General features: G+C 61.2%; 60 protein-coding genes and 1 pseudogene (2 of these 61 cut by a window edge). 27 read left to right on the forward strand and 34 right to left on the reverse strand.

The features are described 5' to 3' along the window. Window positions 1–407, forward strand: the end of a protein-coding gene (locus CO655_RS14410) for a DMT family transporter (RefSeq protein ID WP_097665159.1). Its footprint begins 496 nt before the window's first position; 407 of the gene's 903 nt are visible here — the last part of the coding sequence; its start codon lies beyond the left edge, outside the window; it ends in the stop codon at window positions 405–407. 50 nt (window positions 408–457) lie between these two features. On the opposite strand, the gene CO655_RS14415 is transcribed toward CO655_RS14410, so the two are convergent. The 3 genes from CO655_RS14415 to CO655_RS14425 form a co-directional block, all read right to left on the reverse strand. After that, window positions 458–2,146 (reverse strand): DEAD/DEAH box helicase, encoded by a 1,689-nt coding sequence (locus tag CO655_RS14415; RefSeq protein WP_097665160.1) that lies wholly within the window; start codon window positions 2,144–2,146, stop codon window positions 458–460. A 246-nt stretch (window positions 2,147–2,392) separates the two neighbouring features. Then, window positions 2,393–3,508, reverse strand: a complete 1,116-nt coding sequence (locus CO655_RS14420) for a DNA alkylation repair protein (RefSeq protein WP_097665162.1) — start codon at window positions 3,506–3,508, stop codon at window positions 2,393–2,395. Window positions 3,509–3,580: 72 nt separating this feature from the next. Next, a complete protein-coding gene (locus CO655_RS14425; RefSeq protein ID WP_097665163.1) occupies window positions 3,581–3,889 on the reverse strand; it encodes a hypothetical protein in 309 nt (102 codons plus the stop codon). A gap of 337 nt (window positions 3,890–4,226) precedes the next feature. Between CO655_RS14425 and CO655_RS14430 the strand changes: the two genes are divergently transcribed. Continuing rightward, window positions 4,227–7,634 (forward strand): response regulator, encoded by a 3,408-nt coding sequence (locus CO655_RS14430; protein ID WP_097665164.1) that lies wholly within the window; start codon window positions 4,227–4,229, stop codon window positions 7,632–7,634. Window positions 7,635–7,660: 26 nt separating this feature from the next. Here the strand turns inward: CO655_RS14430 and mnmD are convergent, their stop codons facing one another. Further along, window positions 7,661–8,389 carry a tRNA (5-methylaminomethyl-2-thiouridine)(34)-methyltransferase MnmD gene (mnmD, locus tag CO655_RS14435; protein ID WP_097665165.1) on the reverse strand — a complete coding sequence of 243 codons (729 nt, stop codon included), beginning with the start codon at window positions 8,387–8,389 and terminating at the stop codon, window positions 7,661–7,663. On the opposite strand from mnmD, the gene CO655_RS14440 reads away from it, so the two are divergent. From CO655_RS14440 to CO655_RS14475, 8 genes are all read left to right on the forward strand, one after another. After that, window positions 8,388–9,566 (forward strand): FAD-binding oxidoreductase, encoded by a 1,179-nt coding sequence (locus tag CO655_RS14440; protein WP_097665166.1) that lies wholly within the window; start codon window positions 8,388–8,390, stop codon window positions 9,564–9,566. The two genes, mnmD and CO655_RS14440, sit on opposite strands and share 2 nt — an antisense overlap. 114 nt (window positions 9,567–9,680) lie before the next feature. Continuing rightward, window positions 9,681–10,388, forward strand: coding sequence for a DUF1045 domain-containing protein (locus tag CO655_RS14445; protein ID WP_097604333.1), 708 nt, complete (start codon window positions 9,681–9,683; stop codon window positions 10,386–10,388). A 112-nt stretch (window positions 10,389–10,500) separates the two neighbouring features. Then, window positions 10,501–11,424 carry an allantoinase PuuE gene (puuE, locus tag CO655_RS14450; RefSeq protein WP_097604336.1) on the forward strand — a complete coding sequence of 308 codons (924 nt, stop codon included), beginning with the start codon at window positions 10,501–10,503 and terminating at the stop codon, window positions 11,422–11,424. Further along, window positions 11,424–11,924, forward strand: a complete 501-nt coding sequence (gene uraD, locus CO655_RS14455) for a 2-oxo-4-hydroxy-4-carboxy-5-ureidoimidazoline decarboxylase (RefSeq protein ID WP_097604338.1) — start codon at window positions 11,424–11,426, stop codon at window positions 11,922–11,924. The genes puuE and uraD overlap by 1 nt, the downstream gene beginning before the upstream one ends. After that, on the forward strand, window positions 11,921–12,283 hold the full coding sequence (locus tag CO655_RS14460) for a HepT-like ribonuclease domain-containing protein (protein WP_010027740.1): 363 nt from the start codon (window positions 11,921–11,923) through the stop codon (window positions 12,281–12,283). Before uraD ends, CO655_RS14460 begins: the two co-directional genes overlap by 4 nt. 5 nt (window positions 12,284–12,288) lie before the next feature. Beyond that, window positions 12,289–12,789 carry an ureidoglycolate lyase gene (locus CO655_RS14465; RefSeq protein ID WP_097605058.1) on the forward strand — a complete coding sequence of 167 codons (501 nt, stop codon included), beginning with the start codon at window positions 12,289–12,291 and terminating at the stop codon, window positions 12,787–12,789. Beyond that, window positions 12,786–13,142 carry a hydroxyisourate hydrolase gene (gene uraH, locus CO655_RS14470; protein WP_097665167.1) on the forward strand — a complete coding sequence of 119 codons (357 nt, stop codon included), beginning with the start codon at window positions 12,786–12,788 and terminating at the stop codon, window positions 13,140–13,142. The genes CO655_RS14465 and uraH overlap by 4 nt, the downstream gene beginning before the upstream one ends. Further along, window positions 13,143–13,883, forward strand: a complete 741-nt coding sequence (locus CO655_RS14475; RefSeq protein WP_097665168.1) for a metallophosphoesterase family protein — start codon at window positions 13,143–13,145, stop codon at window positions 13,881–13,883. Window positions 13,884–13,911: 28 nt separating this feature from the next. Here CO655_RS14475 and CO655_RS14480 read toward each other — a convergent pair whose 3' ends face one another. From CO655_RS14480 to CO655_RS14495, 4 genes are all read right to left on the reverse strand, one after another. After that, window positions 13,912–15,633: a flotillin domain-containing protein gene (locus CO655_RS14480; protein ID WP_097665169.1), complete on the reverse strand. Its 1,722-nt coding sequence runs from the start codon at window positions 15,631–15,633 to the stop codon at window positions 13,912–13,914. Then, the gene (locus tag CO655_RS14485) at window positions 15,630–16,277 is read right to left on the reverse strand and encodes an OB-fold-containig protein (RefSeq protein ID WP_097604348.1); all 648 of its coding nucleotides are present in this window, start codon (window positions 16,275–16,277) and stop codon (window positions 15,630–15,632) included. Before CO655_RS14485 ends, CO655_RS14480 begins: the two co-directional genes overlap by 4 nt. A 5-nt stretch (window positions 16,278–16,282) precedes the next feature. After that, entirely contained in the window at window positions 16,283–17,422 is a 1,140-nt protein-coding gene (locus CO655_RS14490; RefSeq protein WP_176539250.1) for a PspA/IM30 family protein, read from the reverse strand. Window positions 17,423–17,601: 179 nt separating this feature from the next. After that, window positions 17,602–18,213, reverse strand: coding sequence for a CDP-alcohol phosphatidyltransferase family protein (locus CO655_RS14495; RefSeq protein WP_097665172.1), 612 nt, complete (start codon window positions 18,211–18,213; stop codon window positions 17,602–17,604). Between the two features lie 200 nt (window positions 18,214–18,413). Here CO655_RS14495 and CO655_RS14500 point away from each other — a divergent pair, with 200 nt between their 5' ends. From CO655_RS14500 to CO655_RS14510, 3 genes are read left to right on the forward strand one after another with little or no spacing between them, the layout of a single operon-like run. After that, window positions 18,414–20,198 carry a bifunctional alpha/beta hydrolase/class I SAM-dependent methyltransferase gene (locus tag CO655_RS14500; RefSeq protein ID WP_097665173.1) on the forward strand — a complete coding sequence of 595 codons (1,785 nt, stop codon included), beginning with the start codon at window positions 18,414–18,416 and terminating at the stop codon, window positions 20,196–20,198. A gap of 11 nt (window positions 20,199–20,209) precedes the next feature. Beyond that, window positions 20,210–21,538 carry a phosphatase PAP2/dual specificity phosphatase family protein gene (locus CO655_RS14505; RefSeq protein WP_097665174.1) on the forward strand — a complete coding sequence of 443 codons (1,329 nt, stop codon included), beginning with the start codon at window positions 20,210–20,212 and terminating at the stop codon, window positions 21,536–21,538. Further along, window positions 21,535–21,975, forward strand: coding sequence for a hypothetical protein (locus CO655_RS14510; RefSeq protein ID WP_097665175.1), 441 nt, complete (start codon window positions 21,535–21,537; stop codon window positions 21,973–21,975). Before CO655_RS14505 ends, CO655_RS14510 begins: the two co-directional genes overlap by 4 nt. Before the next feature lie 274 nt (window positions 21,976–22,249). On the opposite strand, the gene CO655_RS14515 is transcribed toward CO655_RS14510, so the two are convergent. The 9 genes from CO655_RS14515 to CO655_RS14555 all read right to left on the reverse strand — a co-directional run bounded on the left by CO655_RS14515 (window position 22,250) and on the right by CO655_RS14555 (window position 31,637). Further along, window positions 22,250–24,082, reverse strand: coding sequence for a TniQ family protein (locus CO655_RS14515; RefSeq protein WP_097665176.1), 1,833 nt, complete (start codon window positions 24,080–24,082; stop codon window positions 22,250–22,252). A gap of 1 nt (window position 24,083) precedes the next feature. Further along, a complete protein-coding gene (locus CO655_RS14520; RefSeq protein ID WP_097665177.1) occupies window positions 24,084–25,241 on the reverse strand; it encodes an ATP-binding protein in 1,158 nt (385 codons plus the stop codon). A 51-nt stretch (window positions 25,242–25,292) separates the two neighbouring features. Further along, window positions 25,293–25,475: a hypothetical protein gene (locus CO655_RS14525; RefSeq protein ID WP_097665178.1), complete on the reverse strand. Its 183-nt coding sequence runs from the start codon at window positions 25,473–25,475 to the stop codon at window positions 25,293–25,295. Between the two features lie 69 nt (window positions 25,476–25,544). After that, on the reverse strand, window positions 25,545–27,767 hold the full coding sequence (locus CO655_RS14530) for a DDE-type integrase/transposase/recombinase (RefSeq protein WP_097665179.1): 2,223 nt from the start codon (window positions 27,765–27,767) through the stop codon (window positions 25,545–25,547). A 17-nt stretch (window positions 27,768–27,784) separates the two neighbouring features. Then, a complete protein-coding gene (locus CO655_RS14535) occupies window positions 27,785–28,549 on the reverse strand; it encodes a hypothetical protein (protein WP_097665180.1) in 765 nt (254 codons plus the stop codon). Window positions 28,550–28,718: 169 nt separating this feature from the next. Then, a complete protein-coding gene (locus CO655_RS14540; protein WP_097665181.1) occupies window positions 28,719–29,405 on the reverse strand; it encodes a hypothetical protein in 687 nt (228 codons plus the stop codon). Window positions 29,406–29,469: 64 nt separating this feature from the next. Next, a complete protein-coding gene (locus CO655_RS14545; RefSeq protein WP_097665182.1) occupies window positions 29,470–29,796 on the reverse strand; it encodes a hypothetical protein in 327 nt (108 codons plus the stop codon). 31 nt (window positions 29,797–29,827) lie between these two features. Beyond that, window positions 29,828–30,220 (reverse strand): hypothetical protein, encoded by a 393-nt coding sequence (locus CO655_RS14550; protein ID WP_097665183.1) that lies wholly within the window; start codon window positions 30,218–30,220, stop codon window positions 29,828–29,830. Between the two features lie 877 nt (window positions 30,221–31,097). Beyond that, on the reverse strand, window positions 31,098–31,637 hold the full coding sequence (locus CO655_RS14555) for a hypothetical protein (RefSeq protein WP_097665184.1): 540 nt from the start codon (window positions 31,635–31,637) through the stop codon (window positions 31,098–31,100). 117 nt (window positions 31,638–31,754) lie between these two features. Here CO655_RS14555 and CO655_RS33405 point away from each other — a divergent pair, with 117 nt between their 5' ends. The 5 genes from CO655_RS33405 to CO655_RS14580 all read left to right on the forward strand — a co-directional run bounded on the left by CO655_RS33405 (window position 31,755) and on the right by CO655_RS14580 (window position 35,775). Beyond that, entirely contained in the window at window positions 31,755–31,949 is a 195-nt protein-coding gene (locus tag CO655_RS33405; protein WP_141514316.1) for a hypothetical protein, read from the forward strand. Between the two features lie 254 nt (window positions 31,950–32,203). After that, complete coding sequence (locus tag CO655_RS14565) at window positions 32,204–32,587, forward strand: hypothetical protein (RefSeq protein WP_097665186.1); 384 nt, start codon at window positions 32,204–32,206, stop codon at window positions 32,585–32,587. A gap of 302 nt (window positions 32,588–32,889) precedes the next feature. Beyond that, entirely contained in the window at window positions 32,890–33,495 is a 606-nt protein-coding gene (locus CO655_RS14570) for a hypothetical protein (RefSeq protein WP_097665188.1), read from the forward strand. A 9-nt stretch (window positions 33,496–33,504) separates the two neighbouring features. Continuing rightward, window positions 33,505–35,367 carry an AAA family ATPase gene (locus CO655_RS14575; protein WP_097665189.1) on the forward strand — a complete coding sequence of 621 codons (1,863 nt, stop codon included), beginning with the start codon at window positions 33,505–33,507 and terminating at the stop codon, window positions 35,365–35,367. A 201-nt stretch (window positions 35,368–35,568) separates the two neighbouring features. Next, window positions 35,569–35,775: a hypothetical protein gene (locus CO655_RS14580; RefSeq protein WP_141514317.1), complete on the forward strand. Its 207-nt coding sequence runs from the start codon at window positions 35,569–35,571 to the stop codon at window positions 35,773–35,775. Here CO655_RS14580 and CO655_RS14585 read toward each other — a convergent pair. Both CO655_RS14585 and CO655_RS14590 read right to left on the reverse strand, forming a co-directional pair. Beyond that, entirely contained in the window at window positions 35,772–36,110 is a 339-nt protein-coding gene (locus CO655_RS14585; RefSeq protein WP_097665192.1) for a hypothetical protein, read from the reverse strand. The genes CO655_RS14580 and CO655_RS14585 overlap by 4 nt on opposite strands. Then, a complete protein-coding gene (locus CO655_RS14590; RefSeq protein ID WP_141514318.1) occupies window positions 36,085–36,393 on the reverse strand; it encodes a hypothetical protein in 309 nt (102 codons plus the stop codon). Before CO655_RS14590 ends, CO655_RS14585 begins: the two co-directional genes overlap by 26 nt. A 226-nt stretch (window positions 36,394–36,619) precedes the next feature. Here CO655_RS14590 and CO655_RS14595 point away from each other — a divergent pair, with 226 nt between their 5' ends. Then, window positions 36,620–36,988, forward strand: coding sequence for a hypothetical protein (locus tag CO655_RS14595; protein ID WP_097665194.1), 369 nt, complete (start codon window positions 36,620–36,622; stop codon window positions 36,986–36,988). A gap of 24 nt (window positions 36,989–37,012) precedes the next feature. Here the strand turns inward: CO655_RS14595 and CO655_RS14600 are convergent, their stop codons facing one another. From CO655_RS14600 to CO655_RS14630, 7 genes are all read right to left on the reverse strand, one after another. Then, window positions 37,013–37,474 (reverse strand): DUF411 domain-containing protein, encoded by a 462-nt coding sequence (locus CO655_RS14600; protein WP_097665195.1) that lies wholly within the window; start codon window positions 37,472–37,474, stop codon window positions 37,013–37,015. Window positions 37,475–37,530: 56 nt separating this feature from the next. After that, window positions 37,531–37,818, reverse strand: coding sequence for a copper-binding protein (locus tag CO655_RS14605; protein WP_097665255.1), 288 nt, complete (start codon window positions 37,816–37,818; stop codon window positions 37,531–37,533). A 24-nt stretch (window positions 37,819–37,842) separates the two neighbouring features. Continuing rightward, window positions 37,843–38,322 carry a plastocyanin/azurin family copper-binding protein gene (locus CO655_RS14610; protein WP_097665196.1) on the reverse strand — a complete coding sequence of 160 codons (480 nt, stop codon included), beginning with the start codon at window positions 38,320–38,322 and terminating at the stop codon, window positions 37,843–37,845. A gap of 34 nt (window positions 38,323–38,356) precedes the next feature. After that, entirely contained in the window at window positions 38,357–39,703 is a 1,347-nt protein-coding gene (locus CO655_RS14615; RefSeq protein WP_097665197.1) for a copper oxidase, read from the reverse strand. A 14-nt stretch (window positions 39,704–39,717) separates the two neighbouring features. Then, the gene (locus CO655_RS14620; protein WP_097665198.1) at window positions 39,718–41,184 is read right to left on the reverse strand and encodes a TolC family protein; all 1,467 of its coding nucleotides are present in this window, start codon (window positions 41,182–41,184) and stop codon (window positions 39,718–39,720) included. After that, entirely contained in the window at window positions 41,181–41,408 is a 228-nt protein-coding gene (locus tag CO655_RS14625; protein WP_040141078.1) for a hypothetical protein, read from the reverse strand. Before CO655_RS14625 ends, CO655_RS14620 begins: the two co-directional genes overlap by 4 nt. A 92-nt stretch (window positions 41,409–41,500) precedes the next feature. Further along, complete coding sequence (locus CO655_RS14630; RefSeq protein WP_097665257.1) at window positions 41,501–41,899, reverse strand: hypothetical protein; 399 nt, start codon at window positions 41,897–41,899, stop codon at window positions 41,501–41,503. Window positions 41,900–42,059: 160 nt separating this feature from the next. On the opposite strand from CO655_RS14630, the gene CO655_RS14635 reads away from it, so the two are divergent. Beyond that, the gene (locus tag CO655_RS14635; RefSeq protein WP_097665199.1) at window positions 42,060–42,500 is read left to right on the forward strand and encodes a YqaA family protein; all 441 of its coding nucleotides are present in this window, start codon (window positions 42,060–42,062) and stop codon (window positions 42,498–42,500) included. On the opposite strand, the pseudogene CO655_RS14640 reads toward CO655_RS14635, so the two are convergent. Continuing rightward, window positions 42,486–42,986: pseudogene (locus CO655_RS14640) on the reverse strand (cytochrome b/b6 domain-containing protein); the annotation flags it as partial. The gene CO655_RS14635 and the pseudogene CO655_RS14640 sit on opposite strands and share 15 nt — an antisense overlap. Window positions 42,987–43,029: 43 nt before the next feature. Here CO655_RS14640 and CO655_RS14645 point away from each other — a divergent pair. From CO655_RS14645 to CO655_RS14660, 4 genes are all read left to right on the forward strand, one after another. After that, entirely contained in the window at window positions 43,030–43,464 is a 435-nt protein-coding gene (locus CO655_RS14645) for a hypothetical protein (RefSeq protein ID WP_245423809.1), read from the forward strand. A gap of 38 nt (window positions 43,465–43,502) precedes the next feature. Then, window positions 43,503–43,937, forward strand: a complete 435-nt coding sequence (locus CO655_RS14650; RefSeq protein WP_097665200.1) for a DUF305 domain-containing protein — start codon at window positions 43,503–43,505, stop codon at window positions 43,935–43,937. Window positions 43,938–43,948: 11 nt separating this feature from the next. Continuing rightward, a complete protein-coding gene (locus CO655_RS14655) occupies window positions 43,949–44,281 on the forward strand; it encodes a four-helix bundle copper-binding protein (RefSeq protein WP_097665202.1) in 333 nt (110 codons plus the stop codon). A gap of 165 nt (window positions 44,282–44,446) precedes the next feature. Continuing rightward, a complete protein-coding gene (locus tag CO655_RS14660) occupies window positions 44,447–44,965 on the forward strand; it encodes a cytochrome c (RefSeq protein ID WP_280953069.1) in 519 nt (172 codons plus the stop codon). An 18-nt stretch (window positions 44,966–44,983) separates the two neighbouring features. On the opposite strand, the gene cueR is transcribed toward CO655_RS14660, so the two are convergent. Beyond that, complete coding sequence (cueR, locus tag CO655_RS14665; protein WP_097665204.1) at window positions 44,984–45,436, reverse strand: Cu(I)-responsive transcriptional regulator; 453 nt, start codon at window positions 45,434–45,436, stop codon at window positions 44,984–44,986. Between the two features lie 40 nt (window positions 45,437–45,476). Continuing rightward, window positions 45,477–47,963: a heavy metal translocating P-type ATPase gene (locus CO655_RS14670; RefSeq protein WP_097665205.1), complete on the reverse strand. Its 2,487-nt coding sequence runs from the start codon at window positions 47,961–47,963 to the stop codon at window positions 45,477–45,479. A 201-nt stretch (window positions 47,964–48,164) separates the two neighbouring features. On the opposite strand from CO655_RS14670, the gene CO655_RS14675 reads away from it, so the two are divergent. Further along, window positions 48,165–48,839: an adenylate/guanylate cyclase domain-containing protein gene (locus tag CO655_RS14675; protein ID WP_097665206.1), complete on the forward strand. Its 675-nt coding sequence runs from the start codon at window positions 48,165–48,167 to the stop codon at window positions 48,837–48,839. Window positions 48,840–48,894: 55 nt separating this feature from the next. Here the strand turns inward: CO655_RS14675 and CO655_RS14680 are convergent, their stop codons facing one another. Continuing rightward, window positions 48,895–49,098, reverse strand: a complete 204-nt coding sequence (locus CO655_RS14680) for a heavy-metal-associated domain-containing protein (protein ID WP_097665207.1) — start codon at window positions 49,096–49,098, stop codon at window positions 48,895–48,897. 55 nt (window positions 49,099–49,153) lie between these two features. After that, window positions 49,154–49,720 (reverse strand): Crp/Fnr family transcriptional regulator, encoded by a 567-nt coding sequence (locus CO655_RS14685; protein WP_097665208.1) that lies wholly within the window; start codon window positions 49,718–49,720, stop codon window positions 49,154–49,156. 59 nt (window positions 49,721–49,779) lie between these two features. Between CO655_RS14685 and CO655_RS14690 the strand changes: the two genes are divergently transcribed. Then, window positions 49,780–50,298, forward strand: a complete 519-nt coding sequence (locus CO655_RS14690; protein WP_245423813.1) for a hypothetical protein — start codon at window positions 49,780–49,782, stop codon at window positions 50,296–50,298. Between the two features lie 101 nt (window positions 50,299–50,399). On the opposite strand, the gene CO655_RS14695 is transcribed toward CO655_RS14690, so the two are convergent. The 3 genes from CO655_RS14695 to CO655_RS14705 form a co-directional block, all read right to left on the reverse strand. Continuing rightward, entirely contained in the window at window positions 50,400–51,614 is a 1,215-nt protein-coding gene (locus CO655_RS14695; protein ID WP_097665209.1) for an acyltransferase, read from the reverse strand. A 414-nt stretch (window positions 51,615–52,028) separates the two neighbouring features. Next, window positions 52,029–52,238, reverse strand: coding sequence for a cold-shock protein (locus tag CO655_RS14700; protein ID WP_210201021.1), 210 nt, complete (start codon window positions 52,236–52,238; stop codon window positions 52,029–52,031). A gap of 95 nt (window positions 52,239–52,333) precedes the next feature. Then, entirely contained in the window at window positions 52,334–54,280 is a 1,947-nt protein-coding gene (locus CO655_RS14705) for a multicopper oxidase domain-containing protein (RefSeq protein ID WP_097665210.1), read from the reverse strand. 577 nt (window positions 54,281–54,857) lie between these two features. Here CO655_RS14705 and CO655_RS14715 point away from each other — a divergent pair. Further along, window positions 54,858–55,355, forward strand: partial view of a murein L,D-transpeptidase family protein gene (locus CO655_RS14715; RefSeq protein WP_176539255.1) — the beginning only. The gene runs 507 nt beyond the window's last position; only the first 498 of its 1,005 coding nucleotides appear in the window; the start codon lies at window positions 54,858–54,860; its stop codon lies off the right edge, out of view.

Here is a 55,355-nt window from a genome sequence, read left to right on the forward strand (position 1 = left end):
TCACCTACGGCACGCTCTACCAGAAGAAGCACCTGCAATCCGGCGATCTCAGGTCGATCGCGACGCTGCAATATGTCGGGGCATTGATTCTCACCCTGCCGCTTTCGCTGATCTTCGAGCATCAGCAATTCGACGGCACCGCGCAGGCCTTTGCCGCGCTGATCTGGTCGGTCTTCGGACTGTCGATGGGTGGCGTCGGGCTGCTGCTATATCTGATCCGCCAGGGGCAGGTCTCCCGCGCCGCCTCGCTGATCTATCTGATGCCGCCAGCCGTCGCGTTCGAAGCCTTCATCGCCTTCGGGGAACCGCTGACCGTGCCGTTGATTCTCGGCACGGTGATCGTGGTCGCCGGCGTCTATCTGACCAACCGCAAGGCGGTCGAACGCCGCAGGCCGGTGGAAGCATAAATAGCAAAAGGCCGGAGAAAACCCCGGCCTTTCCACGTTTCAATCGATGATCAGGCGCGTTCGCGGCGCTGGCCGCCATTGCGGGAGCCGGAGCCGCCGCGGCGGTTGCCGCCATTGCCCTCGCGGCGCGGTTCGCCGCCCTGGGCCTGGTGCTGGCTGCGGTCTTCGCCGTGCTTTCGGGCCGGGCGACCGTGCGCGTGACGGTTATTGCCGCGGTGATGACCGCTCGGCTCGCCATTGGCATGGGCGCCATGGGCGGGACGCTGCGGCTTTGCCGAGGGGCGGAAGTCGGAGGTCGAGACCAGATCATTGTCGGGGCCGAGGTCCGGGGCCGCTTCGCCGCGGCGCTGGCCGCGGAAATCCTCGTTGCGGCCTGTGCGCTCGGGACGCGGGCGGCGTTCCTGGCGGCTGCCGCGATGCTCCGAGCGGTTCTGATCGCCACGGCCTTCGCCGCGGCCATGACCTTCGCGACCTTGGCCTTCGCGACCCTGGCCGCCACCGCGGTTGCGGTTGTTGCCATTGCCGTTGCCGCGGCGGGGGCCGCTATTGCTGATATTGGCCGGCGGTTCGCCGCTTGCGACTGCGATGTCGATGCCCATCAGGCGCTCGATATCACGCAGCAGCTTGGCTTCGTCGGGGGCGCAGAAGGCAATCGCGATGCCGTCGCGGCCGGCGCGCGCCGTGCGGCCGATGCGATGGACATAGGCGTCGGGCACCTCAGGCAGGTCGTAGTTGTAGACGTGGCTGACGGCAGGAATGTCGATGCCACGGGCGGCAACGTCGGTGGCGATCAGCGTCTTGATGCTGCCGTCACGGAAGGCCTTCAGCGCCCGCTCGCGCTGGCCCTGGCTTTTGTTGCCGTGGATCGAGGCGACGGAATAGCCGATATTGTCGAGGTGCTTCATCAGCTTCTCCGCACCGTGCTTGGTGCGCAGGAAGACGATGGCGCGGCCGTCGGGATTTTCGGTCAGCGACTTGCGCAGCAGCTCGGTCTTGTCGTTTTTGCCGGCGACGAAATGGACATACTGCTCGACCTTGTCGGCAGCCTTGCCCGGAGGCGTAACCTCGACCTTGACGGGATCGACGAGATATTCGCCGGCGAGATCGGCGATCGCCTTCGGCATGGTGGCCGAAAACAGCATGGTCTGGCGCTTCTTCGGCACCAGCTTGGCGATCTTGCGCAGATCGTGCACGAAGCCGAGGTCGAGCATCTGGTCGGCTTCATCAAGCACGAGATAGCGCACCGTCGTCAGGGTGATGGCGCGGCGATTGACGAGGTCAAGCAGGCGGCCGGGCGTGGCGACCAGAACATCGGTGCCTTTTTCCAGCTGAAGCTGCTGCTTGTTGATCGAGACGCCGCCGACGACGACATTGATGCGCAGCGGCGATTTGCGGATGAACTTCTTCAGGTTGTCGGCGATCTGGTTCACCAGCTCGCGGGTCGGCGCCAGGATCAGCGTCCGCGTCGTGCGGTTGTCGGGTCGACGCTCGTCGGCAAGCAGCTTTTCGATGAGCGGCAGGCCGAAGGCAGCGGTCTTGCCGGTGCCGGTCTGGGCAAGACCGATCAGGTCTCGGCCCTGGAGGAGGAGGGGGATGGCCTGTTCCTGGATCGGGGTCGGCGTTTCGATTCCGAGCTGGAACAAGGTGGCGACGATCGGCTTGGAGACACCAAGCGATTCAAAATTAGTCAAGGCATAACCTTTCGGGGCGCCACAACGACTATGGCCGGAACGCACCATGCGATCCGGTTTCATTCTGGCGTCAAGAACCCCGCGTGAAGTGGGAACTTGTGAGTTGGAAAAAGCTTTCCAGCGCTTCTGGCCGCTCTTGGGAGTACGGCGCTCTATCGAAATGCGCTTTTGTCCCTTCTTCCTGCGTTTCGTATTTTTGAGCAGGGGCACGCTCACGCGGCGGCCGGAAGGGTGAAAGCTGAGCCGCATTTGGGCTAGTTCGCGCGGAAAGTCAAGTGCAGTGCACAAAAAGCCTCAAGCCGACTCGAGAGGCGGCATTCGTAGGACGAAGCTTTCGGATGCGCTCTCAGCGCCGTTGACGAGGACGGCGATGCGATGTTCGCCAGGGTAATAGCGCCGCGTCGTGATCGGCCGCATGGCGTGGCGGCGCTCGATTAGGTGGCTTTGCCCGGGCGCGAGCATGATCGTCTTGCACTTGAAGACCTTGGGCGAGAGCGAACCGTCGGCCTTCACGTGATGGATGGCGTAGTCGATCATCAACGATTGCGCGGTGTCGCCGGTATTCGTCAGACGGATTTCGAAATCCAGCCCTTTGCCGAACATCACCTCGCCGTTCAGAAGGCGCAGCTGGCATGCGAGCGACGCCGCCGCGCCGAAGCCGAAATTGGCGAGTGCCTGCACATGGCCGTTCTTCAGGAGCGAGCGCGAGGCGTGTTTCAAGAGCCGGCGGCGCTCGGACGAGGCGCCCTCGATATGGCCGGCGATGAGGGCGGCAACCAGATCCGGATGATCCTTGGCGATGTCGTTCAGACTGTTGGCGACCGAGCGGCGGACATAATCCTCCGGATCATCCATCAGCGCGGTCAGGATCGGCAGGATCGGCGCCGGGTTCTTGACGAGCTGCGGCAGGCGCATGGCCCAGGGCAGGCGTGGCCGCGTTCCCTCACTCGCCAGCCGGCGCACATGCTGGTCGGGATCGCCGACCCAGCCGGAAATGATGGCAAGCGCCCGCTGCTGGTCGCGATGGATGAAGGGACGGATACCGTATTCGGCGGTAAAATACGGTGTCAGGGCCTTGAGGAGATCGAGGCCGAGCTCGAAATGATGGGGGCCGCGTGCGGCGATGAACTGGTTGACCGGCAGCAGCATCCAGCCGGTGAGGCCGGGCCTGCCCGATGCAGGCAGGCTCGCCCTCAGGATGGCGGCGGCCTTCGTAAAATCATCGGGAAGCGTGGCAAACAACGCATCGCGGATCAGCGCCGAGCGCTCCATCAGCTCCAGCGCCCCGAGGCCATCTGCCGCCAGCGTCACGAAACGGCCCCTGTCGAAGGAGGGCGCATTGGCGGCGATGCAATCGGCCATGTCGACGATCAGCGCCTCATGCAGCAGATTCTTGAGCGGTTCCGGCATGCTGATCCTCCCTCGATCTGAGGATTGGCCCGGCGCCGCCGGGAGGTCAAGCGGCGCCGGATGCGGCTTGCCCTATTCCGGGCAGACCTTGACGCGATAGGGTTCGCCCCAGCGATCATGCCGCCATTCGATATGGCAATAGGACGGCCGGTAATAACTCCGGTGGACGGGGTAAGGGCGATAGACGGGATAGGCCGGATAAACGGGGTAGGCGGGGCGGGCGGCCTCGGACAGCAGCGCGCCGCCGACGACGCCGGCGGCAAGGCCACCCCAGAAGGCATCGCGTGGACGGGCATCGGCGGTGGTGGCGGTGGCGAGCGAGGCGCCGGCAAGGGTCAGCGCGATCAGGCCCGTCGCCATGGTCTTATGAAGAACGGACATGTTAACTTCCTTATCTAGACTGGCTTCTATAAAGCCGTGTTCAGACTCCGCCCCGATCGCGGCGGCGCGATGGCTGCGCAAGCGCTTGCCGCATTAAATTTTCGTCATGATTTCAACGGCCCGTGACATGGCAGCCCGTTGTTCAAGGCGGCAGATTGCCGACTGCGCCCCGGTCCTTTCAGTCTCGTGCCGCCCGGGCGGTCAATCCGGGGATGTTTGGCTCGGTGAAGCGGCCCTAAAAATCCGCTCCTGAAATATATGGTTAAAACCTTGTTAAAAGCCTTGGCGTTATAGTCTTTGTCGTTGATATTTCATTTATTGCGGGAGCGACAATTTCTTGAAATCAGCCGGGGACATATTGGAGTTGGCTTGCCGCCGGATCGCTGATCTGGATACCCCGGCCTATGTCAAGAACAGCGAGCTGCGCTATGTCGCCGTCAACGAGGCCTATGCCCGTTTTCTCGGCTGCGAGATCTCCGATTTCATCGGCAGGCGCAGCCGCGAACTCTTCGACCGTCCCGAAGAGGAGGAGCGTGAGGACAAGGAACGTCGCGCGCTGGTGTTCGGCACCGAGGAAAACGCCATCTGCTTCGACGCGGCGAGCCTCAACCATGAGCGCATTCAGATCGAAAGTTTCTCGCCGTCGCCGGAGCGGATCTACGTGCTCGGCATCTTCGAAGCCCGCGAGCGCCGCGCCGTCGGCAACAAGGGGATCGGCGGCAGCCCTCAGACTGTAAACGATAACGGGATCGCAAGCGACCCTGGCTCAGCCGCCGATCTTGCCCAGGTGCGTGAGGCACTGGAAAAGCTCGATCATCCGATCGGCATCTTCGCCGCGGACGGCCGCCCGCTGGTTGTCAACGCCGCCCATCGCAAGGGCGCACGTCCTGCGCCCGCCGGCGATTCGGCCTGGGGTGACAGCGTCAGCGAACTCGACGCGCTGCGCACCGTGCTGGAAGATCTGCCGGTTGCCGTCTTCGTACGCGACGACAAGCATCGCCTGATCTATGCCAACAAATATTACGAGACCTTCAGCGGCCGCGCCCGCTCCGAATATCTCGGAATGACCGAACACGAGATGTTCGGGCCGGAAGGTGCTGAGCCGATCTACCAGGAAAACCTGCTGGCGCTCAGGGATGGCATTTCGGTGGAGCTCGAGAGCGAGATGCCGAGCAAGGGCGGCCACGTCTATCCCGTCATCTCGCGCGTCAACCGCGTCATCACGGCGGATGGGCGAACCTATGTCGTCGGCTCCTTTTCCGACATCTCGCCGCTCAAGGAGCGCGAGAAGGCGCTGATCGCCTCGCGCAAGCAGGAAGAAGTGCTGCATCGGGATATCGAGAGCATCCTGCGTTCGCTGCCGATCGGCGTGCTGATCCTCGATAACGACCACCGGATTCTCTACGTCAACGACGAATTCTACAGCATCTGGGAGCTGCCGCGCGAGGACCGTTTCGACGGGCGCCCCTTCATCGATGTCATTCGCCGGAACTACGAACTCGGGCGCTACGACGGGACGCGAACGCCGGAAGAGCTCTATGCCTTTCGCAAGCACTTGTTCGAAGCCGAGGAGCCGGAGCCGATCGAGGTCGGCTGGGCGGGCGGCAAATCCGTCATCTTCGACAGCCGGCGCATCTCCAACGACCGCATCCTGCTGACCTATGCCGATATTTCGGCGGTGCGCGAGCGGGAAAAGGAAATTCACGAGACCCGCGCCGCGCTCGAGCGGGTCGGCGAGATGATGCGCGATGCCACGCACGCCATGTCGCAAGGGCTTGCCATCGTCCAGGACGGCATCATCAAGATGTCCAACGAGGCGATGGCCGATATCCTGCAAATCCCGCCCCATTATATCGCGGCCGGCCAGGGCTGGCTCGGCATGTTCGAATTCTGCGCGGCGCGCGGCGATTTTCACGATGCGGCGGCCGAAATCCTGGAGGGCTGGCGCGCCAATATCGCGGCAAGGCAACCGATCTCCACCGTCTTCCATGTCGCCGGCGAGCGTTGGGTGAATATGGATGCGACGGTCAGCACGGGGCAGCATTGGGTGGCGCTGTTTACCGATGTCACCGAGCTCAAGAGCCGTGAGGAGGAATTGCGTGAGCTGCTGTCGCGCGCCGAAGCCGCCGACCGCGCCAAGTCCGAATTCCTCGCCAATATGAGCCATGAGATCCGCACGCCGATGAACGGCGTGCTCGGCATGGCGGAGCTGCTGGCCAAGACCAATCTCGATACGCGCCAGAAAACCTTCATCGACATCATCGTCAAGTCGGGCAATGCGCTGCTGACGATCATCAACGACATTCTCGATTTCTCGAAGATCGATGCCGGACAGATGACGCTGCGCAAGGCGGCTTTCGATATCACCGAAGCGGTGGAGGATGTGGCGACGCTTCTCTCCTCGCATGCCGCCGAGAAGAACATCGAGCTGCTGGTGCGGGCCGCACCCGATCTGCCCGCCGCCGTGATCGGCGATGCCGGCCGCTTCCGCCAGATCGTCACCAATCTCGTCGGCAATGCCGTTAAGTTCACCGAGCGTGGCCATGTCTTCGTCGATGTCGGCTTCGAGACCGTCGCCGGCGGCGAGATCATGGCGAATATCCGGATCGAGGATACGGGTATCGGTATTCCTCAGGAAAAGCTGGAATCGGTGTTCGACAAGTTCTCGCAGGTCGACGCCTCCTCGACCCGGCGGCATGAGGGAACAGGGCTCGGACTTGCGATCACGGCCGGGCTCGTCGACCTCTTCGGCGGATATATCAAGGTCGAGAGCCATTGGGGCAAGGGCTCGGTCTTCACCGTCAAACTGCCCTTTGCGGTGGCGGCCGCCCACCTCGAGCCGAAGCCGCTGCCGATCAACGTGCAGGGTGCGCGCATCCTCGTCATCGACGACAATGAGGTCAACCGACGCATCCTCACCGAGCAGCTGTCGCTCTGGGGCTTCGACGGCGTCGCTGCCGAAGGCGGCGGCGCCGGCCTTGCGATCCTGGAGGCGGCGGCCGATCTCGGTGTTACCGTCGATGCCGTCATACTCGACTATCACATGCCCGACATGAACGGCGCCAATGTCGCCCGCCGGCTGCGCGCCGATCCCCGCTTTGTCGAGCTGCCGATCATTTTCCTGACGTCGATGGATATCTCAGGCACCGAAAAGGAGTTCGCGGCGCTGAACGGCCAGGCGCATCTGATGAAGCCGGCGCGCGCCAACGTGCTGCGTAACACCGTCGTCGAGGTGGTTCGCGCCCGGCGCGTGAAGCAGGCTTCGCAGGCCGAAATCACCCGGTTGCAGGCCGAAACGGCCGTGTCGGCACCGGTGCCTGCGCTGCAGAAGCGGGCGGCTGAATTCGTCGACGTGCTCGTCGCCGAAGACAACGAGGTCAACCAGATCGTCTTCACCCAGATCCTGCAGGGAACGGGGCTCTCCTTCCTTGTTGTCAATAACGGGCAGGAGGCAGTCGCGGCCTGGGAGAGCCACACGCCGCGCATCATCATGATGGATGTCTCGATGCCCGTCATGAACGGCCATGAGGCGACCCGGACGATCCGCGAAAGGGAAAAGGGGCAGGGCCAGCGAGTGCCGATCATCGGCGTCACCGCCCATGCGCTGGAAAGCGACCGGGAGGCTTGCCTCGACGCCGGCATGGACGACTACATGTCGAAGCCGATCAGCCCGGAGCTGCTGGAAGAAAAGATCCGGCAATGGCTCGGCAAGGACGACCAGCAGCCGGGACGTACGAGCTACTGACCCGAACCGACGAATGCCGACAAGCTCTAGCTGGAAGGCGCCTTCACGCCACAGAGCATTTCCCGCTTGCCGGCGAACCCTTTGCGGCGTTCCACGGCAAAGCCGGCGGCGATGAGATTGCGGCGCACGAAGCCGGCCGCGGCATAGGTGGCGAAGGTGCCGCCGGCGACGGTCTTTTCGTTGACCTCACGCATCAGTTCCTCCGACCACATGTCGCCGTTGCGCGACGGGGCGAAGCCGTCGAGATACCAGGCGTCGAAGCCCGGCTTCGCCGTCATGACGCCGTCGAGTGCGGAACCGCAGACGACGCTGAGCCGCGTCTGATCGTCGAGGTCGAGCGAGACGGTCCCATCAGGCGTTTGCGGCCAGGCCGTTGTCAGCGCGTCGCGCTCGGCATCGATCTCCGGCCAGTGCGAGAGCGCCCGGCCGATCTCTTCGCCGCGCATCGGATGGAGTTCGAAGGAGATGAAATGCAGATGCTGGCCGGCTGCGCGATGCTGCTTCCATTGCCGCCAGGTCTCGGCGAAGTTCAGGCCGGTGCCGAAGCCGAGTTCGCCGATCACGAATGTCTGCCGCCCGCTCCAGCGCTGCGGCAGGCCGTTGCCGGCGAGGAAGACGTGGCCGCATTCCAGCCGGCCATCGGTCTGGCAATAAAAATGATCGCCAAAGGTCGTGGAATAGGGCATATCGCCGTCGCGCCACTCCAGCGGCTGCGGCGCGCCCGCGCCAATCTGATCTGGGTTCACGTCTGTCATGGAAAAAGCCGATAGTCCTGCGCCGGCGTCCGGTCAATCTTCTTGCGACCTGCTGATCGTTGGCGGCGGCATCATGGGCCTCTGGGCGGCCGTCCATGCCGAGCGGCGCGGGATCAGCACCCTTCTTGCCGATGCCGGCAGGCTGGGCAGAGGTGCGAGCGGCGGCCTGCTCGGGGCGCTGATGCCGCATATGCCGGACCGCTGGTCTGAGAAGAAGCAGTTCCAGTTCGATGCGCTGGTCTCACTCGAAGCCGAAATCGCGGCGCTCGAAGCGGCAACCGGGCTTTCCGCCGGCTATAACAGGTCCGGACGGCTGATCCCGCTGCCGAAACCGCATCTCAACCGTATAGCCCGCGGCCATTCCGAGGACGCCGAGCGCCACTGGCGGGCAGGCGAGCGCCGGTTCCACTGGCATGTGCTCGACAGGCCCGATGTAGACGGCTGGGTCGAGGCCTCTGCCGGCGAGAGCGGCTTTGTGCATGATACGCTTGCCGGCCGCGTCGCCCCCCGCTCGCTGATCTCAGTGCTGATCGCCTTCCTGCAGCAAGCAAAACATGTGCGCATCATGGAAAACGCCGATGTTGCCGATCTCGATCCGGACCGAGGCACGGCCGCGATAGGCAGCAAAACCGTCACCTTCGGCCGCTGCATCCTGGCCGCCGGCCATCGGTCTTTTCCCCTGCTGCAGGATCTGACGCCGGGGCTGAAACAGCCGCTCGGCCAGCCGGTCAAGGGGCAGGCGGCGCTATTGAAGGCGGCGATCGATCCGGCGCTGCCGACGATCTTCCTCGACGGTCTCTATGTCGTCGCGCATGAGGGCGGGCATGCGGCGATCGGCAGTACCAGCGAGAACCGCTTCGACGATCCCGTTTCCACCGATGCCCAGCTCGACGCGCTGATCGAGGCGGCGCGCGCCATCGTTCCGATCCTTCGCGACGCGCCGATCGTCGAACGCTGGGCGGGGCTTCGCCCGAAGGCCATCGACCGCGATCCGATGATCGGCCGCCATCCCGACCACCCGCGGCTCATCGCATTGACTGGCGGTTTCAAGGTCAGCTTCGGCCTCGCCCACCGGCTGGCGGAGGCGGCAGTTTGTATCGCAGGCGATACAGATTGCGAATTTTTCCTGCCGGAAAGCTTTGCGATTTCAAGCCATATCGCTGTGGCTTCACGTTAAACGTGAATTAGGTACAGCTGTGTTTCGTTATTCTGTCATGCAAATCACCTATCTGCTTGAGCATCGGCAGCGCCCAATTTCAGCGGCGCTCACTTCCTTGATGGAGGAAATTGCATGCGCTATGCCATTTGCTTCACGCCTCCGGCGAGCGACCCGTTGTCGCTCGTGGCCGCCAATTGGCTCGGTCGAAACGTATTTTCCGGCGATATGCTGGGGCCTCCGGCCGTCCGCGGCCTCGGCATTCACGAGATCGCCTTCCATACCGCCGTGCCGCGGCGCTATGGTTTCCACGGCGTTCTGAAGGCGCCGTTCCATCTGTCCGGCGATATGTCCGAATCGCAACTCCTGCGCGATCTCATGCGTTTTGCCGGGACATTCGCTCCCTTCCAGATTTCACGTCTCGAAATTGCCCGGCTCGGCAGTTTCTACAGCCTGATGCCGAGCGCTCCTTGTGAGCAGATCCAGTATCTGGCTTCGGCGATCGTCCAGGAGTTCGATCGCTACCGCGCGCCGCTGAGCGAAGCCGACATCGAGCGCAGCGATCCGGATGGACTGTCGGCTGCGCAGTTCGCCAATCTGCATCGTTGGGGCAATCCTTATGTCATGGACGAGTTCCGCTTCCATATGCCGGTGACAGGCTCCATCAATGCGATCGACATGCCCCGCATCGAACCGGCGCTGCGAACGATCTTCGAGCCCGTCCTGAAGGAGCCGGTGATGGTTTCGAACGTGGCATTGATGATCGAAGAGGGTTCCGGCGGTCCCTTCCGCGTCCATTCGCTGCATCCCATGGGCAAGGTCAGCGCGCGCAGGATCGCCTGAGTAGCGTTAAGCTAAGTGATTGTGCCGAAAGGATAAATTCTGCCACGCGGTTTCCGTCTCGACATTCCGGCTGCGGATGATACCGTTCCCCGTCTTTTCAGAAGGTGATTTGATGGTGTCTGAGACTTATCCGCGCAATCTCGTCGGCTACGGGCGTCAGACGCCCGATCCGAAATGGCCGGGCGAGGCACGCGTTGCCGTGCAGTTCGTCATCAACTACGAGGAGGGTGGCGAAAGCTCGATCCTCGACGGCGATCCCGCCTCGGAAAACCTGCTGTCGGAGATCGTCGGCGCAGCCGCCTGGCCGGGGCAACGCAATCTCAACATGGAATCGATCTATGAATATGGCTCGCGCGCCGGCTTCTGGCGGCTCTGGCGGATGTTCACCGATCTCAAGGTGCAGGCGACCGTCTACGGCGTGACGCTGGCGATGGCGCGGAACCCCGAGGCCGTCGCCGCCATGAAGGAGGCCGGCTGGGAGATCGCCAGCCATGGCTACCGCTGGCTGGAATACAAGGATTTCCCTGAGGATCTCGAGCGCAAGCATATTCTCGAAGCCGTGCGCCTGCACACCGAACTGACCGGCGAGCGGCCTTACGGCATGTATCAGGGCAAGCCTTCCGACAACACGCTTCGGCTGGTGCAGGAGGAGGGCGGTTTCCTCTATTCCTCCGATTCCTATGCCGACGACCTGCCTTACTGGGTGAAGGGCGTCGACGGGAAACCTTTCCTGATCATTCCCTATACGCTTGAAACCAACGACATGCGTTTTGCCACGGCGCAGGGCTTCAACGCGGGCGATCAGTTCTTCAGCTATCTGAAGGATGCTTTCGACACGCTCTATGAGGAGGGCAAGGCGGGCAGCCCGAAGATGATGTCGGTCGGTCTGCATTGCCGCCTCGTCGGACGGCCCGGCCGGGCGGCGGCGCTGAAGCGCTTCATCGAATATGTGCTGAAGCACGACAAGGTCTGGATTCCGCGCCGCATCGAGATTGCCGAGCATTGGCACCAGCAGCATCAGCCGGACGCGCTCTGATGATATCGCGCGAGGATTTCGTCTCCCGCTTCGGCGGCGTCTTCGAACATTCGCCTTTCATCGCCGAGCGCGCCTATGACAACGGCAGCGTGAAAGAGCCGCTGACGGCATCAGGCGTGCATGCGGCGCTTGCCGCCGTCTTCCGGGCGGCAAGCCGGGAGGAGCGTCTCGGCGTGCTCAGCGCCCATCCGGATCTCGCCGGGCGCCTGGCGATCGCAGGTGAACTCACCGAAGACAGCCGCAAGGAGCAGTCGGGAGCCGGTCTCGACCGGCTGAGCCCGGCCGAGCATGCCCGCTTCAGTGAACTCAATTCGGCCTATGTCGAAAAATTCGGCTTTCCTTTCATCATCGCCGTCAAAGGGCTTGGCAAGGACGACATCCTTTCGGCCTTCGAGAGGAGGATCGGTAATGGCCGGGATGAAGAATTCGCGACCGCAACGGCGCAGGTCGAACGGATCGCACTGCTGCGCCTGACATCGATGTTGCCGGAGGGTGAATGAGCGAGCCGCGTGCTATCGACTATCTCAATGAAATGCAGAAGGCGGCCGCCGAAGCATTGTATTTTGTCGGCGGAATGGATGAGGCGGCCTTCGCCGAGGACAATCTCACTTTCAAGGCCGTTGCCTTCTGCCACTTCACCATCGGCGCGGCTGCATCCCGTCTGCTCGTAACCCATCCGGAATTTGCCACCGAGCATCCCACTTTGCCGTGGACGAAAATCTGCGGCACCGGCAACCGTATCCTCGAAGACGTCTTCGCCCTCGATCCCTCCGACATCTGGGAGGCAACCTATCGCACGCTGCCGGAACTTCTTGTCGAGATCGATGCCATTCGTCACTGGCATGCCGAAGGCGAGTGAAGCCGTTGCCTGAATTTCTCGACATCCGTCCATTGACCAGATCGACCTTCGCCCCTTTCGGCGAGGTGATCGAAGCCGATCCAGCCTCGATGCGGCTCATCAATGGCGGCACAACCGAGCGTTTTCATGCGCTGGCCGCAGCCGAGGCGGCGGGCGAGGGCGGGCGCGTCATCATCAATCTGTTTCGCGGCCAGCCGCGCAGCTTTCCCTATGATGTCGATATGATGGAGCGCCATCCTTTCGGCAGCCAGAGCTTCTCGCCGCTTTCCGGCCGGCCCTTCCTCGTCGTCGTCTCCGAGGACGAGAACGGGCGCCCCGGCCGGCCGCAGGTGTTTCTCGCGCGCGGGGATCAGGGGGTGAATTACCGCCGCAATGTCTGGCATCATCCGCTGATGGCGCTTGGCCAGCCCTCCGATTTCCTGGTCGTCGATCGCGACGGACCAGGCAACAATCTGGAAGAATTCTTCTTCGAAACCCCCTTCGTCATCAAAGAGCCAGCCCCATGACCGGACTGACCACGCATGTTCTCGACACCGCCCTCGGCAAGCCGGCCAAGGGCCTCAGGATCGATCTTTTCCAGCTCGAGGGCGAGATCCGCAGGCATCTGAAGACGGTCGCGACCAATGCCGACGGCCGGATCGATGGCGGTCCGATCCTCGCCGGCGAACATTTCCACGTCGGAACCTATGAACTGGTCTTCCATGCCGGGGATTATCTGCGCGCCTGCGGCACGCCGCTGCCGCATCCCGCTTTCCTCGATCTCGTGCCGATCCGCTTCGGCATCGCCGATGTCACCGCGCACTATCATGTGCCGTTGCTGCTTTCGCCCTATGGTTATTCCACCTATCGGGGCAGCTAGATGAGATTTGCCGCGATCGCCGATATCCATGGCAACCATCTGGCGCTCGAGGCGGTGCTTGCGGATATTCGCGCCGAAGGCATCGAGGAGATCGTCAATCTCGGCGATGTCTTCAGCGGTCCGCTGGAGGCCGGCCGGACGGCGGATCTGCTGATGCCGCTCGGCCTGACGTCGGTACGCGGCAATCACGACCGCTATCTGACTGAGCAGGATCCGGCTTCCATGCATGCCTCGGATGCAGCCGCCTATCGGCAATTGTCGCCATCCCAGCTCGACTGGCTGCGCAGCCTGCCATTCGATGCCGTCTATCGCGGCGAGGCCTATCTCTGCCATGCAACGCCGAAAGACGACAATCTCTACTGGCTGGAGTCCGTCTCGCCGGAGGGCATAGTTTCCCTGAAGCCGATCGAAGCGATCGAGGCGTTGGCTGAGGGCATAGACTTGCCGCTGATCCTTTGCGGGCACACGCATATTCCCCGCGCCGTCCGTCTCTCCGACGGCCGGCTGATCGTCAATCCCGGCAGCGTCGGCTGCCCTGCCTATGACGACGATCTGCCCTGCTACCACAAGGTCGAAGCCGGCCATCCGCTTCCCGGCTATGCCATTCTGGAAAAGACGCCTGCGGGATGGACGTGGCAGTTCCGCAACGTAGCCTATGACAATCTTGCGATGTCGAGACTGGCGGCGGAAAACCGCCGGCCAGACTGGGCGAGTGCGCTGGCGACCGGCTGGCTGCGGTAGCCGGCCGCCTTCGCGCGCGAGTAGGAGATTACTCCTTCGGAGGTGCAGCTGCGATAGCCGCCTGCGCCGGTGCGGCGGGTGCGGCCGGTGCGACTGGTGGGGCCGCGGGCTTGGCGCTGTCGAGACTTCCAAGCAGGGATGAGATGGCATTGTCGCCTTCGAAGCCGGCTTCCTTCAACAGCTTGTCGAGGATCGGTTTATTGGCCTGGTAGGCGAGCAGCTGGCCGGCCAGCCCGTCGCCCATGCCGATGCCGTTGTCGCCGTTCGCGCCACCGCGGCCGAGCATGCCGCCGGTGTCGAAAATCCTGATGTCGGAGATCTTTTCGATCGGCTTGACCGCCTCGGCGAGTGCTTCGGGAATGATGCGGATGCGCTCGCGGGTGATCTCGAACTCGATGATGGTCTGGCTGAGCTTGTTGCGGGCTTCATTGAGCAAGGCCTCGCTTTCCGCGGCGGCCTTGCCGGTTTCGAGAACGCCCTTGGCCTTGATGATGGCCGCATCGGCTTCGGCGGTCGCGAGCGTCTTGATGGCTTCCGCCTGATCGATCGCGGCCTGCTTCTCGGCCTCGGCGCCGACGGTCACGGCAGTCGCTTCGGTTTCGGCTTTCTTGCGCGCGTCGATCACGGCGATCTGCTTTTCGCGCTCGGCAATTTCGATCGCCTTGGCCGTGCCGACTTTTTCCTCTGCCGCTATTGCCCGAGCGCGGGCCGTTTCGGCAGTCGCCTTCGCCTCGGATTCTTCACGGCTCTTGTTGGCAACGGCGATGGCGCTCTCCTGGGCGACGATCTGAAGGTCGCGCTTGGCTTCGGTATCGCGCTGCTGGACGGCGCGGGTGGCATCGATGTTTGCGCTTTCGCGAGCCTGCTTGGCGGCCGCCTCGCGTTCGGCGATCGCCTGCTCGGAGGCGATGCGGGCTTCCTCTTCGGCACGTTTTGCCGCCTGCTCCTGCTGGGCGGTTTCGGCGCGCGTCGCGGCGGATTTATTGGCGATGTCGCGTTCCTGGCTGAGCTCGGCCTCCCGCTTCGTCCGCTCGATGGCGAGCGACTGCTGGCGGGCCTCCAGATCCTTCTGCGCAATCGCGACTTCGGTATCGCGGACGATCTCGTTGCGCTCCTTCTTGCGGCCCTCGGTGATGCGCGTCAGCGCCGCCAGACCCTGTGCATCGAAGAAGTTGTTGGCGTTGAAATGCTTGATATCGGTCTGGTCGAGGCGCGTCAGGGATACGGATTCGAGCTCGAGACCGTTCGACTGGAGATCGGCGCCGACGGCTTCCTGCACGGCCTTGACGAAGTCCATGCGCTGCTCCTGCAGCGCGTCGAGATTCATGGTCGCCGCCACCGAGCGAAGGCCGTCGACGAATTTCGCCTCGATCAGGATGCGCAGCGCTTCGGCATCGTTGGTGCGGCTGCCGAGCGTCTGGGCGGCCAGCGCGATCGAGGAGCCGTCGGGCTTTACGCGTACGTAGAATTCGGCGCCGATATCGACGCGCATGCGGTCCTTGGTGATCAGCGCATCGCCTTCGCCGCGGCGGACTTCGAGGCGCAGCGTCTTCAGGTTCACCCTGGCGATCGAGTGGAAGATCGGCAGGACGACGGAGCCGCCGTCGAGCACGACTTTCTGGCCGCCGAGTCCGGTGCGGACATAGGCCTCGTCACGGCTGGAGCGCGTGTAGAGAGAGGCAAGGACAAAGCCGATGCCGAAGATCAGGACGATCGTAATGCCGGCCGGTAGAAGAATGTCGTACATCATGGCTGCTCCCTGAAAGATTGATTGTTTGCACCGATGGGATCCACCAGTGCTGGAATGGCGATAAACACATCCGCCTTGCGATCGACGAGGAGAACCTGCGTGCCGATCTTCAGCGGGTCCTGGCCCTTGGCAGCCTTGGCTCTCAGAACATGCCAGTTCCCGTGCTGGTCCTTGACGCGGACGCGACCAGGCAGTCCCTGATCGAGCGGGCCGAGCGATACTTCTCCGGTCCGGCCGATAAGGGTGTCGAGATCGACGGCATAGGTCTCGTCGTGCGGGACGATCCGCGCCACCGTCCGGCTCGATGCCCTGACCATGGGGAAGGTGACCGTCAAGGCGGGAACGACGGCGATAGCGGCGGGCAGTGGGGCCCAGAAAGCGCCGGCGACCGCCTGTACGGCAAAGCCCGCAATGGCGAAGAAGCCGAGCGCCATCATCAGGAGAATGAGCAGGGGAACGCCGCCGACATTGAGCCACGACAAGTAGCCGGCAATGCCGTCATGGCCGTGGAGATCCGGTTTTCCGAGAAGCTCCGTGATCGAAAAACCCATAACGGTCGCGAGCATCTCGATCACGGTCAGGCCGGCAAGCACGGCGGCGGCGATCGCAAAGGGAAGGCATTCAGGAGCGAGAAAAAGTCCCATCGGCGTTACCGGTTATCCGCCTTGAAACGCGCGAGGCGGGCTTCTATCGCCTGCTCGCGGTGCAATCGGTCGAGTTCGTCCAGTTCGGAACTGTGGGCATGTTCGCCGGATGGAACGCCGGTCAGCCGCGAGACCGCCGCGGCGGCGCGGGCGGCGTCCGCGCCCGGCATCGGTCTGTTGTGGCCGGCGAGAGCCTCTTCGGGATGCCTGGCGATGCTGCGCTTGAAATCGGCAAGACGGGCGTCGGCCTCGCGGCGCGTGGCGAGCACGGCCTGCAGGGCTTTCTGGCCCTCATCCACCTGCTCGCTGGCATCGGTCAGCGCCTTGTCGAGTGCTGCGATCTGGGATTCGAGATCGATCTGACGGGCGACGCCGGCCTTTGCGAGATCGTCGCGCCCGGAGGAGACCGCCAGGCGGATCTTCTCATCGAGCGCATTCATGTCTTCGGCGATTTCATCCTTGCGGCTCTGGATGCGGTATTCCTCGGCGCGCGCCTTGCCGAGATCGGCGCGGGCTTCCTCCGCGGCAGCATCGATTTCGCGGATCGCCTGTTCGATGACCGCGATCTTGTTGACGCCTTCCGCCTTGTCGATCGCCGCATTGGCGATGCCCGCGATCAGGCGACCCATGCGTGAAAGAATGCCTTCATTCGTCATGTTTTCCTCCATCCGAGCGGAATTCGGCGTGACGCCGATGTTAATCTCGTAGCGATCATGGTCCGCTACAAGGTATGCGGGAAAAATACTCTCCCATCCCCTGGAATAGCCCGCGACATCGAAGGGCACGGCAACGCGTCCGTGCACCGTGGCGATGGTGAGGTCCGAGGGGCCTTTGATGGCGAAGAGCTTCTCGTCGAGCGGCAGCTGCAGGGGGCCGGGGATGACGCCCCGATTGGCGGCGAAATCGCGAAGGCCGAGCGTCACCAGCCGCGCCGGCAGGCCCGTCTGCTCGCGGACGGTTTCATAGGCAAGCTCATGCAAAACGACCAGATTGGCGCCCGCTTTGTCGTCGATGAGCTCGGTCAGGATGTCGGTCATCCTGCGATAGGCGGCAATGGTGTCGTCCAGCGCTAGGCGGGCCTGGTCGTCAGGCGCCAGCATGTAGCGCAATAGCGATGGATGCGATGTCTTGCTCGTGGGTGCCATGGGTAAAAACATAAAGCACCGCTTTTGTGCTTTCAAGAGGAGGTGCAAATATACAACTTTTGTTTGGCTTATCGTCGGAAGAAGGAGGGACCGGAAGATGCAATTCGCAAGAAACAGCGTTCGACAGCTCCCGGATCACATTGCCGGTCGACGAACCGCCGGCGGATCGGCTCCGCTTCCTACCGGGCGGCCGTGCGGGCCTCGCGAATACCGGCGCTGATACGGTTGATGATCGTCCATACCAGAAGGAGTGCCACCACTGCCCAAAGCCACGCAGTCCATGCTGCAAACGTGCCGCCAACGGCAACAAAGAGGCCGAGCGCACCGAAAAGCACCGCACGGTCGCTCTTGCCGAGTGGACCGTCGTAACGCCGGCTGGCCCCAACCGTTTGACCCAAAACGCCGGCAAATTCCGTCAGCACCGAGAGGAAAATGACTGCCATTGCCGGCATCAAGCCGTTCGGATCGATCAGCGCAAACGGCAAATACAGGGCGATATCCGACACGACATCACCGATCTCGTTGAGATAGGCGCCCAAAATGCTCTTTTGCCCATGTTCGCGCGCGAGCATGCCGTCAATGGCATTGAGACCCATGCGCAGGAGAAACCATGCAGGCACCAGCAGGAACCACTGCGGAAGCGGAACGACACTCAGGAAAAGGCCAAGTGCAACCGAGACGGCCGCGGCAACAGTCGTCACCTGATTGGCCGTGATGCCTCGCGCCGCCAGCGCGCGCACCAGAGGGCGAAGCATATTCTGAAACCGGGACTTCAATTGATAAACAGACATGCTACCTCAGTGGAGTTTCGCGGCATCGGAAAAATCTATCCCAGCTCCGGCGGTGCAGAACGTCGTGCTTGTGGGGAAGCCGATACTTCATATCGGTTCTCGTATAGGGCTTACATTTGCGACTAGACTTTTGCAATGAATGCAAACCACTGTTCCGCCAATGGTTGCAACCCATCAACCGATCAGAATAGGAGTAGACCGTGCTGCAAGCTGCCGATATCAGGCAACCGTCCTCGACGGCCAGGCCGATGCGTGAATCCGAATTCGTGTCGCATGATGGCACGCGATTGTTTTATCGGACGTGGCCTGCGACCGGTGCTGCACCGAAGGGCGCAATCATTCTTCTTCATCGCGGCCACGAGCATAGCGGCCGGGTCGCGCATCTTGCCGCCGAGCTCGGTCTCGATGATTTTGCCTTGTACGCCTGGGACGCACGCGGCCATGGACGTTCACCGGGAGAACGCGGCTATTCGCCATCCTTCGCAGCCTCGGTGCGTGATCTCGATTGCTTCGTCCGCCATGTCAGCGAGACAACCGGGATTGCCGTTGAAAACATCGCCGTCATTGCGCAGAGCGTCGGCGCGGTCCTCGCTACCACCTGGGTGCACGACTATGCGCCGCAGATCCGTGCGCTCGTGCTGGCCTCACCGGCCTTCAGCGTCAAGCTCTACGTGCCTTTTGCGAGGGAAGGCATTGCGCTCTGGGAAAAGCTCAAGGGGACATTCTTCGTCAATTCCTATGTCAAGGCGAAGTTTCTGACGCACGATCCCGAGCGCATCGCCTCCTTTGAAGCCGACCCACTGATCACCCGGCCGATTGCCTCCAATATTCTGTTGCAGCTTTACGAAGCCGCGGCCCGTGTCGTCGATGACGCCCGCGCCATCACCGTTCCGACCCAGCTGCTGATCTCCGGCAGTGACTGGGTGGTGCGACACGCGCCGCAGCATCGGTTCTACGAAAATCTCGGCAGCCGCATCAAGGAGCGGCATGTGCTTGCCGGCTTCTATCATGACACGCTGGGTGAGAGGGATCGTGCGATTGCGCTCGCTGAGGTCCGCCGTTTTATCGATGCACGGTTCGCCGAGCCCCGGGCGCCTGCCGACCTTAGCACCGCCCATGTCCAAGGCTATACTAAGGATGAGGCCGACCGGCTCGCCAGCCCTCTCGACGCGACGTCCGCCCGCGGCATCTACTGGGCGCTCAGCCGTCTCAACATCAGGCTCGGCGCGCTCGTGTCGGACGGCATAAAGACCGGGGTCAAGACCGGTTTCGATTCCGGTTCGACGCTCGATTACGTCTATGAGAACAAGCCGCAGGGGCTCGGTCCCGGCGGGCGGTTGATCGACAAGGTGTTCCTCGAGGCGATCGGCTGGCGCGGCATCAGGCAGCGCAAGCTGCATTTGCAGGAGCTGATCGAGGACGGGCTGCAGCGCCTTAAAGCAGCCGGCCGCAGCACCCATATGCTCGACATAGCGGCTGGCCACGGCCGTTATGTCCTCGATGCGATCGAGGCGGCTGCCGTGCGTCCCGATAGTGTGCGATTGCAGGATTACTCCCCCATCAACGTCGACGCCGGCCGCAACAGCATTGCAGCGCGGGGCCTTAGTGATTTCGTGAGCTTTCGCCAGCAGGATGCCTTTGACGGCGAGGGGCTGGCTGCAATCACGCCGGCTCCGGATCTCGCAATCGTCTCCGGCCTTTACGAGCTTTTCTCCGACAACGGGATGATTTCTACGTCGCTCAACGGGATCGCCCGCGCGATGCAGCCCGGTGGTCTGCTCGTCTACACCAACCAGCCATGGCATCCACAACTGGAGATGATCGCCCGCGCCCTGACTTCCCACCGCGGCGGCCAAGCGTGGGTGATGCGGCGGCGGACGCAAGAAGAAATGGACCAACTGCTCGCCGCAGCCGGTTTCCGCAAGATCGAACAGCGCATCGACCAGTGGGGCATTTTCACCGTCTCGCTGGCGGAAAGAATTTGAGGGCAAAGCCGTTGGGGCAGGCACGTTCTCCTCTTTTCCAATCAGCGCCGGTCCTGAGGCGGGCGGCGCTCTGGCTCGTCTTCCTGGCACCGTTCTTCTATCTGACCTATGGCGGCGCCAACTGGCTGGCATCGCAACGCGCGCATGTGCCGAACATCGCCTTCGCATGGGAAAGCGCCATTCCGTTCCTGGCGTGGACGATCATTCCATACTGGTCGATCAACCTGTTCTACGCACTCTGCCTGTTCATCAACACGACGCCGCGCGATGTGGATGTGCTCGCGAGGCGTTATCTGACGATCCAGATAATAGCGGTCGCCTGCTTCATCGTCTTTCCGCTCGAAGCAATCTTCGTACGGCCGGCCACCAGCGGCCTGCCCGGGTTCATGTTCGCTGTTCTCGGTGGTTTCGATAAACCGTTCAACCAGGCGCCGTCGCTGCATATCGCGCTGCTGGTGGTGATCTGGGACCATCTGCGCGGCCGGTTGCCGCGCAGGGCGCGGCTTCTCTGGCACGTCTGGTGCTTCCTGATCGGCGCCTCCGTGCTGACGACGTGGCAGCATCACGTCATGGATATACCGACCGGCATGCTTCTCGGTCTGTTTGCCGTCTGGCTTTTTCCGCGCGATGCCGCTTCCCCTCTTGCGAATTTTACTGTGAGCGGCGATCCAAAGTCGCGCCGTCTTGGCATCTGCTATTTCGGTGGTGCCGCCGCATTTCTCGGCCTTGCAGCGCTCTGCACTCCTCTATCACCCGCGGCACTTCTGTTGCTCTGGCCGGCTGTTGCGCTGGCGATCGTCGCCGTCGGATATTTCGGCGCCGGCCCGCAGATATTCCTGAAACGCGCCGATGGCCGGGCCGCGCTTGCCAGCCGCTGGCTGCTGGCACCCTACCGGCTCGGCGCGACCATCAACGTCTGGCTCTGGACACGCAAAATGCCGGCATCCGTGGTGATCGCTGATGGCGTCCATCTCGGTCGTTTTCCGCGTCGCCGCGAGGCCGACCGTTTTGCCACGGTGATCGACATGACCGGCGAACTTCAGCGCCCGAGCGGGACGCTTGCGCGCTGGTGCAGTTTTCCCGCCCTCGATCTTACAGGCCTCGACAAGATCCAGGCGCGAGCCGCGGCTGATGTCATCGAGGCTGCGCGTCACCAGGGACCGGTCCTCGTCTGCTGCGCGCTCGGTTTCCAGCGGAGCGCCTGCGTCATCGTAAGTTGGCTGGTCATCAGCCGACGTTGCGAAAATCCGACCGAAGCCTTGCAGCTGATCGAACGCGCGGGGCGGCGTGTTTATCTGCCTGTGGAAAGTATCCATGCTGCGAAGGAAGGCGTGCAATGACGCAGTGGAAAACCGCGGCCTCCGCGACGGCGCGAAATCTCGGCCGCAATTCAATGTTCTGCGGGCTGATAGCGCTGTTGCCACTGATTGCCGGCCCGATCACCGGGGGATATCGAGGCCTCGCCCCAACGCTCGGCTGGCTCCTGATGCTGGTTTTCTGCGGGATTGTCCTTGCGCTGGCGATCCATCTTCTCTTCGATGCGCTGTTGTTTCGCCTCGTATCGAGCCATGAGACAGAGGCCGCCGGCCTTGCCGCCGTCGACGACCTGCTATCCCGGATGCAGCTTCGCAAGCCTGACGGGGCACCGCCTGGCCTCGAGAGCCGGATTGCCGGATCGCGCCGCATCGTCTGGCAGCAGCGGTTTGCGCTCGTCCTCTATCTCGTGATTTTCGCGATCCTTCAGCTCAATGCGAGCGGCGGCCAGCCGCTAGGCTGAGTGGCATGCCGTTGCGTGTCCGGCAGGTCTTGCCCGCGCCATCGGCGCGTTCAGCCGGTGCCGATTTCTCTGTTGAGCAGACTGGTCACAAAAGGCACGGCTTGAAAAACGGCTATTGAAAACACTCATCTTTTTCAGAACCATACCCGGGTAGATGTCACTATTGTCTATTCACTTGCGTCACGATTCAATGGCCTGGATAGGCAATGGCGCAGCAAAAAGCCCCGGAACTTGGTTCCGGGGCTTAATTTCTTGGCTGATTTTCTTGGGCCGTTCAAAGGCTCCTGTTTCGGAACTCCTCGATGTCCGAGCGCTTGAAGATGTTGTTGATCGAGGTATCGGTGTGCGACCAGAATGGCGTGATCCCCGCCGCCTTCAAAACTTTGTAAAGCTGATTGCGCTTCATCCATCCCGCGCAGAAGTTCGTCAGGCTGTCATGGTCCTGGAAGAAACGCTCCACGGATTCGAATGTTGCTACATCGAAGGCTTTCCTGCCGTGACCAGGTTCCCAACGCAGGATTTCAAAGAAGCCGGAGTAGAAGAAGGCCTTCCCGGGTCGTGTCTGGAGACTGAACTTGGCGGCCAACTCGTGGATCTTGAGTCCAGGGGGCTGTTTGACGAGGAGCGCTCGAACCTCACGGCGATCAACCAAGATTCTCTCGAAACCTGCTTTTGACGCGTCTTCGTCGAGGTACGTCTTCGACAATTTCCCATCAAGATAGGCAAAGATCACCTCAGTGACCTCGCGAGAAAACCCGCGCGTCGCGGATCTCAGCGGAACGAGATCGTCTGTCAGCGGTGTTGTCTCCAGCCCGTCCATCCACCGTTCTAACATCGCGTCGGTATCCCGACGGGAAAACATCTCCTTCATGTTGGAGGTCGTTCCGTAGATGGACTTGAACAGACCAGCCCTGACAAGTCTTCGGACGGTAACCTGCAGGAGTCCGAGACGGGCCGCCAGAGCCTCGATGCTGATCCGATCGTGATAATCGGCGGCCGCTGCCTCGACATCGGCGACCGAGACTACAACAGAGCTATCCTTCTTCCCGCGCTCGGAGGGCGGAATTGCTCCGCGCTCTACAAGGATCTTTCGAAGGACCGTGAAGTAGACGCCGGTCTCAAGTTCTGCAGATCGGAGCGTATGCCACCGGCGAACGCCACCGCCTCCAAGGAAACCGTCTTCCGGCCCAATCGGAACGGTCTCGAAGGCATGGTCGCGGACCATCTCGATCATTGGCTGCAACTCCGCCATGTCGATGTTCGCGCTAAGATATTCTCCGAACTTTCCATACAAGCCCAGGGCCTTACGATGATGTTCGTTGACGAAGCTATCTCCAGCCTCGCTTAGGAACGACAAGAAGCTGCTACGGCTTGACAGCAAGTCAAAGCCGATCTTGCGCGAGGGATGGACCAGCCCCGTCCTCATTCCTGTTCGACCGCGACGCGTGTCCGGTGATGCCATTTCGCCGATGATTGTGCAGAACCGCAGGGCCATGAAGCAGGGTAGGGGATCGAGGAGGTCGTTGCTCGTCTGGCTGCCGGCGACGCGATCGAAAAAGTAGGAATCGTAGGGATGGATTTCCGTATCCTTCACGTCCGCGATTGACTTCTCGATTTCGCGATAGTTGGTCCGCACGTGAGCCGCAAAATCCAGCTTCATGTCACCACGGTATTTCACCTCGGAGGTGACAAGCTCTACGGAATGCTCTGGACAGACTTCGATCGAAGTTAAAAGCCACGGGAATCGTGTCCGTAGCCGTACATCAAGACGGCCAGCGCCATTGTTGAAGTCGCCTTCAATGCATTTGGGGCAATACCTTGGGGCAGTCGTGAAGAGAGCGGGCGTGGGAAGGCGCTGTGTTCCGAATGTGAACCAATGGTGGTCGAAGTTAATGCTGCGAGTCATCAGGACACTAGCTTCGATCCCTGTAACGGCGGAAAGGCGGTCACAGACATCAGCGGGCTCAGCCCATCGATCGAGGCGGAAACCCATGTGCCTGTGAAAATCTCGCAGACTACTGGCTCCATTCGCCGCGGCAAGTCGCGACATGTAGGTGGGAAGCGGTTCGATCGGACCCAGTTCCGGAATACGTGCAAGAAGGACCATGCTACGCCCCCTTCTTCTTCGACTTGAGGAGCATTTCGTCCTTGGCGATCACCTTGGCAAGCGCCTCTCGGGGATCGATACTCTTCCAGTCGTCCTGCAAAAAGACGTTTTCAGAGGGACGGCAGCCGGTGTTGAGGGCGTAGACCGATGCGTAGTGCTTCAACGTGACGACGTTAGGGTTTGCCTTTTCAGGGCAGACGATAGCGCGCTCGGCAGCGGCCTGAATGGTCTGGATGATCGTGCCGCACGCACCAAGGCAGCCGTGAATGAGTCTGTACATGAACTCCTCATTGTCGGTTTCTCCGAGCGACAGGCCTTCACCCAGGAAGATCTGCTTCTGTACGTCGAGGAGCGCCTTGGCGTCCTTGCCCGTCATCTGCTTCAGCTCAATGACGAAGCTGCGGTTGCGAAGCTGCGCGTCGCCGTCCTCCGGCGAAAGGAAGCGAGCGAGGGACGGCACCCCAGAGAGGATCATGTGCAAGGGCCAGCCCGGGATCTGCAGTAGGCTCTTGATGATGTCGGAGACGTTCTGGATATCCTTCGTCATCGGACCCTTGAGCACATGCTGCATCTCGTCGACATGCATGAACAGAATCCGGTTGTTCCTGATCACCTCCTTGAGGAGCTCAAACAATTCCTGTTCCGTCAGTCGGCTCGGAACCATCGGATAGCCGCAGGACGCCAGGGCCTTGCGGGCAAATCCCTTGAGCGTGATCGGCCTCGGTGCTTCGAAGGAAACGAAGGGTTTGAATTCCTCGCCGGTAGACGTGACGTAGGGAAGAAATTCAGGCCGCTTCGGAATGTGATATTCCATCGAGCGAGTCTTTCCGCTGTCAGACTCTCCCAGAAGCCAGAGTGCCCGACGTTTCCCTGATTCACCGAAGAACGCCGCTGCGGCATTTTCGGTCAGCATGTCGATGCCCTCGGTGATGAGATCGTCTTTCGGCATCTTCACGTACTTCGCCTGTGTCTTGCCGCGACGCTCGGCTCTCTGCTGCCGATCATGGCTCATCGTGGCCAGAAGCGCCTGCGCTGCGTCATTGAAGTTGGGAAGGCTGCTTTCGACCAAAGCGGCCATCCCTCCCGCGTTTGGGTTGACTGGAAGGGCGTCGTCGGGCGCGATGGGGAGGCTGATGATGTTTGAGGACTGCGCGGTCATCGGTATTACTCCTGAGTTGGTTCGGTTGAGCGAAGAAGTGGCCGCTGTTTGTCAGTCGGCGTCGTAGGGGCGAAAGGCGCTGGTGCGGTCGATGCGCGCCGCCGCGTCGATGAAAGCGGACAACGTCAGAGGCTTGGGTGCCGCGAGATAAGCTAACGGTACCGGCGTGCTGCGGATGGCCGCGTTTGCCTGTGCAACGGTGCAGGGGCGGGATTTGGTGGTCAGGCGTGGCATGGTTTCTCTCCTGGTTTGATGTTTGGCCAGCCCGCGCAGCCCATCGCGCGGGCCATCGTTCGAAGAACGTCAGCTCTCAATCGTGAACGAGAATCCGTCGCTCTCTTCGCCGTATGCCAAGCCGGACTCCTCTGGCTCGGGGGCGGAGTTCTTCTCGCCGAAGTACGCATCGACTTCCTTCTTGTTGCGGGCGAGGAAGCGAAACTCCTCGATGGAGGTCGTGAGCGGGTCATGTGCGATCGCGAGCGGAGCCAGTTCCTTGCCGCTTAGGATGTCCATGGTGATCTCGCGAGCAAAGCGCTCGTGCTCGACCTTGCGATAGGCGGCTTCGCTGGGGATGTCGGTTCCGAGTTCGGCGCGGGCCGCGGCGGCGATGCCGGCTTCGCGGAGATCATTGATCGCCTTCAGCATCGTCGAGAGATTGATCTCAACGTTCTTCGCGTGGGTCTTCGAAACCTCCGTCATCGCCTCCGTCCACTCCCAGACGCTGACGCCTTCCGGCAGATGCTCTGCGACGAGGTCACGCCACTTGAAGCCGTCGTGGAAGGAGATCGTCCGCAGACTGAAGCGGTCGATGCGGACCTTCACCTCGACGCTCGGGGAATTCGGCAAGGCCGCGCGTTCCGCCCAGAGGCGTTCGAGCTCGCGCGACTGATAGTGGATCCCAAGGAAGACAATTCCGCGGGCGGAAACCTTGCGCTTGATGACGGTTCCGAACATGACACGGCGCTGGCGCTGGCTCAGCGGAGGGAGCATGGCGTATTCGCGCGACAAGCGCATCCAGGCATTAGCCGGCGTCTCCCCACCAAGACCCGAATGCGGCTGGTGGTGATAGATGTCGACGATCGCACGGGTCAGGCAGCGGCAGACTTCGTCCACGTTGAGAACAGCGTTTCCTTCGCCATCGTAGTCACCCTTGGCGTAGACGCTGGAGAACGTGCGGCCATCGAAGTAGGCGAGGAACTTCTGTCCGAACGAACGGAAGACGGATTCAATGGTGCCACGTGCCGACGCCATGCCTGCCGGCGGGATCGTGTGCACGCAGTGGAGCGCTGCAACGGCCTGACGGAAGCCGGTGTCGATGAATCCCGCTCCAGCGTCGGTGACAAGCTCACGGGGAACGAATGAATGGATCCAACGGCTCTCGGCGCCCGCTACTTCCGCGATGTGCTCCTTCTCGGTGACGATCATTTCGAGCGCTGCGATCGACGAATGTGAGGAGTTCGCGCGGGTGCTGAACCGGAGAGCAACGATGCAGCGGGTTGCAACGTCGATAGCGACGGTGATCCACACACGCACCTTCGTCAGTGCCTCGCGCTGCTTCTCCGTCAACGTCAACCAGACCGGAGTGAGGACGAACCAGGCGTGAAGGTCTACCTTCCACTCGTCCATCTCGACGCGCTCGCCGGGTGCGAAGACCTGCAGGCCGTCGCGAACGGGAGCGAACTTCTTCTTCGCTGCGTCCTCGCCGAAGCGGGCCGCGTGAAGGAAGTATTCGCCCATGCCCTTGATCAAAGCCTCGAACGAATTGCGGGAAGGCATCTTGTAAAGGTGACCGCCCTTGGGGCAGGCCTCGTTGCGCTTCTTGATCTCAGCCTGGAGCAAGCCGAAGCAGAAGCGCATCGAGGGACGCTTCTCGGTGGCGTACTTCTGGGAGAACTCGGTCCAGAGGCGCAGGTCGGCCGGATGGGCCTTCGAGTAAGAGCCGGGACCCTTGCGACGGCTCACCAGCACGGCCGGATCGCAGCCGCCCTCAATGTAGAGATTGTAGAGACGGCGGAAGTGGCGGGCATTCGGAAGCGCTACGATCGTGTTCTTCTTGCCTGCCTTTTTGGAGGTCCATTTCAAGAGCACGTGCTGACGGGCGAGCGGCAGGACGTACTTATCCAGGCAGTCGTGACCGAGCGTAACCTTGCGCTTCCAACCCATCTCAGCGAGACGCGGATCCTTCTTGCCGATGAGTGTCAGGACGAAGTCGAAGGCGTCGGCGTAGACGAGGGCGCGGCGAGCCTGGTCCTCGGGGACATCGACGATGTCGCGCCCGAGCCTGAGCGGCGAGAGTTCGAGTCCCTGGCGATCCACCTCGACCTTATTGTCGAGGTGGAGGATGTACATGGTGGCATGCGAGAACTGCTGGACAACGCCGTCCTTGTTCCGGAGTTCGCTGTAGTCCGGCGTCTGGCGGACAACCGTATAGTCGACGGTGTCGATCTTGACGGACTTGGCGTCACCCAACCAGAACATGGGCGCTGCGTTACGGGTGGCGAGGGCGTAGGGATTGTGCATGTTCATTGCTCTGTTCTCCTTTGCTAGAGCGTGACGATCATGAGGGTGGTGTCTTCGATGCGTCCGGGTGCGGCAGGGCGCAGGAGGCCTTCGTCGATGAGGCACCAGAGGGCAGTGCGGCGATGAGCGGGGACTTCGGCGCCTACGAAAAGGGCACGGAACCTGACCGGACCACGGACTCCCTTCACCACCTCGAGCGCCGCCTGATATTCTTCCTCGTTGCGGAGGCGGCGCGAGAGAAGGATCTCGCGTGCATTCTGCGCGGCGTCGTCGGAGGCGAACTTCTCGGTCACGAAGTTCACGTCATCCAAGAGGCCGTTCATACCCTGCTGTTTGATGCGCAAGAGCGTACCGACGAGGTCGGTTTCGATCAGCTTCAGGATGGGCTTTGCGGCGATGCCGATCTTCCGGCCGTCCTTGAGACGAGCGCAGATGTCAAACGTGTGTGTATGAGACTTGCCGTCGGTATCACGGTAGGGGAGCGTCGGCTGCTGTGTCTGGAGCTCGACGATGTCGTGGTTGGTCTGGAGGATGAGGGTGGCATTGCGTTCCACCGAACTCTCGAAGGTGAGTACCTGGGGAGCGTTGTTGTTCGCCACCAAGGTTCCGCGGTAATTAAACGGAGACTTCGCGGACGGCGTGCGGTCCCCGTTGGCCGGCAGCGGCTCGGGGTACTCGAGAGGGGTCGTCGGCGTGCCGTAGGTTGCCGATGAGGGGATCGTATAGTCGATCGTGTCGCCGAGGCGGACGCGGACCAGGTGGTGCTTGATGAGATGTTCGCGACGCACGAGATACTCCTTTGGTTGTCGTGAAAAATCGGCATGGAGGTCCGGCCGCGGTGGCGATAACACCGCGTTCGGCAGCTTTGATTTTCGGGAAGGATCAGCCCGCTATGCTGCGGGAAGCTTTAGGTTTGTAAGTGCGCTCGGCGCAGAGCGCCGACACCTGCTTTCGTCATCATGCAGCCTCCTCGATGAGGGTCTTGGTGACCTCGTTCGCGAAGTACAGCCGCCATGCAGCCTCTGCGGCCTCATCGAAGCGCCACGAGTTTTCGTCGCCAAGCTCGTCGAGCAGGAGTTTGAAAACGAGGTGTTCGAAACCGTCGAGGCGGCAGGCGAGGCGCACCGACTTTTCGATGAGACCTTTGTCCTTGGCTTTGATCTCAACTGCGGTGGGTGCCGGCTGGCGCGCCAGATGCTCTCGATGCTCTCGATGCTTCTGCTTGGTGATGCGCGCGATGACGCGGTTGGCCTGCTCGATCTGATTGAGATCGGAATCCAGGAGGGTCTGGAAGAAGTCGCTTCCCGGCTTGCCACCATCACGACTGACGTCCTCTGATGAGGCGGTGGTGTCATGGAGCCGGCCATCCAGCATTTCCACGAAGGCCTCGTACGTCGGGATCCCGAGCGGAGCCACATTCAGTTCGGAGAGCTGCAGGTTCAGATCCCTGAAAGCGGACATCGCACCATCCCAGAGCGCGTGTACCTGACCCGGGCACTTCGCGGCGAGATACAGTACGTCGTCGAGAGCATGCTGTCGCAGTTCCTCAAACCCGAACTTCCGCTGGACATCGGGATACTGCAAGGTGTCGCCGAGGACGTCGATCGCGTCCTGGATGAGCTCGATCGCATTGTGGTACTTCATGGTCTTCTCCTTTTTATGGCGGTAGGGATGACGCGCCGCCTCCTCGGCGGCGCGCAGAGATCGGTCAGTGGATACCGGCGGCACTCGCCTCGGCGCGCAGAAACGCGAGGAAGGTCTCGTAGGGGACGCACCGCAGCGGCGGAGCATCCATGGAGGCCAAGCTCAGGTTCACTTCTTTGATCGCGCTGGACATCCAGTCCCAGACCTCCCGCGAAGCTCCGGGGATGTCTCGGGCGGCCTGAAGAGCTTCCTCGATAACTTCACATTCAACCTCGGAATGCCCCATCTCTTCGCGGATGCGGCGCTGCTCGTCCCAGTGATCAGCGATCTGCTGGAGGGTGCTCTCGATGAGCGGGTTGATCTTGGGAGTGCGGACGACAGGCGGTTTCATGGTGTTTTCCTTTCTTGTGGGTTCGATTAGGTCAGTGGAAGTTGATATCGAGGGCCCGCGCGGCAGAGGACACGAGGTCGAAGGTGTGGACCTGCCGCAGCCGGCCGAAGCGCATGTACCGGACGAACTCGTCCGGCATGGAGTTCACGATGCGGCGGAAGGTGGTGAGCGACGGCTTGCGGACCGGCACGCTGTTCCGTGCCGCGTCCTCGTCGACAAGCGCGCACAACAGTCGGTAGATCTGGCCGACACTCGGTCGAGCTGCATCTGCGTAGGCGACAGCGGCGATCCGGAACAAGTCGATTTCGTTCCTCGTGAAGTAGTAGCCGCGCTTCCTGCGGGCCCACTGGCGGAGTTCGGGTAGGAAGTGTTCCGGAATGCGGTCGCCAACCAGAAGGCGTGCGTCATCGTTCTTCTGCAGCATCGTGCAGTTCCTTTCATCCGTTTCTGTGTGGTGGGAGCGGATCCGCAGAGGCTAATCCGAGCGCCGATCATGATGACCGGCATCCCCAAGCCTCAATGCGAGGCCCTCGGTTCGGATGTCTTCCGGAGAAACCAGAAAGTTCCGGCGAAGCAAGCTTCGACAGAACTCGGTGTCGTCACCGACGGTGACGACGCAGCGACATCATTGTCGCGCGTGGTGGATGTGCTGGAGGGGGTCTTTCTTGGACTTGGACATGCTGTTCCTCATTTTCCAAAACTAACTGGTCTTGCTGAGGGAAGGGTGGCCTCCAGGAGGTCACCGAAGTCGCATCGATGCCTTAGGCGGCTTGTTGGCCCTTCCGAGCCCGATATGTCGATGTGACTTGTTGCATGTCTTGCAGTTCCTTGATGGGTGACCCGAATTGGATCGACGAGTGTGAAAATACACAGTTCGATGTGACTTGCAACGGTGCAGTTTCGACACTCGTTGCTGCAATGACTTGATTTCTCTTAAGAAATCGGCTGCTCAGCATTAATAAATAGTTAAAAAAATGGTTAATATTGAGCGCATTGATCTTATGTTTACTAACGTGGCCCCGGGCTCGTCGCGTTGGCTGGCCATGATTTGTAAATTTCGGGTCCCGATTTGACACGAATTCTGCTCGGTGAGAAAACTACACGAACAGCAACATTTTTTTTCGAGACCGCCGTCGTTTTCGCCGATCGAGCTGCGTCTATTCAGATTCAAAGCGAGATTTGCGGTGACGGTGCGGCTGTTCGCGATCTGGTCGATGCAATTCGAAATGAGCTGACAGCAAGGGGCGTCCGCGATCGCACTTCCGCCGGGCGACGGTATCAAGTCTGGTAACGAAGTCCAATCATCGAAACACCAAGCAGTTCGTCGCTCCGTCCCGGGGTTCGAAGTCCCATTGATCCGCAGGTTCCACGAACCACTTGCGCTTGACGGGTTCGTACAGGCCTGGAAGCGGAAATTCCTCATTGATGAACATGAAATCAGGAATGTCTCGGGTCACTATCGGCATCCCATAGCGGATGGCGATTGCCGCTATCGCAGGATCACATCCGAACCGGAGATCGTCGTCCGGATCATTGCTTGCCCAGAACCTCCTAAAACGTGGAACAGTCGCCATCCGCGCGATCAGCCGGGAAACAGCGGAGTCCATCTGAGGAACGTAGACGTTCGTTTCCAACATTCTATCCAACCAGGCGAGAAGGGGTTTCGCCCGATCCGGGTTGACGTTGTTCAGCATCTGGCCCCCGCGTTCCAGTTCGAAAACGGCCGGCGCCGGAACTGCTACGATCCTGTCCGGGAGGGATGCGAGAAATCGCTTCACTTCCTCGACAGGTTTCGGCCCCCTGGCCTCACTCAGGACACTTGTATCAAGCAGGATATGCATGTCCTTTCCCCGGAGCGTTTCATGCGATCGTTCCGGAAGATGGTTTACGAAGGATTAACCGCCTAGCGGCACAAGAGGAGATGATCTATCCTCAAGCCGAGAGAGGATTCGTAAGTGATGCCACGCAAAGCCAACGAATGGACCATAGAAGAAGTTGAACTCAATGTGCTCAAGCTTCTTGAAGCCGCCAGGATAAATGGACCTCAGAGGATTGTTGACCCACTGAATGGGTTCTTCATCGTCTCCCACACGAATCCTCAACCGAAGCCCAGCATCATTAAATTCCTCGTTGAAGACGGCGTCGATGAGTGAATGCAATTGGCTGCGGGCTTGCGCTTCCAGGTCCGCCGCAGTGTTCCTGAGGCATCGCTGCAGCTTCATGGTTCGAATAGGAGCGATAGGATCTCCAGTCGGGAAATCGCTAAGCCAGCGTGGGGCGTTCGCCACCGCAATAATCTATGTTGATCTCCGAAGCTGATTGAATGGTTTGCTCAACGTGCGTGGCCACAGGCTTGAACCGGTTGCGTGGCCACACTATTGTCTCGCTCAGACACGGAGCTAGGACGATGGACGTACGCGTTCTCAAGCACGTCAGAGAGATGCGCACCGCTTCGAAGAATGACTTCGTCGAGGGGCTCGGCCGCACGCTGGTCGAAGTTGCCGGCGGCAGCCTGACCGACCGGAAGGCCAAGGACGGCCTGAGTGGTGTCCTTAGGCGCGCGCGCGAGGGAGTGCCTCAGATAATCGGCTGCACCGAAGACGCCGCCGTGGTCATCTCCGTTAAGGATCTCGCGACGCTACTCGACGCCGCCAAGGAGCAGACGTTTGGCGAGGCACTCGACAACGTTGGCTTCACGCCGTACCGCGGCGCGCGCATCGTAATCGGCGCGGGCCGGAACCGCGAAACGCTTAGGCGCAGCGGCGACGCCGTTCCGCCTCCGACGGCCTGACTGCATGTATCTACTTTCGACGTGGCCCCCGGACCAGACTGACGGTCAGCCAGAGATGCTCCGGTGGTGAGGCCGGTCTGCGCGGCGGAAGTTCACGCCAGCGTCATCTCGGTCGCCCATCCTAGCTCGCTTCTTCTAGTTTGACGATGTTGGGCGGCTCAAAGGCCGTCTGAAGATTCCGGTTGACGTCGTTTTCGGCGTTCTCTATATGTTCCGATCATGAAGCTCCAACAACGACAATATCAACGACGCTGATCGAACCGCCGCCGGCGGCACTCCTTCAACCGTGTCTGGGTATCGTCATGAGTTCCGAGAGTTTCCACACCCGCGGTCGCGACAGTGCGCGCGCTGAACGTATCTTCTTTCCTCCAAGGGCAACCATCAAATGCGCCGGTGATCGCCTGTTCCGATCGCAAGCTGCGCGCGACCTGGGCTGTCTCCTTGATGTCGATCCGGAAGTCGAGTCCTGGGCGTGCCAGCCTTTTGAGCTGAAGATGCTGGATCGAATCCACATCCCTGACTTCCTCGTGACTTACTCGACAACACGAAGGTGCCTGCTCGACGCATGCGAGACCGGCGGCGACTTTGCGATCAGTGAGGCCGCGGCCTCCATGGGGTATTCGCACCGCTTTGTCACCCGAGAGGAGAGAGAGGGCGGCTGGCGGCTCCGCAATGCCCGAGATCTCCTACGCTACGGAAACTATCGTTGCCCGCTGGGCGACCGCATCCGGGTGATAGCCGAGCTCGATGAAGTTGGTTCATTCTCGGTGGCCGAAGGGCTTGGCCTCTTTCGTGAGATCTCACCGATGGCAGGCCTAGCATCGCTTGTCCTCCAACGGATCCTATCGGTCGATCTCGATGAAGAATTGATCAATCCCGACACCGTCGTCCGACGCGGCGAGCGATAGGAAATTACCATGAACATGAATTTTTCCGAACGCGCGGCGACCCTCGAGGTGACCGCATGCTCCTATTCGGTTCGCAAAGCCTTGCGCAAGGCAGATGTCTTCATGCGCAACGAGAAGGCTGTAGGGCTCATCATCCCCCGGGACAGAGAAATCGAAAAATATGACGATGCGCTCAGGAACGTCCTGCGATCCACCAAGCGCAGCGAACTCTACGCGCAGTGCGCCGTTGAAGTCTCCCATCGTGGTAACGCTAACTGGCTTCAGGCGGCGGACATCCTGAAGGCGAAGACTGGCGTCGTGCTACTCATACCTCATGGGGTCGCCATTCCCTCCGACATAAGGGTGTCCCTGGACGAAGTCATGCAAGTCGAGGAGATCCGCCCGTCCCATCTGGTGGCGGCCATCAAGACCTTGCGCAGAGAACCGACCACCCTTGAGGAAGCCCGGTTATTGCTGTCGTATCCCCAGGACTTGATCTTCCAGGCACTTCGACCGGGCAGAAGCGTTCAGCAGGCTCTCGCGCGGCTGTCGGACGCGGTTGAAGCAAAAGCCGAGAGGCCACCGATAGGCCCCGTGAGCTTCGGTGTCGAAGAACTCCCGGGTTTCGGGCAAGCAAAGGAATGGGCTTTGGACCTCGCCGAGGACCTTCGCGGGTGGACGCACGGATCGCTGGCTTGGAGCGACATTGATTGCGGCCTCCTGTTAAGCGGACCGCCGGGCACCGGCAAGACGATGTTCGCGCAGGCGGTTGCAAAGACCTGTGGCGCCGCGTTCGTAAGTGCGTCCTGTGCTACGTGGCAGGCTAAAGGGCACCTCGGAGATTTCTTGGCCGCCATGAGAAAGACATTCAGCGAAGCGGCAGAGAAAGCGCCCTGCATCCTCTTCCTGGACGAATTCGACGCGGTTGGGGACCGAGCGAAATTCAGGGGCGACAATGCAAATTACTGCGTCCAGGTAGTGAACGGTATTCTTGAGGCTCTCGATGGGTCACCCCGCCGCGACGGCGTCGTCGTCATCGCGGCGACAAACTACCCGGATGCGATCGATCCCGCACTGCGGCGACCCGGTCGCCTCGACAGGCACATCAAGGTCGAGCTTCCCGACCATGACGCACGGAAGGACATCCTGACACTGCACCTGGGAACGGAAGTTTCTCCGGATGTGCTCGCCCATTCCGCGCGCGCCACAAGGGGATATTCCGGCGCGGCTCTTGCCCAGCTCGCCCGGGATGCGCGGAAGCAGGCCAGACGCGCAGGGCGATCGGTCACCGCCGACGATGTCCGGGCTGTCACACCTTCATTGATGCCTCTTGATCCATTCACGCGACGCACTGCGTGCGTGCACGAGGCCGGGCATGCCGTCGTGGGGACAGAGCTGGCATACGGTGAGATCGCGGTCATAACGGTGGTACGGGAGTTGTCGCCCTGCGACGATAGCGCCGGCTATGTTGTCTGGCGGCGTACCAAACTGCTACAGAGGACGCGGGGGTCCTATGCGAACGAGATCGCCACGGTTCTTGGGGGCAGGGCAGCCGAAGAAGTTGTTCTAGGGTTTGTTACTGACGGTTCAGGGGGCATGAACGGCTCAGATCTCCATCGCGCTGCTGATATCGCGACGGTTATGGAGGCGACGTTGGGCATGGGGCACGGGCTTTCCTACAGCGACGTGAAAACTTCCGAGGATATTGAGAAGCTGCGTCGCTCCGATCCTGTCCTGCGCAAACGCGTGGAGAAGCTTCTCACCGCCGAACTCGAACGGGCCAAGGAGATTGTCCGGAAACGGCTCGAAGATGTCGACACCCTCGCGAAGGAGATCATGAAAAGAGAGCTGCTGTCCGGAGATGAGGTTCGGGAGATGCTTGCGCGCCGATGATTCGTCGGCGGGCAAGGCTAGGATCAGCGCGGAGGGAAGCTGGAGCCGAGTCCGAGATCACCGAATACTTCCGTCCTCGAGATGCCTTCTGGGGAGGAGATGCGAAGTCCATGCTGCACCGCGACCACTTAGATGGCCTGTGGTGCCTTGCGCGATCGAAAAGCATTCTGATGCGAGATGAAAAAACGCATGGAGATAAGAATGCACGAATTTCGAATCAAACAGATCGAAATGGGATATTCGGTGGCTTTGGCCAGCGCGATGAGGGGCAGCCGCGCTGGCTTCGTTCGAGTCGAACTGAAGAGAAATTTGGACTTCGTGAGGAGCCATTGTTCATCCGAAGTTCAACAGCTCTATAACGACGCGCTTGCCTGGCTACAGGGCACGCCGATTACGGCCTCGCGCTAATCGAGCGGGTATTTTTCAACGTGCAGATCGAATTCATCTGTTTCGGTCGTTGGATAACGCACGATCGCCGCCTGGGGATCCAGCCCCCATTCGTTTGTGAATGCAAACCAAGACCATATCGGAGTGCCATGCTGATCCTTGAATGTCGAGCCGAATGTCCGCACTGGTTGTGCTTCTGACTTCGTGAGGTCTTGGAATTCGAAACCCGCCTCGATGTCCGCTCCGAGAGAGATGCTTCCCCGAACGCATTCGTTGATGAGAGGCCCCAGTATCCTCCAGTCATATGCCTCGTTTGCGCTGCTGGCATTCTTAATCGTGCATTTGATGTTCAGCATTCTGGAATCCTTTCATAATGCTTCGTTTCGGTGAAAAACCCTCATCGGTGCAATTGAGGGTGCTGCCATCATTTCCTGCCTGCCGTCGGAAGTCGCTCTCCGAGGTTCGAGCGCAGGCGGAGGTGCCCCCGCACCCGATCCGGAGCTGGACGCGGACTTTGCGGAACGGCACTGACTGCTCCAGCTCAGCCAGTGCATCTGACATCTGCGTAGCCAGGGCGATGATGTCCTTCTGAAAGGACATCAAGTCACTCTTCGTGGTGTCGAATGCTTCCGGATCCATCTTTCCCCTCATATCCGTTGTCCCATATCGGCACCCTCTTAAGAGCCCGGGAAAGGATTCGGTCAAATGCGATCGATCAACGAATTCAGTTGGATGGCGTAAGGCGAGGACATAATGCCGGGGGGCTTAACGGAGCCGGCGGATCCGGCCTGGGAGACTCTGTGAATAGTCGCGGAGCCTCCCAGGATATGATAGGATGCGGACGCATTCACCGCGGGAGGGGTAAATGCGCCGGGTCCTTCTGACTTTGATCCTTTGTGCGCAATCCGCATCGATGTCGGCAGCATCTGAGCTTGCGATCTTCCATACGGCTTCGTTCGGCAGCAGCCGGTCGGTCAGCCTCAGTCTGGCGGAAGGCAGGCCCGCGCGCGATCCCACGTTCGATTTCGACGTCGTCATCACGCTGTCGGAGTTCGACGGTGGTGGGACAGTGCTCTATCGGGACAGAGGAAGACACGAGGCAAGTGTTCGCTGCGTTTCGCCCGCCAGGGTGCGGATCAATTCCGCCGACTACGCGATCGACGTGTCGGCGCGGCCGGGGGCCGACTGGAAGCACGATCTATGGGCAGCGCTCTGCGCCGCTCCGGGTTCCTGAGCGGTAGTACGATCGATCGAGGCATCAGCCCTTCCGGGGGCGGATCTCCATGAACACGTATGGCGCTCCGGTCCCCGAGGGGATCGCATAAACGTCATAGGATGCCTGCGGGTCGTCGCCCATTCCCAACGAACCAGGCGGCATGCCGGGCACGGCCAGCCCCCGGAGGGAGGGGCGCTCCCGCAGCAGCCGCTGGACGGCCTCGAGCGGCACGTGACCCTCAAGGTAATATTCCTCGACAACGGCGGTGTGGCAGCCTTCCATATCGGCGGGCACGCTCAACCGCGCCTTGATCGTGGCAAGATCGCCCGTATCGCGGACGTCGACGGAATAGCCTGCGGCGGCCATCGCCTTCGCCCATGCCTGGCAGCAGCCGCAGGTCGGATCTTTGTAGATCGTCATCTCCGTCGGCAGGGTGCCATAGGCTCTTCCGGCAAGAAGGACCAGAGCTGAACTCGCCATTGCAACAAAGCTTCTCCTGTGCATGGTCTCCACTCCTCGAACTGCTGCCGCCCGGATTAGTCCGGGCGGCAGCAGTTCCGCTATTTTACTTCGGTGACAGTCAGCTTGCCATTCACGCGTTCGGCAACGAACTCGATGCTAGAGCCCTCCTTCAGCTTCTCAAGCAGGGCCGGGTCTTCGACGCGGAACACCATCGTCATCGCGGGCATGTCGAGGCTCTTCAGATCCTCATGCTTGATGGTGACCTTCTTCGCCTTGGTGTCGACCTTGTTCACCATGCCCTTCGTGAATTCCTGGGCGAAGGCACCGAAGGCTGCGCTGGTTGAGAGCAGGACGGCTAGCCCGATTTTGATCATTGCGATTTTCATCTTCATGGCTCCTTTTGGTGAGGGTTACTTCCCAGCGACGGTGACATCGCCGTGCATGCCGGCTTCGTAGTGGCCGGGGATCAGGCAGGCGAACTTGAACGCGCCGTCGGAGGTGAACTTCCAGACGATCTCGCCGGATTGACCGGCCGGAAGGCGGATCGAGTTCGGATCGTCATGCTCCATCTCGGGGAACTTCTCCATGACCGCCTTGTGCTCGAGGATCTTGTCTTCCTGGTCGAGCACGAACTCATGATCGACGGTCCCGGCATTCTTGATGGCGATCTTGACCGTCTGTCCCTTGCGGACGTTGAAGACGGCCGGCGTGAACAGCATCTTGCCATCGTCGGTTTCCTTCATCGTGACGCGGATCGTCTGCGTCGCCTTGGCCTTGTCGCCGGGCTCGCCGACTGCCATTTTCTCACCATGGCCGCCAGCGTGATTGCCGGAAGCGAGCGCCGGGGTTGCGAGGGCGACGAGCGCCAGTGCCAGTACATAGTTCTTCATGCGTAGATCCTTTTTGGATATGGGAGATTGAGCCTCAGCCGTTTGTCGGCTTGGGCGTGATTTGCGTCTTCGCGTCTTTGGCCTTGGTCGCGTCCGGCAGTTCGCCGGTCCACTCCCAGGCCTGCGTCCCGGGCGGGTTTTCGTACCAGCCCGGATCGGAGTAATCGTCCGCCGAGATGCCTTCGCGGACTTTGACGACCGAGAACATGCCGCCCATCTCGATAGGACCGTGCGGCCCCCAGCCGGTCATCATCGGAACGGTGTTTTCGGGGATGGGCATTTCCATTTCGCCCATGTCGGCCATGCCCTTGGTGCCCATGGGCATGTATTCCGGTTGCAGCTTTCGGATCTTCTCGGCGACCTTCGACTTGTCGGCGCCGATGAAGGTCGGGATGTCGTGCCCCATGGCGTTCATCGTATGATGCGACTTGTGGCAGTGGATCGCCCAGTCGCCGAGGTACTTGGCGTCGAACTCATAGGCCCGCATCGCACCGACCGGGATATCGATGCTGACCTCCGGCCATCGCGCCTCCGGGCGCACCCATCCGCCATCCGTGCATGTCACCTCGAAGTCGTAGCCATGCATGTGGACGGGATGGTTGCTCATCGTCAGATTGCCGACGCGGACCCGCACCCTGTCGTTCTTCGAGACGACCAGCGGGCTGATGCCCGGAAACACGCGGCTGTTCCAGCACCACATGTTGAAGTCGGTCATCTCCATGACGCGCGGCACGTAGGAGCCCGGGTCAATGTCGTAGGCGTTGAGCAAAAAGACGAAGTCGCGGTCGACGGGCATGAACGTCGAATCCTTCGGATGGACAACGAAGAAACCCATCATGCCCATTGCCATCTGCACCATCTCGTCGGAATGCGGGTGGTACATGAAGGTGCCTGATTTCACGAGGTCGAACTCGTAGACGTAAGTCTTCCCGACCGGGATGTGCGGCTGCGTGAGGCCGCCGACGCCGTCCATGCCGGACGGCAGGATCATGCCGTGCCAGTGGATCGTCGTGTGCTCCGGCAGCTTGTTCGTCACGAATATGCGGACGCGGTCGCCTTCGACGGCCTCGATCGTCGGTCCCGGCGATTGGCCATTGTAGCCCCAGAGATAGGCCGTCATGCCCTCGGCCATCTCGCGTTCGACCGGCTCGGCGACGAGATGGAATTCCTTGACGCCGTTGTTCATCCGGTGGGGCAGGGTCCAGCCGTTGAGGGTGACCACCGGCTGATAGTCCGGTCCCGAGGTCGGATGGAGCGGCGGCTGCATGTCCGCCGAGTCCATTGTCGGCGCGTCGGGCAGGCCCATGGCCGACGTCTTGGTCCAGGCGCCTGCCGCCAGCAGGGCAGCGCTGGCACCGAACAGTTGTCGTCTGTTGAACATGGTGAGTTCCTTTCTCAATGGCCGCCGCCACCGCCGCCTTCGGGGGCAGCGGCGACTTCGGTCTCTGCCGATGCGGTCGTCGCGCCGCCGCCATAGATCGCTGGCGCGAGATTGGCTTCGGCGAGCCAGAAGTCGCGCTTTGCGTTGACGGAGAGCAGGATGGAGTTGATCTTGTCGCGCGTGTCGGTCAGCAGCTCGAAAGTGTTCGAGATCATGCCGTTGTAGGTCAGCAGGGATTCCTCCTCGACCTTGGTGCGCAGCGGCACAACGCTGTTGCGGTAGTGCCGGGCGATGTCGTAGTTCGAGCGATAGGCCTCGTAGGCGGACCTCGCCTCCGAGCGGACGTTGACGGCCTTTTCTGCAAGCAGGTTCGCAGCCCGCATGTATGCCAGCTCGGCCTTGCGCATCCGGGCCTTGCCGGTGTCGAAGATCGGAATGGCGAATTCCAGTTCGACCTGGGCTGTCGTTTCCGTCTTCTTCTCGTCGTCCTCAATTTCCCGTTCCGTTTCAAAGCCGGTCAGGATTTCGAGGTCGGTGACATAGCGTGTCACCTCGGTGAGGCCGTACGATCTGGCGGTGGCTTCGAGTTCGAGCTTCGCGACCTGAAGGTCGATGCGGTTCTTAAGAGCCTCGGCCTCGATAGTGTCCCGTTTGACGACGGATTTCGGTAGCGGCGGCAGGCCGTTCGGAACCTGGTAATCAAGGTCCGAGCCCCACAGGCCCATGAGCCGGGTCAGCTCCTCCTTGGCAAGCCGCGCCGCCAGTCGGGCCTTCGCCGTCTCTCCGGCAAGTTCGGCGACGAAGACGTGCTCGCGGGCCTGGGCGCCCTTGGCCATCGCGCCTGTCTCGCCCAGCTTCTCCGCGAGCTCCGAAGCGGCGTCTGCCGCAGCCTGGGCGCGCTGAAGCTGGCCGACGTTCTCCCAGGCCGCCACCGCACCGATCCAGGCACGCCGCGCGTCGGCGGCGACCTGCAGCGTTCTCACGGCCGCTGTCAACTGCGCCTGGCGGAAGCGGGTGTCGGCGATCGCGATATCCCGGTTTCTCGTCGCGAGCGCCAGGACGTTCGTCGTGATCATCCCCTCGATGGTCTTGAAGGCCTCAAGTTCCGGGGTGCCTATTCCCGTCGTGCCGATGGAAACGGTCGGGTTGATGAACATTGTCGACTGCCAGGCATCGGCGGCGCTGTCGCCGAGATCGGCGTAGGCGGCCTGCAGGCCCTTGTTGTTCAAGAGGGCGATCTGGACCGCCGTCTCGACGCCGAGCGGCTTCTTTTGCGCGAGCAGGCTTTTGACCTGCGCAGCCGCCGAGCGGGCCTGGCTCTGGTTTTGTATCCAGACCGTCTGCTTCGTGGTCACAATCGCCGTCTTGTCGGCAACGGAAGCAAAACCAGCTTGCTTGCTTGAATATTCGGCGCCTGTGACGCAGCCGCTCAGGATCAGCGGGAACGTCAGCACCGTGACGAATTTTCCGAGGCCGATCATGAGGCCTCTCCCTTTTCAGGAGACTGCAGATCGTTCTGTCTGCGCCATGGCTTTGGATCGACCGGCTGCCTGGCGACGTAGCCCGAGACCGGCGACCGGTATGCGACCGGGCGGGGAGACGGCTCTTCGATCGCGGCGGGGAAAGCCACCACGTCGGGAGGAAGCGTGGATGCGCAGCCGCCGACAACAAGCGGCAGCCCCACCACAAAAAGCGAGGGTTTCATTATCAATTTTCCGAATAAGAGATGGCCTACGGCACCCGCCTAGATTCAGGCTGGCGACCGACATGGACCCGATCACGCGGGTGCGTCTCTAATCAGATATTCGGGGGACGATGGAGAGCCGGCAGTTCGCCGAGGGTCGTACGATCGTCGGCGAACTGCCGGATCGAGGTCACGACGGGTCCGCCGACGTCGGGGCCTTCGCAGATGATGCCAAAGCCGCCGCAGAAGTCCTTGCAGCATTCCTGCTTGACGAGCTTCGACGCGCCATCGCCATCATGGGATTCGTCGCCATGCGAGTGACCGTGATGGGCCGCGTCCGCCATGTCGTGGCCTTCGTGGGACTGTGTCACGTCCGAGACGACGGCCTCCAGATCCGGGAACGAGGAGCCGTGCATGGCGGCGTGGGCGTTCGACAGCGAGTACCCCGCCAGTGATACGATGATCACCAGCCGCATCATCACGAGCAGACTGCTCACGGTGATTCGGTACATATTGCCCATTCCTTACGAGCTACATGCAAAGCAGCGCAATTTCAATTAGGACCTATGTCTCGCCGATGTTCGAGTCCTTTATGTGGCGCGAACATCACGTTGTGCACAGCTAGGGCTTCCAACGCTGGTAAGGTCAATAGAGGCTGGTTCTTTTCTAACAATGATCGATTTCGCATCCTACTTCGGCCTTTTTGCCGCCGCTCTCGGTGCGGCGACGATACTGCCGATGCAGTCGGAGCCCGTGCTGGTCGGTCTTCTTCTCACCGGCAAGTTCTCCGTTCTGGTTCTACTCGCCGTCGCCAGTATCGGAAACACGCTTGGAAGCATCGCCAATTGGTTTCTCGGCCGCGGCGTCGAAAGGTTCCGGGATCGGCGCTGGTTTCCAGTCGGTGAGGAGGCGCTCGAACGTTCGTCCCGCTGGTATAGGAAATACGGAAAGTGGACGCTGTTGCTTTCCTGGATGCCGGTGTTTGGAGACGCTCTCACGATTGTCGCCGGAGTGCTCAGGGAGCCGCTGCTTCCGTTCACGATCCTCGTGTTCGTCGCCAAGACGGGCCGCTACGTCGTCCTGACGCTGGCCACTTTGCAGTTCGTGGGCTGACGGCTTCCTGCGCGGGAAGATCATCCGATCGACTGTCGCGTCACGGGCGATGAGCGTGTGCCAGGCCGCCGCGGCGAAATGCAGCGCGACCATCGCCAGGATGATCCTCGACCCGACGACATGGTACGGCGCGATCCCGAACCAGAAATAGCTTGCGACGAATCCCATGCAGGCCTGCGCGATGATTGCCGCGTAGAAGGTGTGGTGGAGCGTCGTTGCGGCCCGCCCGGTCCATGAGCCGGGTGCGCCGGTTTCAGGCGGCTGAAGTATACGAAGAACGAGCCTTTCGGCCATCAGCAGGCCGATCGCCATTCCGGCGTAGTTGTGGAGATGGTGCTGGACGACGTCCCAGTGCGACGGCGTCATGCCCATGTGGACGGCGTGGTGGGTTCTCTCGATGCTGCCGCCCGTCAGATACTGGACCGGCACCAACAGGGCGACCAGCCAGTGAAGTCCTATCTGGGCCAGAGAATAGCCAGCGTTCATCGATTCCCTCCCGGAAGAGGTGCAGGCTAGCCGGCGGCGGTTAATGTTTCTCATCGGCCTGTTGCCGAAACGCAAGGCCGCCACAGATCAAGGGAGATCTGGAACATTTCTGCAGCCGTACGGTTCTACAGCGGAACGGAAATCCAACCAAATGAGACTTGGGAGCATATTCCACTACGCGCAGGTCGTCGTCGTCGCCCTACTGGTGGCGGCGCCCTTCGGCATGGCCGCGGGGTCGTCCGCCGTCGAGACGGGGCATTGTCCCGTCACTGTGGAGCATCATCGCGATAGCGGGCATGTGTGCGGACAGCAGGCCGCGTGCTGTTCGACGACGCACTGCTGTCCGATGCTTCCGGAACTCGCAGCGGTCGAGACGCCGCGCCTGGAGCGGGGTCGGCACGAAAGAACGCCGTCCGACTCCCGGCCGCTGCTGCTGATCCGCGCGATCGATCCGCCGCCCCGAAATTCCGCTGCTTAAGACCCAATCCATCTTCAATCCGATATCGGAGCACGATCATGAATACGCTCTCCACACTAGCCGTTTCCGCGGTTGCCGCCGCTGCGTCCCTCGCAATCCTTCCATCAGGCGCGTCCGCCCAGGCGACGATCGCCTATCCGGAGAAATGCAAGTCCCAGGGCATGGATATGCCGAAGACGGACATGTCGTCGGCGGGCATGCAGATGGGCGAAATGACCGACCACCAGAAGGCCTCGATGGAAGGCATGAAGAACATGGGCATGAACATGATGCAGGGAATGATGAAGAAGGACGCTGACGTCTCCTTCGTCTGCGGCATGATCGCCCACCACATGGGTGCGATCAGCATGTCGGAGGTTGAACTCAAGTATGGCGACAACGACGAGGCCAAGCAGATGGCCCAGAAGGTCATCGAAGCCCAGAAAAAGGAGATCGAGGAGATGTCCAAGTGGGTCGACAAGGAAGTCAAATAGGAGATTGCACCATGCATCACATGTCGACTGAAATGAAGGCCTGCATCGACAACTGCCTGGCCTGCTACAGCGAATGCCTGTCTATGGCGATGGGGCATTGCCTGGAACTGGGCGGGGAGCACACTAAGCCCCCGCACTTCAAGCTGATGATGGCCTGCGCGGAGATCTGCCGGACTTCGGCGCATTTCATGCTGATCGGCTCGGACCACCACAGGCATGTCTGCCGGGAATGCGCCGAAATCTGCGCTCAGTGTGCAGAGGACTGCGAGCGGATCGGCGACATGCAGAGCTGCGTCGACGCCTGTCGGCGTTGCGCCGATAGCTGCCGGAAGATGGCGGCGTGACCCGGGAGAGGGCACACCGCGCCCTCTTTTCGCTCAACTTCGCAAGATACAACGGCCGTCGATCAGGTTTCGGCGATGTCTTTGAGACACCACCGAAACTGGTCGTCACGATCGGCGCATCATCTGTGTGAGGTTTCTTTGATCATTTTAAGATCGGCTCTCGTCCTGGGATTCGTCGCAGCCACGTCCGTATCCACCTCAGCGCCTCCGTCAGACGACATCGTCGCGCTCCGGCAGGCCGACATGAAGGCGATGTCCGACGCAGCGAAGACAATCTCGGACATGTTCCGGGCTCCCGAGTCCTATTCATCAACGGAGTTCAGGCGGGCGGCTGACATCATCGTGGACCGGGCCGGCGCGGTGCTGGCCGGCCACTTCGCCGGCGGCACAGACGATCCGAGGTCGAAGGCGAAACCGGACATCGCCCAGGAGCGCGATCGCTTCGACCGTCTCGCCGATGACCTCCGGAACTACGCACTGGCGCTCGATGCCGCGGGTGAAGCCAGCCCAGGAGCGATGACCGAGCGCATGCGGATGAAGCCGGGCGAGCCGAAGGGCGGCGGGCCGCTTGGGATTCACGTCCGGAACGAGACGGAACTCTCCTCCATTTCCGCAGAGCACGTCTTCCATCTGATGCTGCAGACCTGCACGACGTGCCACGCGGCGTTCAGGATCCACCGCTGAGGCGCAGGATTCGTTCCGCTACTCGGCCCTGAGTCCGCCGACGCCGAATCTCGCGTCCATGGGAAGCAGGTCGCTCATTGCGCCAGCGTTGGCAATTTCGTCGATGATCGGACAATCGGGCCGATCGTCGCCGTGGCAATGGCTGGCCAGATGCTTGAGCGTTTTGGTCATCGCAATGATCGCTTCCGCCTTCCGTTCCAACTCGGCAACGTGCTCTAGCGCCATCGCCTTGACATCCGCGCTTGCCCTCGTCCGGTCGCGCCACAGTGCCAGAAGCGTCCTCATCTGTTCGACCGAGAAGCCCAGGTCACGCGCGCCGCGGATAAAGCGGAGCGTGTGGATGTCGTTGTCGGTGTAGGTCCGGTAGCTGGCCTGCGTCCTGTGCGCGGGCGTGATCAGTCCGATCTGCTCGTAGTAGCGGATCATCTTGGCGGAAACCCCGCTTGCCTTGGCGGCTTCTCCGATGTTCATGCGATTTCTCCTCGAAGGAAGCGTCTGTGACGCCTATGTTTCAGAATGACGGCGCCTTGAAAGCACGGAGTCTCAGAGCGTTGCCGAGCACGAACACGCTCGACATTCCCATCGCAGCCGCAGCGAGCGCCGGAGACATGAGCGTGCCGTCCAGCGGATAAAGCAAGCCAGCGGCAACTGGAATGAGAACCGCGTTATAGGCGAAAGCCCAGAACAGGTTCTGCTTGATATTCCGAAGCGTCGCCTTGCTGATGGCGATCGCCTTCGGCACGCCGGAGAGGTCGCCCGACATCAGGACGACGTCGGCGCTTTCGATGGCAATGTCCGTCCCTGTTCCGACGGCGAGCCCGACGTCGGCTTCCGAGAGCGCCGGCGCGTCGTTTATGCCGTCTCCGACGAATGCGACCTTCCTGCCGCCGTCGCGCAGCTTTGCGACGGCGTCGACCTTGCCCTCCGGTAGAACCTCGGCGACAACCTCGTCGATCCCGAGACGGGCGGCGACGGCTTCGGCGGTTCTGCGGTTGTCGCCGGTCACCATGGCCACTCTGAGGCCGAGCCGGTGCAGTGCCGCGACTGCGGCGGGCGTGGTTTCCTTCACCGGATCGGATACGGCGATGATGGCCGCGAGCCTGCCGTCGACAGCCGCGTAGAGCGGCGACTTTCCTTCTTCGGCGAGCTGTTGGGCGAGTGGCGCGAAGACAGTGAGTCCGATGCCGGCGGATTCCAGAGCCCTTGCCGCGGCAACCATGATTGCCTTGCCGTCGACGGTTCCGCGCACGCCAAGCCCGACGGACGCCTTGAAGCCGGTCGTTTCGGCAAGCGCGATGTCACGTTCCGCGGCGGCCGCGGCGATGGCCTTGGCGATAGGATGTTCCGAAAGCGCCTCGACGCTCGCGACCAGCCGCAGGACCTCGGCCTCGTCAAATCCTTCGGCGGCGACGAGATCGGTCAGTTCCGGCTTTCCTTTGGTGAGCGTGCCCGTCTTGTCGATGGCGACCACGTCCACGTCACGCAACGCTTGCAGTGCTTCGCCTTTCCGGAACAAGATGCCAAGCTCGGCGGCGCGCCCGGTCGCCACCATGATCGAGGTCGGCGTTGCAAGCCCCATGGCGCAGGGGCAGGCGATGATCAGCACCGCGACGGCGTTCACGAGAGCGAACGAGAGCGCCGGGGAGGGACCGAAGGCCAACCATGCAAGGAAGGTCGCGAGCGCGGCCGCCATCACCACCGGGACGAACCAGCCCGTGACCCGGTCGACGAGCGCCTGGATCGGCAGCTTCGATCCCTGGGCGGTCTCGACCATTCGGATGATCTGCGCGAGGATGGTCTCCGCGCCGACCTTCGTCGCGGCGAACGTGAACACGCCGGTGCCGTTGACAGTGCCGCCGACGACCGTCGCGCCGACTGTCTTCTCCACCGGAACAGGCTCGCCCGTGATCATGGATTCGTCGACGAAGGATTCTCCTTCGAGGACCGTTCCATCCACGGGAATCCTTTCCCCCGGACGGATGCGGAGCGTGTCGCCGACCACGACCTCGGAGATGTCGGTCTCGACGTAGACGCCATCGCGCTGCACATGCGCCGTCTTCGGCTGCAGGCCGACGAGGCGCCTGATTGCTTCGCTCGTCTTTCCCTTCGCGCGCGCTTCGAGGTAGCGGCCGAGCAGTATGAGGGTCACGATGACGGCTGCGGCCTCATAGTAGACGTTCTCGGTTCCTGCAGGCAGGGCGGCGGGGATGAACGTCGCCATGACGGAATACGCCCAGGCCGCAGAGGTCCCGAGCACGACCAGCGAGTTCATGTCGGGCGCCAGCCGCAGGAGATTGGGTACGCCCTTCCGAAAGAAGGCCAGACCAGGGCCGAACAGGACGACGGTTGCCAGCGCGAACTGCAGGTAGAGGCTCTCCCGCATTCCGAAGGTTTCCATGACGAACTCATGGACCCCCGGTATGAAGTGCGAGCCCATTTCGATCACGAACAGCGGCAGGGTGAGAATTGCGGATAGCCCAAGTCGGACCGCGAGCGAACGCATTTCGACATCGCGGCGGTCGAGGCCTGCTGCGTCGTGAGGCTGGCTTGCTGGCTTCGGCTCGTATCCGGCAGTGCGGATCGCGTCCTCCAATGCGCGGATAGACGCCACACCCGCCGCGTAGCGGACGGTTGCCTTCTCCGTCGCCAGATTGACAGATGCATCGACCACCCCCGGCACGGCCTTCAGAGCGCGCTCGACGCGGGAGACGCAGGACGCGCAGGTCATGCCTTCGACAAGCATCTCCAGCGTATCGATCCTCGCCTCGTAGCCTGCGCCCTCTATGGCTCGCTGGACAGCGGCAGCGTCCACCGTGTCCCTGAATGTCACCGTCGCACGTTCGGTCGCGAGGTTCACCGATGCCGTGTCGACGCCGGGAACGGCCTTGATCGCCCGTTCCACTCTGGCGACGCACGACGCGCACGACATGCCCGCGATCCCGAACTCGGTCGGAATTGGCGATGCTGTCGAGTTTTCAATCCTTGATATGGCAGTCATGGGAGGAGCCCTTGTTGAACTGCACACATAGGTAATCCTTCCCATGATGGGAAGGTCAAGGGGCGTCTTGCTTTCCAAATTGTCTCTCGATCTTCTTGAGTTCAATCCTCATATCCTTGATAATCAACGGAGCGATTTTTGCAGCTTTCCAGGTGCGCTTGTTTCCACTTCCTCCAGCGCAGGCTGCCAATAGGAGCGGTGATGGACAGCCACGCGAGGCAGCGAGAGGATTCGGCAAAGGCATCGGTCACCGTTGCGTTCATAGATATCGCGGGATTCAGTGCGATCGCGGACGTTTATGGAGACGCAGCCGCGCTTGACGTGCTTGAGGTGTTCGAAAGCATGGTCCGCGACGCTCTCAGCGGTTACGAACCTCCGATCAAATGGATCGGCGATGAGGCAATGCTCTCGTTTCCCGAGCCCGAAACGGCGATCCAGGTACTTGGAACGCTCTTGCAGGCATGCCGCAAAGAATCGCGGCTACCGCTCACTCGGGCTGGGGTGAATCACGGGCCGGTCATTTGCAGAGCTGGCGATCTCTTTGGATCGACCGTCAACATTGCAGCACGGATCGCCGCGCTCGCATCGCCCGGTCAATTGCTTGCCACTCAACCCATTGCCGAGGCGGCTATCGCCAGAGGCATCCTCGTGCGCGACCTCGGAACGGCGGCGCTTAGATCGGTAGCCGGGGAGATCCCAATCTATGAAATCGAGCTTGCTCCGTCGGCCGACCCGGCCTGGATCGATCCGGTGTGCAAGATGCACGCACCATACTCATCCTATCGGCGGGCCGAGCCGCAGGGGCCATGGTTTTGTTCGCCGCGCTGCGAAGAGGCGTATCGGCAGTCGCCGCTGACCTATAAGTTGCCCCGGTGACGGTCCGGGCTTCGTCGCGGAACACTCTGTTTGACTCGGTGCTCCGCGACGGCAATCACACGTGCTTGAAACGGGATGGGTAGCCCGCTTTCTCAATGGCAGCATTGATCGCGGCTGGATCGTTCTTCGTTTCAACCTTTGCAGTCCTGGCCTCAAGATCGATGCTGGCGGAAGCTTCCGGATCAGCCGTCTTGATCGCCTTCTCCACCGTGCTCGCGCAATGGCCGCAGGTCATGTTCTGAATTTCGAATTCGTACATAATGGGTCTCCAATCGTGTGACCGCTCCGATATGGGGCTTCCAACCATGGGAAGGTCAAGTCCGATCCTGCACAAAAGAACTTCGCCGCTTCGACAGCTCCCGATAGAGGGCTTCCGGCGACACGCCGATATCTTCCGCCAACGACTTCCATTCTCCCTTCGACGGCAGCACGCCGTCGTTCCATGCGAGCCAGGATTCAAGACGAGCAGCCACTGTCTTTAGGCTGCCGATCTCCGCGCGCTTCCTCGTCTGCTGTAGCTGGTAGGAAAGGTACGACGCCCAGCTCTCGGCGAAGTCCGGATTGCTGCGCAGGGCACCTCTGATCAATTGGAGCGGAACCGGCGTTGTGTTCACGTCAGTCACGGCAACGGCGTCACAATGATAGACGCTGGAGAAGACGGAGGCTTCCGCAAGAACCTGGCCTGGCGACGCTCGCTGCAGCACCGCGAGATCGCCATCGGCTTGATGCCGAACGAGATGAACGACGCCGGACTCCACTAGATACAGGCTTCCGACCTCGTCGCCCTGGTTGAAGATGTGCTGGCCGGCGCCGAAAGTCCTCCTTCCGATCGAGAGGCCGCGAATGTGATCCATGAGGAATCCAGACATGATTTCAATCATGTTCTACATCAGGATGACAAGCAATAGTGGCATTCCCATCATCAACCGGAACGCAATCGATGAAATCCCTGCTTGTCAGCCTTACGTTCGCAATTCTCCCCACACAGGCGTGGGCCGACGGACCACACCACGGCATCTCGGTGTACGCGCCGGAGGCGGGTCGAGCCATCAAATCCTTGTCGAAAGAGGACATCGATGAGCTGACCAGAGGGGGCGGGTGGGGCCTTGCGAAGCCTGCCGAGCTCAATGGCTACCCGGGTCCTTCGCATGTGCTGCAGATGAAGGACCAGCTAGGACTTAGGGACGATCAGCTCCTGAAAGTGCAGAACGCTTTCGACCTTATGCAGGCTCGGGCGTCGGAAGAAGGCACTATCTTCGTCGCAGCCGAGCGGGACCTCGAGGGCGCGTTCAGGAGAAGGGCCATCACAGAATCCGCACTTCAAGACCTGCTCGCGAAGGCTGAGGCCAGCCGATTGCGGCTGAGGTTCATCCACCTTGCTGCGCATCTTGAGGTGACGCAGGTTCTCGACGCCGCTCAGATCGCGGCGTATGACAAGCACCGCGGATATTCGAAATAGGCGGTGGAAATGTCGATGGCTGGGCGGCCGGAATTCGCGATTTCGGCCCGCCTAGACTATAGACTAGCTCCGGAGTGAGGCCGAAGCTGAAGGAATTCAGGTCATCGGCTGGAAGAGAGAATGTGGTCGCGAAGAAGGAGGAAGGTCCTCTCCACGCAGAACCACAGCATTACGGCCACAGCGAAGCTGGTGACCAGATAGACCACAAAGCCCAGACTGCCCTGAAGGTTCTCTTCCCCAAAGACGACCCTGTCGACATGGAAGGCCGACTTGTGGGTCAGATACAGACTGTACGACAAGGTGGCGACGACCGTGGCGCCCGGAACCGGCCAGCGTCTCAGCACCTCCTCGAGGTCAAGCATAGCACCGAGAATGAGCGCGATCCCGATCGAGACGAGCGGAAATCCGGCCACTGAGCCGAGCTGCGCCTGGAACACGAGAAAAAGATTGGTTCCTTCCAGCGGCCCTCGGATCGAAAACAGCACAAGAGCGGCCGCGACGAGGCCGACGCCTATCGGCAGCGCCAAACGAGGAGGCGTGTAGCGCTTGCAGAGGTCCGGTTTGAAAAATCTAGCAGCAGCCAGGATCACGCCGAACATCAGGCCGTCAAGGCGGGTGTATGTCGGATAATATACGTCCCTGAGATAGACGGCGAACGCGTCCCGAAGCTTGCCTGCGTCGACGAGGACGCCGACCTGGCTTTCCCAGATCGTGTATCGAAGGACCATTCCCGCAATCGCCATTGCTGCAGCGATGAAGAGCGTCCGGCCCATGCCGATCCGACGATGCAGGAGCAACACCAGCAACGGCAGAACCAGGTAGAAATGTTCCTCGACGCAAAGCGACCATGCCTGCGTGAAGGCTCGGCCTATGCGCGGGTCGAAGTCGAAGTTCACAGTGAAGGTTGCGAAGCTCCAGATCGACTGCATCGTCGGAGCGTCTCGAAGCAAGGGGAAGATCGCATAGAGGCCGAGAACAACGAAAAACGCCGGGAAAATCCGGAAGGCCCGACGGAGATAGAAGGACTTGAGGTCCACGCCTCCTGTCCGGGATACCTCTTTGAAGAGCTGGGTTCCGATGAGAAATCCGCTGAGGACAAAGAAAATATCGACGCCCACCCATGCATAGTTGCGGACGCCCACGAGCATCGACGGCGTGGCCTCGCCGGGGAGATGCACGAGCATGACAAGAAGGATCGCCAGAGATCGCAAAACATCGGGGCCAACTGCCCTGGTCTGCACCTTCTCCGTGGCCTGGGATGGGAGACTTCGCGCGGAAGAAAAATATGCAGAATCCGAATTGGCAATAGTATTCATTGCGACCATCCGTGGCTGTGTCTGAAAGAACGAGGACACGTCCAGGGACGTGTTGATGAAAGTTGTAGCTTTCTTTTTTCAGATCGAAACAGGCAGCTTCAGATCGACAAAATTAACCTAAATTTTTCGTAAAATTCGTCGGTTTTGCAGATAACGCCGACGCGTCGTCGCTTCTAGCCAGAGAAGAGGGCGTGAAGTACGACGGCTGAAAAGAACGCGACGACCACGGCCGAAGCGATCACTGCGACCTGCCGATTGGCCCTTTCCAGGACACGGAACCGCATCCGTCGTTTCGGGCGGAGACGATGCCCTCGGACAAGAGCGATATTGGAGCGGGCGCGCTTCTTCTTCCCGGACGTGACGGCCTCCACGCGGAAGAAGCCGGCGTTTGACGTGCCGGCGACGTCCGTTTACCTAAAGAACCTTCAGGTTTTCAGCAGACGACTTTCCTGACCGCCGATCCTGGACGATCTCGTAGCTGATCTTCTGGCCTTCCTTCAGCTCGGAGAGACCCGAACGCTGAACGGCGGATATGTGAACGAATGCGTCGGTCGATCCGTCGTCCGGCTGGATGAAGCCGAAACCCTTGTCCTGATTGAACCACTTTACTGTACCGGTGGGCAAAATCTGATCCTCACATGTAGCATCCCAGCGGACAGACATTGGAAGACCTTGGGCATGTTGGCAAGCAGCAGGCAGCGAGGTGGCTGCGAAACCGGTCATCCAGTCTGCCCGGTGGCGACATCAATGACCACCATGAGCCCGCCGCCGCCGTCCGTCTCGACGTTGTTGTTCGTCGTGTGGTGCGAGATATGGCAGTGGAGCAGCCACTTGCCCGGCTTTCGCGCCTGCCAGAGAACGTCGTACCGCTGGCCCGGAGCGATGTTGACCGTATCGGCCAGGTACCTTGCCGACGGCGTCAGCGTCTCACCGTCGATCGCGACGACCTCGAACGGGCCGCCGTGGATGTGCATCGGGTGTATGGCGGTCGTGTTGGATCCGATGAACCGCACCTTCAGGGTCTGACCGACCTTCATGCGGACCGTTTCCGTGGCAGGATATGATTTGCCATTGATCGTGAAATAATTGGGAAGGGCGCCCTCCATCGGCATCGAGGGAAAGGTCAGCCAATCCCGCTTTATCCATTCCTGAAGCTGCACCATGTATTCCGCGTCGGCGGGGATGGCGTCCGCCGAATCCTTCGGGTCGATGATCAAGGCCCCGTACAAACCAAGCGCCTGCTGGCGGTCGACGTGGTCGTGCGTGTGATAGAAGTACGTGCCGCGCTGGCCGACGGTATACTCGTACGTGAACGTCTCTCCCGGCTCGACGGGCCTTTGAGTGATCATCGCCGGACCGTCCATTTCGTTCGGCAGGATCAGACCGTGCCAATGAACGGTCGTGCTTTCGGGCAGCTCGTTCCGGACATTGATCCGGACGCGGTCCCCCTCGGCGACGCGGAGCGTCGGACCCGGCACCTGGTTGTTGTAGGCATAGGCATCGACCGTCACGCCGGGAAGGATGGTCCAGCGGATGACCGAGGCAGTGAGGTCGAACACCTTCACGCCGCCTTCCATCCGGGGCGCCAGGACAGAAGCGCCACGGGCGTCGGCAGGTGCCTTGAAGCCGACGTCGCGCGGATCGACAGCCGCCATGTCCTTCATGGCGTCTGCAGGCGTATCGAACGTCATGATCATCCCAGGCGCCATGATCGACCTTCTGACGTCGTGGGCGCTGAGGTGCATGTTCACCAACGTGAAGGGATAGGCATAGCCGCCGGCCAGCATGATCAGGGTGAAGCACGCCATCGTCGCGAGCTGGGTCCGGGTGGGGGCGAGGGCCGGGGGCAGCTTCGTTCCGTGCTGGTGGCTCCCATGAGAAGCAGACGACCGGCGAGACGCATGCTCGGCATGGTGAGCTCCCGAACGATGGCCCATGCTTCTGCGGCCGGCCGGATGCTCGGAAGGCTCATGGCTGGTCGCATCTCCCGCCTGATCGCCGCTGCGCGCCGTCATCAATCCATGTTTCAGCTCCTTGGACACCAGCCAGACGTTGAAGGGATAGGCGGCAGCGAATCCTATTCCGATGCCGAACGCCATGACGCCCCAGAAGAGCATCTCTCCAGGCCACATGGCCCGCATGTCGCGGCCCATCATCAGGATTGCCATGACCGGGGCCATGCCGGCCATCATGGCGTTCATACTGATGAATTCGGGCATGAAGGAGCTGCGGACATTCTGCCAGTAGGATCCGCCCATCATGTTCTTCATGAAGAGCGCCTGGAACACGAACAGCCCGACGGCGAATCCGGCGACGTACTCGATGATGATATCCAGCCACATTGGCAGGCCGACGACGGCGGTGATCACCGCGGCAATGATGATGCCGGTCGCGTCGCCCGCGACGCAGTGGATGGTGCTCCCGATTCCTTGTTTCCAGAGCGGCTTGACGAATTCCTCGTGCGTGTTCGGCCGGGGCTCTTTGTCCGCGAGCACATAGAGCAGAAGGCCGACCGGACCGAGGTAGAGCGTGACGAGGATGAAACCCCACTTCATCACGGCCGGCTCGGGATTGTTTCGGAACTGGTCCCACGCGACGTAGGCGGTGCTCAGCGCCGCAAGGAGAAACCAGGCAACAAGAAGGTAGTCGACGGGCTGGATGAACAACAGCAGTTCTCCTGGACGTTGTCTGGACAAGGTGAGGCTTCGTCAAGAGAGCCTGCAACTGGAACCTAGGGCTCCCTCGTTGACCGAAAAGGCGAACTTCATCATTATGACGCCGCTGAAGCAGGGATTCACCCCTGCTCAGGAACGAGTCGATGCGCCTGCTGATCAACGTCTTTGTCGCGACCATTATACTGCTAGGCTCGCTTGCCGCGCCCTGCATCGCCGTGCCTGCAGATCGAGGCCACGCCGGCCCAGCCCTCGTCAGTGCCCCTATGACCTCCGATGGCCACCATCGCGGTGACGGCCGATCTGTGTCGGGAACGCACTGCCAGCAGGACGGCATCATCGCACTTGCTACAGAAGCCCCCTGTTCGCGGCTCGACGCCGTTGCATTTGGCGCTGTCGCTGCCATCACCTTCGTCGGCGCTCTGGAACCTGTCGAGCAGCGTCCCCCTATAGCTCCCGTCTGATCTCCGTTCGCTCGAATTTTAGATCAAAGGGAAGCATGACATTGCGCATGTCGATATTTGCAGGCCACGTCAGTGGCTTATCTCGGTTGTTGAATGCCTTTTATCAAATGGTCCGGGGGTGGCGACATCTTCGCAGGGCGGCGCTTGCAGTCGTCGCCGTGGCCCTCAGCGGTTGCGTGCAGTCGCTCGACGATCTCGGCGTGGCTTCGCACGACATACCGCCGGAGCTGCTTGCGAGCATGCATGCCAAAGGCATGAATCCGGAAAGTCCCGTCCTCGTCCGCATCTTCAAGATGGAGAGCGAGCTTGAGGTCTGGAAAGTCGACGGCAGCGGCAGGTACGCCCTGCTCAAGACCTATCCGATGTGCCGCTGGTCCGGCAAGCTGGGGCCCAAGACCAAGACTGGCGACCGACAGGCACCCGAAGGATTCTATCGCGTCGCCATGGGAGGACTCAATCCGAAATCGCAGTTCTATCTCTCCTTCAATCTTGGCTATCCGAACCGGCTGGAGGCCGCGCTTGGCTATTCCGGCGAGGCCCTGATGGTGCATGGCGCCTGCTCGTCGTCGGGGTGCTTTGCCCTGACCGACCAGGGCGTCGGCGAG

Source organism: Rhizobium sp. M1, from assembly GCF_002531805.1.
Classification (GTDB): domain Bacteria; phylum Pseudomonadota; class Alphaproteobacteria; order Rhizobiales; family Rhizobiaceae; genus Rhizobium; species Rhizobium etli_C.

Coding starts and splice junctions, on each gene's coding strand:
- CO655_RS14600 (WP_097665195.1), bottom strand. CDS start 37,474: ATGCACAGGAGAAGCTTTGTTGCAATGGCGAGTTCAGCTCTGGTCCTT.
- CO655_RS14425 (WP_097665163.1), bottom strand. CDS start 3,889: ATGTCCGTTCTTCATAAGACCATGGCGACGGGCCTGATCGCGCTGACC.
- CO655_RS14570 (WP_097665188.1), top strand. CDS start 32,890: ATGAGTTCCGAGAGTTTCCACACCCGCGGTCGCGACAGTGCGCGCGCT.
- uraH (WP_097665167.1), top strand. CDS start 12,786: ATGACCGGACTGACCACGCATGTTCTCGACACCGCCCTCGGCAAGCCG.
- CO655_RS14565 (WP_097665186.1), top strand. CDS start 32,204: ATGGACGTACGCGTTCTCAAGCACGTCAGAGAGATGCGCACCGCTTCG.
- CO655_RS14635 (WP_097665199.1), top strand. CDS start 42,060: ATGATCGATTTCGCATCCTACTTCGGCCTTTTTGCCGCCGCTCTCGGT.
- CO655_RS14645 (WP_245423809.1), top strand. CDS start 43,030: ATGTTTCTCATCGGCCTGTTGCCGAAACGCAAGGCCGCCACAGATCAA.
- CO655_RS14630 (WP_097665257.1), bottom strand. CDS start 41,899: ATGTACCGAATCACCGTGAGCAGTCTGCTCGTGATGATGCGGCTGGTG.
- CO655_RS14680 (WP_097665207.1), bottom strand. CDS start 49,098: ATGTACGAATTCGAAATTCAGAACATGACCTGCGGCCATTGCGCGAGC.
- CO655_RS14670 (WP_097665205.1), bottom strand. CDS start 47,963: ATGACTGCCATATCAAGGATTGAAAACTCGACAGCATCGCCAATTCCG.
- CO655_RS14460 (WP_010027740.1), top strand. CDS start 11,921: ATGAGCGAGCCGCGTGCTATCGACTATCTCAATGAAATGCAGAAGGCG.
- CO655_RS14585 (WP_097665192.1), bottom strand. CDS start 36,110: ATGCTGAACATCAAATGCACGATTAAGAATGCCAGCAGCGCAAACGAG.
- CO655_RS14595 (WP_097665194.1), top strand. CDS start 36,620: ATGCGCCGGGTCCTTCTGACTTTGATCCTTTGTGCGCAATCCGCATCG.
- CO655_RS14615 (WP_097665197.1), bottom strand. CDS start 39,703: ATGTTCAACAGACGACAACTGTTCGGTGCCAGCGCTGCCCTGCTGGCG.
- CO655_RS14515 (WP_097665176.1), bottom strand. CDS start 24,082: ATGGTCCTTCTTGCACGTATTCCGGAACTGGGTCCGATCGAACCGCTT.
- CO655_RS14490 (WP_176539250.1), bottom strand. CDS start 17,422: ATGGCACCCACGAGCAAGACATCGCATCCATCGCTATTGCGCTACATG.
- CO655_RS14690 (WP_245423813.1), top strand. CDS start 49,780: ATGAAATCCCTGCTTGTCAGCCTTACGTTCGCAATTCTCCCCACACAG.
- CO655_RS14580 (WP_141514317.1), top strand. CDS start 35,569: ATGCACGAATTTCGAATCAAACAGATCGAAATGGGATATTCGGTGGCT.
- uraD (WP_097604338.1), top strand. CDS start 11,424: ATGATATCGCGCGAGGATTTCGTCTCCCGCTTCGGCGGCGTCTTCGAA.
- CO655_RS14625 (WP_040141078.1), bottom strand. CDS start 41,408: ATGAAACCCTCGCTTTTTGTGGTGGGGCTGCCGCTTGTTGTCGGCGGC.
- CO655_RS14605 (WP_097665255.1), bottom strand. CDS start 37,818: ATGAAAATCGCAATGATCAAAATCGGGCTAGCCGTCCTGCTCTCAACC.
- CO655_RS14545 (WP_097665182.1), bottom strand. CDS start 29,796: ATGAAACCGCCTGTCGTCCGCACTCCCAAGATCAACCCGCTCATCGAG.
- CO655_RS14685 (WP_097665208.1), bottom strand. CDS start 49,720: ATGATTGAAATCATGTCTGGATTCCTCATGGATCACATTCGCGGCCTC.
- CO655_RS14655 (WP_097665202.1), top strand. CDS start 43,949: ATGCATCACATGTCGACTGAAATGAAGGCCTGCATCGACAACTGCCTG.
- CO655_RS14590 (WP_141514318.1), bottom strand. CDS start 36,393: ATGGATCCGGAAGCATTCGACACCACGAAGAGTGACTTGATGTCCTTT.
- CO655_RS14480 (WP_097665169.1), bottom strand. CDS start 15,633: ATGATGTACGACATTCTTCTACCGGCCGGCATTACGATCGTCCTGATC.
- CO655_RS14485 (WP_097604348.1), bottom strand. CDS start 16,277: ATGGGACTTTTTCTCGCTCCTGAATGCCTTCCCTTTGCGATCGCCGCC.
- CO655_RS14620 (WP_097665198.1), bottom strand. CDS start 41,184: ATGATCGGCCTCGGAAAATTCGTCACGGTGCTGACGTTCCCGCTGATC.
- CO655_RS14495 (WP_097665172.1), bottom strand. CDS start 18,213: ATGTCTGTTTATCAATTGAAGTCCCGGTTTCAGAATATGCTTCGCCCT.
- CO655_RS14525 (WP_097665178.1), bottom strand. CDS start 25,475: ATGCCACGCCTGACCACCAAATCCCGCCCCTGCACCGTTGCACAGGCA.
- CO655_RS14445 (WP_097604333.1), top strand. CDS start 9,681: ATGCGCTATGCCATTTGCTTCACGCCTCCGGCGAGCGACCCGTTGTCG.
- CO655_RS14440 (WP_097665166.1), top strand. CDS start 8,388: ATGGAAAAAGCCGATAGTCCTGCGCCGGCGTCCGGTCAATCTTCTTGC.
- CO655_RS14530 (WP_097665179.1), bottom strand. CDS start 27,767: ATGAACATGCACAATCCCTACGCCCTCGCCACCCGTAACGCAGCGCCC.
- CO655_RS14555 (WP_097665184.1), bottom strand. CDS start 31,637: ATGCATATCCTGCTTGATACAAGTGTCCTGAGTGAGGCCAGGGGGCCG.
- CO655_RS14550 (WP_097665183.1), bottom strand. CDS start 30,220: ATGCTGCAGAAGAACGATGACGCACGCCTTCTGGTTGGCGACCGCATT.
- CO655_RS14675 (WP_097665206.1), top strand. CDS start 48,165: ATGGACAGCCACGCGAGGCAGCGAGAGGATTCGGCAAAGGCATCGGTC.
- CO655_RS14420 (WP_097665162.1), bottom strand. CDS start 3,508: ATGCCGGAACCGCTCAAGAATCTGCTGCATGAGGCGCTGATCGTCGAC.
- CO655_RS14540 (WP_097665181.1), bottom strand. CDS start 29,405: ATGAAGTACCACAATGCGATCGAGCTCATCCAGGACGCGATCGACGTC.
- CO655_RS14415 (WP_097665160.1), bottom strand. CDS start 2,146: ATGGTGCGTTCCGGCCATAGTCGTTGTGGCGCCCCGAAAGGTTATGCC.
- CO655_RS14510 (WP_097665175.1), top strand. CDS start 21,535: ATGACGCAGTGGAAAACCGCGGCCTCCGCGACGGCGCGAAATCTCGGC.
- CO655_RS33405 (WP_141514316.1), top strand. CDS start 31,755: ATGCCACGCAAAGCCAACGAATGGACCATAGAAGAAGTTGAACTCAAT.
- CO655_RS14575 (WP_097665189.1), top strand. CDS start 33,505: ATGAACATGAATTTTTCCGAACGCGCGGCGACCCTCGAGGTGACCGCA.
- CO655_RS14695 (WP_097665209.1), bottom strand. CDS start 51,614: ATGAATACTATTGCCAATTCGGATTCTGCATATTTTTCTTCCGCGCGA.
- CO655_RS14610 (WP_097665196.1), bottom strand. CDS start 38,322: ATGAAGAACTATGTACTGGCACTGGCGCTCGTCGCCCTCGCAACCCCG.
- puuE (WP_097604336.1), top strand. CDS start 10,501: ATGGTGTCTGAGACTTATCCGCGCAATCTCGTCGGCTACGGGCGTCAG.
- CO655_RS14650 (WP_097665200.1), top strand. CDS start 43,503: ATGAATACGCTCTCCACACTAGCCGTTTCCGCGGTTGCCGCCGCTGCG.
- CO655_RS14475 (WP_097665168.1), top strand. CDS start 13,143: ATGAGATTTGCCGCGATCGCCGATATCCATGGCAACCATCTGGCGCTC.
- CO655_RS14520 (WP_097665177.1), bottom strand. CDS start 25,241: ATGACCGCGCAGTCCTCAAACATCATCAGCCTCCCCATCGCGCCCGAC.
- cueR (WP_097665204.1), bottom strand. CDS start 45,436: ATGAACATCGGAGAAGCCGCCAAGGCAAGCGGGGTTTCCGCCAAGATG.
- mnmD (WP_097665165.1), bottom strand. CDS start 8,389: ATGACAGACGTGAACCCAGATCAGATTGGCGCGGGCGCGCCGCAGCCG.